The organism is Bifidobacterium porcinum, assembly GCF_055378475.1.
The window spans coordinates 57,672-115,342 of record NZ_AP029603.1 but is presented as its reverse complement, the minus strand read 5'-3'; the positions used below and the strand labels follow the sequence as shown (position 1 = coordinate 115,342).

The 57,671-nt window shown below is 59.4% G+C and carries 43 protein-coding genes, 2 tRNA genes and 3 pseudogenes (1 of these 48 only partly in view); 23 read left to right on the top strand and 25 right to left on the bottom strand.

Translation table 11 applies throughout. The features are described 5' to 3' along the window. Positions 1-745: 745 nt before the first annotated feature. From ACZ41G_RS00445 to ACZ41G_RS00425, 5 genes are all read right to left on the bottom strand, one after another. Complete coding sequence (locus ACZ41G_RS00445; protein ID WP_464146281.1) at positions 746-2,281, bottom strand: ClC family H(+)/Cl(-) exchange transporter; 1,536 nt, start codon at positions 2,279-2,281, stop codon at positions 746-748. 59 nt (positions 2,282-2,340) lie between these two features. Continuing rightward, positions 2,341-2,763, bottom strand: coding sequence for a fluoride efflux transporter FluC (locus ACZ41G_RS00440; RefSeq protein WP_464145327.1), 423 nt, complete (start codon positions 2,761-2,763; stop codon positions 2,341-2,343). Further along, positions 2,760-3,281 carry a fluoride efflux transporter FluC gene (locus ACZ41G_RS00435; RefSeq protein ID WP_464145325.1) on the bottom strand — a complete coding sequence of 174 codons (522 nt, stop codon included), beginning with the start codon at positions 3,279-3,281 and terminating at the stop codon, positions 2,760-2,762. Before ACZ41G_RS00435 ends, ACZ41G_RS00440 begins: the two co-directional genes overlap by 4 nt. Positions 3,282-3,464: 183 nt before the next feature. Further along, positions 3,465-4,766 (bottom strand): adenylosuccinate synthase, encoded by a 1,302-nt coding sequence (locus ACZ41G_RS00430; protein ID WP_464145323.1) that lies wholly within the window; start codon positions 4,764-4,766, stop codon positions 3,465-3,467. 465 nt (positions 4,767-5,231) lie between these two features. Further along, positions 5,232-6,476, bottom strand: coding sequence for a polysaccharide deacetylase family protein (locus tag ACZ41G_RS00425; RefSeq protein WP_412170878.1), 1,245 nt, complete (start codon positions 6,474-6,476; stop codon positions 5,232-5,234). A 129-nt stretch (positions 6,477-6,605) separates the two neighbouring features. On the opposite strand from ACZ41G_RS00425, the gene fbaA reads away from it, so the two are divergent. Together fbaA and ACZ41G_RS00415 are read left to right on the top strand one after the other, a co-directional pair. After that, positions 6,606-7,682: a class II fructose-bisphosphate aldolase gene (gene fbaA / locus ACZ41G_RS00420; protein ID WP_464145320.1), complete on the top strand. Its 1,077-nt coding sequence runs from the start codon at positions 6,606-6,608 to the stop codon at positions 7,680-7,682. Positions 7,683-8,182: 500 nt separating this feature from the next. Next, the gene (locus ACZ41G_RS00415; protein WP_464145318.1) at positions 8,183-8,956 is read left to right on the top strand and encodes an SDR family NAD(P)-dependent oxidoreductase; all 774 of its coding nucleotides are present in this window, start codon (positions 8,183-8,185) and stop codon (positions 8,954-8,956) included. A gap of 333 nt (positions 8,957-9,289) precedes the next feature. Here ACZ41G_RS00415 and ACZ41G_RS00410 read toward each other — a convergent pair. Further along, positions 9,290-9,360, bottom strand: a tRNA-Gly gene (locus tag ACZ41G_RS00410). 153 nt (positions 9,361-9,513) lie between these two features. Between ACZ41G_RS00410 and ACZ41G_RS00405 the strand changes: the two genes are divergently transcribed. Further along, positions 9,514-9,672 carry a hypothetical protein gene (locus tag ACZ41G_RS00405; protein ID WP_155809247.1) on the top strand — a complete coding sequence of 53 codons (159 nt, stop codon included), beginning with the start codon at positions 9,514-9,516 and terminating at the stop codon, positions 9,670-9,672. A gap of 147 nt (positions 9,673-9,819) precedes the next feature. On the opposite strand, the pseudogene ACZ41G_RS00400 reads toward ACZ41G_RS00405, so the two are convergent. Both ACZ41G_RS00400 and ACZ41G_RS00395 read right to left on the bottom strand, forming a co-directional pair. After that, positions 9,820-10,113 (bottom strand): annotated as a pseudogene (locus ACZ41G_RS00400) (ATP-binding protein); the annotation flags it as partial. 2 nt (positions 10,114-10,115) lie between these two features. After that, positions 10,116-10,386: pseudogene (locus ACZ41G_RS00395) on the bottom strand (transposase); the annotation flags it as partial. A gap of 229 nt (positions 10,387-10,615) precedes the next feature. Here ACZ41G_RS00395 and ACZ41G_RS00390 point away from each other — a divergent pair. Further along, positions 10,616-11,632 (top strand): LacI family DNA-binding transcriptional regulator, encoded by a 1,017-nt coding sequence (locus ACZ41G_RS00390; RefSeq protein ID WP_304326619.1) that lies wholly within the window; start codon positions 10,616-10,618, stop codon positions 11,630-11,632. Positions 11,633-11,854: 222 nt separating this feature from the next. Here ACZ41G_RS00390 and lacZ read toward each other — a convergent pair whose 3' ends face one another. Further along, on the bottom strand, positions 11,855-14,926 hold the full coding sequence (lacZ, locus tag ACZ41G_RS00385; protein WP_464145315.1) for a beta-galactosidase, LacZ type: 3,072 nt from the start codon (positions 14,924-14,926) through the stop codon (positions 11,855-11,857). Positions 14,927-15,238: 312 nt separating this feature from the next. Between lacZ and ACZ41G_RS00380 the strand changes: the two genes are divergently transcribed. Continuing rightward, a complete protein-coding gene (locus ACZ41G_RS00380; protein WP_412171284.1) occupies positions 15,239-16,759 on the top strand; it encodes a glycoside-pentoside-hexuronide (GPH):cation symporter in 1,521 nt (506 codons plus the stop codon). A 109-nt stretch (positions 16,760-16,868) separates the two neighbouring features. Here the strand turns inward: ACZ41G_RS00380 and ACZ41G_RS00375 are convergent, their stop codons facing one another. After that, positions 16,869-17,042, bottom strand: a complete 174-nt coding sequence (locus ACZ41G_RS00375) for a helix-turn-helix domain-containing protein (RefSeq protein WP_412171283.1) — start codon at positions 17,040-17,042, stop codon at positions 16,869-16,871. A gap of 111 nt (positions 17,043-17,153) precedes the next feature. Here ACZ41G_RS00375 and ACZ41G_RS00370 point away from each other — a divergent pair. Beyond that, positions 17,154-17,738, top strand: a pseudogene (locus ACZ41G_RS00370) (EamA family transporter); the annotation flags it as partial. Between the two features lie 51 nt (positions 17,739-17,789). Here ACZ41G_RS00370 and ACZ41G_RS00365 read toward each other — a convergent pair. The 6 genes from ACZ41G_RS00365 to ACZ41G_RS00340 all read right to left on the bottom strand — a co-directional run bounded on the left by ACZ41G_RS00365 (position 17,790) and on the right by ACZ41G_RS00340 (position 27,456). Then, positions 17,790-18,200, bottom strand: a complete 411-nt coding sequence (locus tag ACZ41G_RS00365; protein WP_441481720.1) for a peptide deformylase — start codon at positions 18,198-18,200, stop codon at positions 17,790-17,792. A gap of 111 nt (positions 18,201-18,311) precedes the next feature. Next, the gene (locus ACZ41G_RS00360; protein WP_464145313.1) at positions 18,312-19,157 is read right to left on the bottom strand and encodes a phosphatase PAP2 family protein; all 846 of its coding nucleotides are present in this window, start codon (positions 19,155-19,157) and stop codon (positions 18,312-18,314) included. 209 nt (positions 19,158-19,366) lie between these two features. Continuing rightward, positions 19,367-20,341: a zinc metalloprotease HtpX gene (gene htpX, locus ACZ41G_RS00355; protein ID WP_033507543.1), complete on the bottom strand. Its 975-nt coding sequence runs from the start codon at positions 20,339-20,341 to the stop codon at positions 19,367-19,369. A gap of 370 nt (positions 20,342-20,711) precedes the next feature. Beyond that, a complete protein-coding gene (locus ACZ41G_RS00350; protein WP_321046141.1) occupies positions 20,712-22,172 on the bottom strand; it encodes an FAD-dependent oxidoreductase in 1,461 nt (486 codons plus the stop codon). Positions 22,173-22,420: 248 nt separating this feature from the next. Continuing rightward, positions 22,421-24,766 carry an HAD-IC family P-type ATPase gene (locus ACZ41G_RS00345; protein ID WP_464145311.1) on the bottom strand — a complete coding sequence of 782 codons (2,346 nt, stop codon included), beginning with the start codon at positions 24,764-24,766 and terminating at the stop codon, positions 22,421-22,423. 764 nt (positions 24,767-25,530) lie between these two features. Continuing rightward, complete coding sequence (locus ACZ41G_RS00340) at positions 25,531-27,456, bottom strand: DHA2 family efflux MFS transporter permease subunit (RefSeq protein ID WP_464145309.1); 1,926 nt, start codon at positions 27,454-27,456, stop codon at positions 25,531-25,533. A 1,228-nt stretch (positions 27,457-28,684) separates the two neighbouring features. Here ACZ41G_RS00340 and pdxS point away from each other — a divergent pair. Together pdxS and pdxT are read left to right on the top strand one after the other, a co-directional pair. After that, the gene (gene pdxS, locus ACZ41G_RS00335) at positions 28,685-29,563 is read left to right on the top strand and encodes a pyridoxal 5'-phosphate synthase lyase subunit PdxS (RefSeq protein WP_015449602.1); all 879 of its coding nucleotides are present in this window, start codon (positions 28,685-28,687) and stop codon (positions 29,561-29,563) included. A 152-nt stretch (positions 29,564-29,715) separates the two neighbouring features. Next, entirely contained in the window at positions 29,716-30,327 is a 612-nt protein-coding gene (gene pdxT / locus ACZ41G_RS00330) for a pyridoxal 5'-phosphate synthase glutaminase subunit PdxT (protein WP_278767836.1), read from the top strand. Positions 30,328-30,558: 231 nt separating this feature from the next. Here pdxT and ACZ41G_RS00325 read toward each other — a convergent pair whose 3' ends face one another. Then, on the bottom strand, positions 30,559-32,115 hold the full coding sequence (locus tag ACZ41G_RS00325; RefSeq protein WP_464145307.1) for a glycosyltransferase: 1,557 nt from the start codon (positions 32,113-32,115) through the stop codon (positions 30,559-30,561). A 120-nt stretch (positions 32,116-32,235) separates the two neighbouring features. On the opposite strand from ACZ41G_RS00325, the gene ACZ41G_RS00320 reads away from it, so the two are divergent. The 9 genes from ACZ41G_RS00320 to ACZ41G_RS00280 all read left to right on the top strand — a co-directional run bounded on the left by ACZ41G_RS00320 (position 32,236) and on the right by ACZ41G_RS00280 (position 42,857). Further along, positions 32,236-33,489 carry a glycoside hydrolase family 5 protein gene (locus ACZ41G_RS00320; protein WP_052401115.1) on the top strand — a complete coding sequence of 418 codons (1,254 nt, stop codon included), beginning with the start codon at positions 32,236-32,238 and terminating at the stop codon, positions 33,487-33,489. A gap of 84 nt (positions 33,490-33,573) precedes the next feature. Then, complete coding sequence (locus tag ACZ41G_RS00315) at positions 33,574-35,175, top strand: aminotransferase-like domain-containing protein (protein ID WP_464145305.1); 1,602 nt, start codon at positions 33,574-33,576, stop codon at positions 35,173-35,175. 551 nt (positions 35,176-35,726) lie between these two features. Next, positions 35,727-37,343: an ABC transporter substrate-binding protein gene (locus tag ACZ41G_RS00310; RefSeq protein WP_464145303.1), complete on the top strand. Its 1,617-nt coding sequence runs from the start codon at positions 35,727-35,729 to the stop codon at positions 37,341-37,343. Between the two features lie 152 nt (positions 37,344-37,495). Next, positions 37,496-38,509, top strand: coding sequence for an ABC transporter permease (locus ACZ41G_RS00305; protein WP_015449596.1), 1,014 nt, complete (start codon positions 37,496-37,498; stop codon positions 38,507-38,509). Then, entirely contained in the window at positions 38,509-38,760 is a 252-nt protein-coding gene (locus ACZ41G_RS00300; RefSeq protein ID WP_464145302.1) for a hypothetical protein, read from the top strand. Before ACZ41G_RS00305 ends, ACZ41G_RS00300 begins: the two co-directional genes overlap by 1 nt. A 640-nt stretch (positions 38,761-39,400) precedes the next feature. After that, positions 39,401-41,320: a tetracycline resistance ribosomal protection protein Tet(W) gene (tet(W), locus tag ACZ41G_RS00295; protein WP_000691721.1), complete on the top strand. Its 1,920-nt coding sequence runs from the start codon at positions 39,401-39,403 to the stop codon at positions 41,318-41,320. 81 nt (positions 41,321-41,401) lie between these two features. After that, the gene (locus tag ACZ41G_RS00290; protein WP_015449594.1) at positions 41,402-41,665 is read left to right on the top strand and encodes a helix-turn-helix domain-containing protein; all 264 of its coding nucleotides are present in this window, start codon (positions 41,402-41,404) and stop codon (positions 41,663-41,665) included. Further along, positions 41,637-41,858 carry a DUF2721 domain-containing protein gene (locus ACZ41G_RS00285; RefSeq protein WP_231485552.1) on the top strand — a complete coding sequence of 74 codons (222 nt, stop codon included), beginning with the start codon at positions 41,637-41,639 and terminating at the stop codon, positions 41,856-41,858. The genes ACZ41G_RS00290 and ACZ41G_RS00285 overlap by 29 nt, the downstream gene beginning before the upstream one ends. Positions 41,859-42,089: 231 nt before the next feature. Then, positions 42,090-42,857, top strand: coding sequence for a class I SAM-dependent methyltransferase (locus tag ACZ41G_RS00280; protein WP_000456787.1), 768 nt, complete (start codon positions 42,090-42,092; stop codon positions 42,855-42,857). A gap of 41 nt (positions 42,858-42,898) precedes the next feature. On the opposite strand, the gene ACZ41G_RS00275 is transcribed toward ACZ41G_RS00280, so the two are convergent. After that, positions 42,899-43,360, bottom strand: a complete 462-nt coding sequence (locus tag ACZ41G_RS00275; protein WP_021659603.1) for a hypothetical protein — start codon at positions 43,358-43,360, stop codon at positions 42,899-42,901. Between the two features lie 82 nt (positions 43,361-43,442). On the opposite strand from ACZ41G_RS00275, the gene ACZ41G_RS00270 reads away from it, so the two are divergent. The 5 genes from ACZ41G_RS00270 to ACZ41G_RS00250 all read left to right on the top strand — a co-directional run bounded on the left by ACZ41G_RS00270 (position 43,443) and on the right by ACZ41G_RS00250 (position 47,710). Next, complete coding sequence (locus ACZ41G_RS00270) at positions 43,443-43,640, top strand: helix-turn-helix domain-containing protein (RefSeq protein ID WP_001909500.1); 198 nt, start codon at positions 43,443-43,445, stop codon at positions 43,638-43,640. Positions 43,641-43,771: 131 nt separating this feature from the next. Next, a complete protein-coding gene (locus tag ACZ41G_RS00265) occupies positions 43,772-43,963 on the top strand; it encodes a hypothetical protein (protein WP_000841357.1) in 192 nt (63 codons plus the stop codon). 176 nt (positions 43,964-44,139) lie between these two features. Further along, the gene (locus ACZ41G_RS00260) at positions 44,140-44,853 is read left to right on the top strand and encodes an ABC transporter permease (RefSeq protein ID WP_155809065.1); all 714 of its coding nucleotides are present in this window, start codon (positions 44,140-44,142) and stop codon (positions 44,851-44,853) included. Then, on the top strand, positions 44,850-46,595 hold the full coding sequence (locus ACZ41G_RS00255; protein ID WP_464145298.1) for an ABC transporter ATP-binding protein: 1,746 nt from the start codon (positions 44,850-44,852) through the stop codon (positions 46,593-46,595). The genes ACZ41G_RS00260 and ACZ41G_RS00255 overlap by 4 nt, the downstream gene beginning before the upstream one ends. Next, entirely contained in the window at positions 46,592-47,710 is a 1,119-nt protein-coding gene (locus ACZ41G_RS00250) for a peptidase C39 family protein (RefSeq protein WP_464145296.1), read from the top strand. The genes ACZ41G_RS00255 and ACZ41G_RS00250 overlap by 4 nt, the downstream gene beginning before the upstream one ends. A gap of 258 nt (positions 47,711-47,968) precedes the next feature. Here the strand turns inward: ACZ41G_RS00250 and ACZ41G_RS00245 are convergent, their stop codons facing one another. The 5 genes from ACZ41G_RS00245 to ACZ41G_RS00225 form a co-directional block, all read right to left on the bottom strand. Then, complete coding sequence (locus ACZ41G_RS00245; RefSeq protein WP_464145294.1) at positions 47,969-49,753, bottom strand: trypsin-like peptidase domain-containing protein; 1,785 nt, start codon at positions 49,751-49,753, stop codon at positions 47,969-47,971. A gap of 290 nt (positions 49,754-50,043) precedes the next feature. After that, a complete protein-coding gene (locus ACZ41G_RS00240) occupies positions 50,044-51,069 on the bottom strand; it encodes a threonine aldolase family protein (RefSeq protein WP_464145293.1) in 1,026 nt (341 codons plus the stop codon). Between the two features lie 583 nt (positions 51,070-51,652). Beyond that, a tRNA-Leu gene (locus ACZ41G_RS00235) sits at positions 51,653-51,735 on the bottom strand. Positions 51,736-52,057: 322 nt separating this feature from the next. Continuing rightward, on the bottom strand, positions 52,058-53,359 hold the full coding sequence (gene tgt, locus ACZ41G_RS00230; RefSeq protein WP_033507002.1) for a tRNA guanosine(34) transglycosylase Tgt: 1,302 nt from the start codon (positions 53,357-53,359) through the stop codon (positions 52,058-52,060). A 585-nt stretch (positions 53,360-53,944) separates the two neighbouring features. Further along, complete coding sequence (locus ACZ41G_RS00225) at positions 53,945-54,319, bottom strand: DUF3073 domain-containing protein (protein ID WP_464145291.1); 375 nt, start codon at positions 54,317-54,319, stop codon at positions 53,945-53,947. 136 nt (positions 54,320-54,455) lie between these two features. Between ACZ41G_RS00225 and trpS the strand changes: the two genes are divergently transcribed. Next, complete coding sequence (gene trpS, locus ACZ41G_RS00220) at positions 54,456-55,544, top strand: tryptophan--tRNA ligase (protein WP_044092729.1); 1,089 nt, start codon at positions 54,456-54,458, stop codon at positions 55,542-55,544. Between the two features lie 177 nt (positions 55,545-55,721). On the opposite strand, the gene ACZ41G_RS00215 is transcribed toward trpS, so the two are convergent. Both ACZ41G_RS00215 and ACZ41G_RS00210 read right to left on the bottom strand, forming a co-directional pair. Then, positions 55,722-56,144 (bottom strand): sterol carrier family protein, encoded by a 423-nt coding sequence (locus ACZ41G_RS00215; RefSeq protein ID WP_033506998.1) that lies wholly within the window; start codon positions 56,142-56,144, stop codon positions 55,722-55,724. Positions 56,145-56,665: 521 nt separating this feature from the next. Further along, positions 56,666-57,671 carry the 3' portion of a glycogen/starch/alpha-glucan phosphorylase gene (locus tag ACZ41G_RS00210; protein WP_464145288.1) on the bottom strand. The gene runs 1,460 nt beyond the window's last position, so 1,006 of the gene's 2,466 nt are visible here — the last part of the coding sequence; its start codon lies beyond the right edge, outside the window; it ends in the stop codon at positions 56,666-56,668.

Genomic DNA, 57,671 nt, shown 5'->3' with positions numbered 1-57,671 from the left:
AACCGGGCACCAGACCACCGAGCCCGCAACCGCCCGAACCCATGGACTGAATCGGAGAGCGGAAACCGAAAACCAATCCAGTCCGCGCCTGTGCCGGACCGCACCCGGCCACCAGCCACAGCATCACCACAAAACCGCAGAATCCCAACAATCCGCCATCACCACAGGAACCGGACACCAGACCACCAAGCACAGTACCACCCGAACCCATGGACCGAATCGGGAATCGCACGACGAAATCGGAACCAGTCCACACCGGCACCGACCATGACACACACTGCCGACCACAATCACACCACAAACCCGCGGAATACCAACAATCCGAGCGCACTACAATCATCAACCATCACCAAACCAACCACTCAGAACACCCGAATCACGGATCAAATCGGAGAACATAGGACAAAATCAGAACCAGTCCACACCCATGCCGGACCATGTCCGGCCGCCAACCACGGCATCATCGCAGAAGCGCGGAATCACAGGGATCTGATTACGCCATCCAATCGACCGCCGGCGTGCCAGACACCCAGAACACCCGAACCACGGACCAAACCGGAAAACGGAAACCGAAAACCGATCCAGTCCACACGCGCACCGACCATGACACACGCCCAGGCCACACCGCAAACCCGCAGAATCTCAACAATCAGCCGGCAGCACGAGCACCGAACAACGACGACTGACGACAGATGGCACTGTCCCGTCGGCACCAAACAGCCCACGCAGGCAACCGCGGCATCAATCAGCGCGGCGAGGCGGCGGATTCGGTCTCTTCCGCGTCACATAGCCGTCGCAGCGCTGCGCGGACGGTCTGTTCCTCCTGACCGCTGAACAGTACGATCAGGTAATCGCCACCCCGCAGCATGGTGTCGCCACGCGGAACGATTTCGTGTTCACCCCGCCGAAGTCCAATAATCAGGCATCCGGACGGCCATGCAACGTCGCGCACGCGATGCCCGTCGGCGGGCGCGCCCATTTCCAGCGGGAAGTCCATGATGCCGGAACCCAGATTGCCGGGCAGTTTCGCCGCCTGACCTTGCGCGCGCATGTAGCGTTCCAGCAGCACGCCGTAAATCGGTTTCGTACGCAGCAAGTCAGAGACGAGCAGCGCGATGAACGCGGCTGCGGCGACCGGCAGCATGTGGGTCAGGGTGCCGGACATTTCGACAGTCAGCAGGATCGAGGTGATCGGGGTTTTGACCGATGCCGCCAGCGTGCCGGTCATGACGCATACCGCGAATACGGGGATCGCCTGGGCGGAAAGCCCCCACAGGTCATGGCCGAGCGTGCCGAACGCGCCGCCCGCCAGCGCGCCGACCGCAAGAATCGGCATGAAAATGCCGCCGGGCACGCCGGAACCGAAACTCGTGCTGGTGAACAGGATTTTTACGACCAGTAGGATGCACAGCATAAGCAGGCCGGGATGTCCACGCTCGGCGGTTTGTACGAGATTCGAGCCGCCTCCGAGCACGTCAGGCAACCATAGTCCGACCGGCAGGGCGATCGCCATGGCTATCATCGGGCGAAGCCAGTCGGGCAGTTTGCCGTACAAGGTTTGCAATCCCAACAAGGAGCGGTTCATCAACGAACCGACCAGCCCGGCGATGATGCCGAGCGGAATCAACCACATGTAATCGCCGAGCGGCAACTGCCGAATATCCCCGAAATCAAGGACCGGGGTCAAGCCGAAACAGTATTTCGAAACAAAATCCGCGGTCAGGGAGGCGGCGGTCGCGCCCATGAGGATGGCCGGGGAGAAGCTGCGGTGGATGCCTTCCAGCGCGAACATCATGCCGGACAGCGGGGCGCTGAACGCCGCGGACAGGCCGGCGGCCGCACCCGCGGTCACCAGATAGTGCTCCTGCACGTCTTCGCGTTTTTCGCCGCGCATGCGGTGTGACAGGAATTGTGCGCCGGACGCGCCGATCTGGATGGAGGGGCCCTCACGCCCCAAAGACAGGCCGAACAGGGCGGCGAGCAGACCGCCGAGAAAACGCACTGGCAGAATCGTCTGCCATTTCATGGTCAGGCCGCTCAACACCACACCGTCGGTTTGTGGGATGCCGCTGCCGGATGCCATCGGCTCTTTGCGTACCATCCACGCGATGAGCAGGCTGATGAGGATTGCGGCAAGCGCCCAGGGGGCGATCAGCCAAGGTGTAATGCGGATTTGCCCGTACATCCAGCAGGCGAAACGGGTGCTCAGTTCGATGCCTTGACGGTAGATGACTACCAGCACGCCGGACAGCAGGCCGATGAGCACTCCGGCACCCGCCATGCGCCATTTGAGACGGGCGAAGGATGTGAGCAGACGGTCTGCGGTGGCGTGCACGTCGTTCACAGTGCTGCCGCCAGCCACCAGCCGAGCGCCACGCATAGCAGCGGAACGACGTATTCGAGGACGATGTTGGCTGCCGCGACGGCGTGCTTGCCGTTGCGCAGCAGGGTGATGCTTTCGTTGATGGCGGTTGAGAAGGTGGAGAATCCGCCGAGGAAGCCGGTGGCGAGGACGAGGCGCCACGGGCTGGCCGGGTCGCCATGGTAGACGAAGGCGGCCGCGACAATGCCGGCGAGCAGCGATGCCGCAATGTTGACGACGAGGGTGGATAGCGGGAAGGCGTGGACGGTTGCGGTGCGTTCGTCCGCGTTGTCGGGGATGCGGGACCACGGCTGTTTGACCGCGGTATCAAGCACGAACCGGGTGACGGCTCCGAGGCCGCCCATCAGGCACAGGAGTGCACCGATCAGGAATGATGTCATTGCCGGGCCTCCTGTTCTGCGGAATCACCGGAATCACCGGAATCACCGGAATCACCAGACCGGGCAGTTTGGCCGGCCGCCGCGGTACGTTCCGCGCGATGCCCGGTCGCAAGCCGATCAGCGCACCAGACGCCTGCGAACGCGACCAGCAGGCTGAATACCACACTGGCCAGCAGGTACAGCAATGCCTGCCACGCTTGCCCGCCGAGTATGCCGGTGAACCCTTCCAGCGCGAGTGTGGACATGGTTGACAATCCGCCGCACACACCCATGCCGGCGCCACGATTGACCAACTCGCGGTCGCGCGGGCGAATCCAATCGGCCTGTGCCAGATACGCGCTCAATCCTGCGTATACGAAGCATGCCAGCAGGTTCGCGGCGAGCGTGCCGAAGTGGAATCCTGCCTCCTGTTGGGGTATCGCCAACCCCAGCAGATAGCGCACGCAGGTGCCGATCGCACCGCCGACGAACACCACCAGATACAGTTGTGGGTCGGCAAGCGGGGAACGTTTTGCCATGACTGTTTTCTTCCTTCTTCTGGCGCTCTCTTGCAGCTTACGGTTGCGGCCTCCGGATGCTCTCCAGATGGTCAACGTGCCTCTTATGCCGGACCGGAGCCGCGACGCTTCTGCGCCCCGCCTCCGGTCCAGTCGGCATGCCGTGAAACGGAACTTGTCGAAGTCCGTCGAAACTCGTCGGAACTAGTCGATCAGCGAGCGCACCGAGATGATATGGTCGCGCTGCGGACCAGTGCCGATTGCGGAAATCCGGCATCCGGACAGGTCTTCGAGGCGCTTGACATAATCCTGGCAGGTCTTGGGCAGATCAGCGAAATCATGTACCTGCGAAATGTCCTCGTCCCAGCCGGGCATGGTCTCGTAAATCGGCTTCGCCGCGGTGAAGGCCGCCTGGTCGACAGGCATGTCGTCATACCGGGTGTGCGTGCCGTCCGGGTTTTCCACGTCGTAGGCAACGCAGATCGGGATTTCCTTGAGACCGGTGAGCACGTCAAGCTTGGTGAGCACGATATCGGTCAGGCCGTTGACGCGCACCGCGTACCGGTTGACCACCGCATCGAACCACCCGCAGCGACGCGGACGGCCGGTGGTGACACCATACTCGTGGCCCTGCTCGCGCAGCCAATCACCCTGCTCGTCGAACAGTTCCGTCGGGAACGGGCCTTCGCCCACGCGCGTGATATACGCCTTGGACACGCCGATAACGCGGTTGATCTTGGTCGGCCCGACACCCGTACCGGTGCAGGCGCCGCCGGCGGTCGGGTTCGAGGAGGTGACGAACGGGTAGGTGCCGTGGTCCACGTCCAGCATGGTGGCCTGGCCGCCTTCGAACAGGACGGTCTTGCCCGCGTCGAGCGCGTTGTTGAGCACGAGGGACGTGTTCGCCACGTACGGCTTGAGGCGTTCGCCGAGCTTGAGCAGCTCGTCGGTGGTGCGGTCCACGTCGATTGGACGGCGGTTGTACAGCTTGATGAGCATCTGGTTCTTCTGGTGCAGGCTCGCCTCGACCTTGTCGTGCAGGTGCTGTTCATTGAACAGGTCGTGCACGCGGATGCCGACGCGGTTGATCTTGTCGGCGTATGCCGGGCCAATGCCGCGACCGGTGGTGCCGATCTTGTGCTTGCCCAGGAAACGTTCGGTCACCTTGTCGATGGTGCGATGGTAGGGGGCGATCACGTGCGCGGACTCGCTGACCAGCAGGCGCGAACAGTCCACACCGCGGGCTTCGAGACCGTCGATCTCCTGGAACAGGACTTCAGGATCGACTACCACGCCGTTGCCGATGACGGGGGTCACGTTCGGGCTGATGATGCCGCTGGGCAGCAGGTGCAGCGCGTAGGATTCGTCGCCGACGACCACGGTATGGCCCGCGTTGTTGCCGCCGTTGAAGCGGGCGACATAGTCGACATGCGAGCCGATAAGATCGGTCGCCTTGCCTTTGCCTTCATCGCCCCACTGAGCGCCGATAAGAATGATTCCGGGCATGATGCACCTCCGCAAAACGCATGATTCCGCCGCCCACAGATTACCGTATCCCCTCTACCGGGTGACGCGGGGGCTGGGCGGAGCGGGATGCCGGCCGGCACGCATCCCCCACCTTCTGCCGACACTGAGAGTACCGTCACCGTCGGCAGAAGCGGAGCTATAACCCACAACCGACGCCCACATGGTCCTCAGCGTCGGCAGAGGGTTGGGATACACAGACTGGTTACGCTGGGAACCATCTCGACGCATCCGGAGTTTGTGCGGATGCTTTTCTATCAGGCCAATGAATCAATAGAACCGCCGCTCAATTGGTCACACAGTGTGTGACCAATTGGCGGGCGCCGTCACTCGCAACAAAATCCACAGACGCCTGCACGCCCCTCCTTTTACCTTCTACCGCCACTCAATTCGTCACGCACTGCGTGACCAATTCGGCGGGCAGCGTCCACGGGCACTCGCCGCAGCCTACTTCTTCGCGTCGCCGCCATCATCGGCCAGCGGGGCGGCGCTGATGCCGGCGAGTTTGAGCAGGCCGCTGATGGTCACGAATTCGTAGCCTTGCGCCTTCAAATCGTCAATGATGCCGGGCAGGGCCTGAATGTCCTGGTCGCGGTTGCCGCCGCCGTCGTGCATGAGCACCACAGCACCGTTGTACGCGTGGTTGAGCACCGCGTCATGAATCGCTTGAGCGCCGGGGCGACGCCAATCCTCCGTATCGATGCTCCACAGCACGTTGTAGTCGACCAGATCGTACACATCCTTCCACTGGTCCACCGTGAACGAGCCGTACGGCGAGCGCATCATGCGCGTGCTCACGCCGGATGCTTTCTTCATGTTGGCGAATCCGGCGGTGATTTCCGCCCGCAACGCGTCCCGCTTCATCTTCGGCATATACGGGTGCGTGTTGCTGTGGCTCGCGACCTCATGGCCTTCGGCGACCATCCGCTTCTCCAAAGCCGGGTACAGTACCGAATACTGGCCCACGTCGAAGAACGTCGCCTTCACGCCCTTTTGCTTGAGAATGTCGAGAATCGGGGCGGTGTACTGATCGCTCGGACCATCATCAAACGTCAACGCGATCACCTTATGGCCCTGCGGACGCGGCGATACGCCGACAATCTGGGCATCAACCGGTTGCGCAACGATCCGCTTCGTGATGCGTTTCTTGGAAATATCGCCGGCCCAAATCTCGCGCTTACCGTCTTTTCCGCGCGTTTTCACCATCTGGATGACGCTGCCCTTGATATTAACCGATACAGTATAGGGAATCGGCGCATAGTCGATCGCGTGTCCCTCGACCACATCTCCTCCCGACTTCACGGAAATATCAGCGTTGCCGGAAAACCGGGTATTGCCCCAATCCGCAGGGTCAATCACGCTGCCGTCAACCCTCAATTCCGCCGGATGTCCACCATACTTCTTGATGACGCTACCGTCCACCGCCAGCAGCCGACCGGGATGAGCGCCGAAATCGTCATGGTCTTTCAACAGTTGTTTCGCCGTGGTCCCCGCGGAAATCTCCACCTGCTGCCCATTGACGAATACGATGATATGACGCAATCTGGCCTCCCAAGCCCACGCGCCCGTACATACCGCAACCAGCACAATAACAATCAGCACGGCAATCAGCTTGCCGACCCACGAGTGACGCTTGCGTTCGCTCGCGCCGGTGGCACTGTCGCCGAACGAGAGTTCTTCTACTTCCTTCATGGCCCTTCCATTCTGACGATCCTGATACGGTATTGTCACACACACCCGCCCCTTTGTGTAGCACCTCATGCAAAAACAACACACCGGATTCGAAACGCGAATCCGGCACCCCTGAGCGATAATGGAATCATGACTATCGCAACCCCTGAACGGTATGCCGAGATGCTCGATGCGGCGCGTCGCGGCGGCTATGCTTACCCCGCTATCAACGTGACCAGCACGCAGACGTTGAACGCCGCGCTCCAAGGTCTGGCCGACGCCGAGTCTGACGGCATCATCCAAGTGTCCGTAGGCGGGTCCGCCTACTTCTCCGGGCAGCGGGTCAACGACCGGGTCACCGGGTCGCTCGCATTCGCCGCGTTCGCGCACGAGGTCGCCGCGAAATACCCGAACACGGTCGCCCTGCACACCGACCATTGCGCCAAACAGTATCTGGACGAGTGGGTGCGGCCGCTACTCGCCGTCGAAGCGAATCAGGTAGCGCACGGCAAAGATCCGTCATTCCAGTCGCATATGTGGGACGGCTCGACGGTCCCGCTCGCCGAAAACCTTGATATTGCCGAGGAACTGCTCGCCAAGTCGGTCGCCGCGCATACAGTGCTCGAAATCGAAATCGGCGCGGTCGGCGGCGAGGAAGACGGACAGCGTGCTGAAATCAACGAGAAGCTCTATTCGACGCCCGCAGACGGCGTGACCGTCGCGCAACGGCTCGGATTGGGCGAAAACGGGCGCTACATGGCCGCGTTCACTTTCGGCAACGTGCATGGCGCGTACAAGCCGGGCGTGGTCAAGCTGCGGCCGGAACTGCTGGGCGATATTCAGAACGAGGTCGCCGTAGCCGTGGCGGACGGGCGGATTGCCGGGCATGCCGCAGGGCGTGGATTCGCGGGAGAAGTGCCTGAAAACAAGCCGTTCCCGCTGGTGTTCCACGGCGGCTCCGGGTCCAGCGCCGAAGAAATCGCCGAAGCAGTGAGCCACGGCGTTGTCAAGATGAACATCGATACCGACACGCAGTACGCGTTCACGAGGGCGATTGCCGGACACATGTTCGCGCATTATGACGGCGTGCTCAAGATCGACGGCGAAGTAGGCGACAAGAAGTTCTACGATCCGCGCTCGTGGGGGCGTGAAGCCGAGGACTCGATGGCGCGGCGCGTGGTCGAAGCGTGCGAGCGACTCGGGTCGGCAGGACGGCGACTCAAGTAGGCGGTTGGGTTCCGGCTACGTGGCTTCCCGCGCCGGCGCATCCCGGCCCAGCGCGGTGTCCCGTCCCAGTCAAGATGCGTGTTGTTGCGGCTACGGGGCGTCCCGGTTACGTGGCGTCCCGTTCCGACTGCACGGCGTCCCGACGCGTCCCGGCTACGCGGTGTCCTATTAACCTTCTGCCGACGCTGAGATGTCTGTCAGTGTCGGCAGAAACAAAACCCGACCCGCCACCGACGCTCACCGCGCCACTTTGTGAGGATCGACTCACAAAACGGGTAGCACGAACACCGAAACCGGCAAATCCGAACGCTCCACACCCCACTTTGCGAGGATTCACTCACACAACGGCACCTCGGACACCAATATCAGTCATTTTCTGTCCGCCACACACCGTTGTGCGAGGATTCGCTCACAAACCAGGTCTCAGAGCGGCCACCATCAACCCACCACCGACACTCACACCCCACCCAGCGTCGGCAGAAACAGAACAAGGAGCTGCAATGAAAGCAATCGTCACCGGAGCGTCGAGCGGATTGGGCCGCGACATGGCGCTGTATCTCGCCGAACTCGGATACGACCTCGCGCTCATCGCCCGCAATCAGGCGCGTCTGGACAATGTAGCGCAAGAAGCGCAACGGATCGCAAGCGCGCACGGCAAAACCATCACGGTCGAAACCGTCGCGCTTGATCTGGCGCAGCGTAGCGCGTGCGAGCAACTGTTCGCGCGCTACCGTGACGAACGCATCGACCTGCTCGTCAATAACGCCGGATTCGGCCTGTTCGGCGACTTCACCGACACCCCGCTGGACCGCGAGCTCGAGATGATCAACCTCAACGTGGTCTCCTACCACGTGCTCACCAAACTATTCGTCCGCAAGTTCAGGCGTGACGGGCACTGCCGGCTGCTCAACGTATGCAGCGCCGCCGGATTCCTGGTCGGACCGCGTCTCGCCACCTACTACGCGACCAAGAATTACACGCTCAAACTCACGCTGGCCGTAGCGCAGGAGCTGCGGCGCGACCGCGTTCCCGTCACCGTGAGCGCGCTGTGCCCTGGACCGGTCGACACGCATTTCAACGCGACCGCGGGCGGGGAATTCCTCACGCCGGGCGCATCCAGCCGCGCGGTTGCGCGATACGCGATCGACAAGACGCTGGCCGGCAAGCTTATCATCGTGCCGACCTGGCAGGTGAAAGCCGGACTGTTCGCCGCGCGATTCCTGCCGTGGAGCGCACAACTGCGGCTCATGGACCGATACGATCGCGGGCGGTGAAGGCCGGGCGCGGCAAAGTCACAAGCGCACCATCGACGCTGCACGTGAGGATTCGCTCATACAGTGGCACCCAAAGAGCCCAAACCAGCCGACCTGTCCACTTCCACAGGTCACCGTGCAAGGAATCGCTCACACAACGGGTAGCGAACACCGGCATCGAGAGCAGCATGCCTCAGCGGATGAGTCGTGCCGCATTGCGCTCCTCCACCTGCTCGCCTTCTCGCCTTCTCGAACCGGTTACGTTTGTACCTCGCCCAGCGCAACCGGTTTGAGAAGGCGGGACTCGTCATGATACGAAAAATCGCGGCACCAAGCCGGTACCGCGATCGCGAGAGCGGATGACGGGAGTCGAACCCGCCTCTGAAGCTTGGGAAGCTTCCATTCTACCGATGAACTACATCCGCAGATGCACGGCAAAGCCGCACATACAAGTAAGCACTTTACCACAGCGAGCCGATTTGCGCATCCTGCCCGCGCGGGACCACTACCCGGGACGCTGACGCCGCTACCGAACTCCTAGGACTATCGTCGCAAGAGCACAATATCTGGAGGGACACATGGACAAAGGCTTGCTCATCGCGCAAATCGCACTCGGTATATTGCTGATCGTCTTCGGCGTCAGGGGTCACGACGTTCCGATTATCATCATCACGGCGGCCGGTATGATTCTTGACGTCATCGGCTGGTGGTGGCAGTCGCGCACGAAACGGCAGTAGCATGGTGCGGCTCGTCCGGCCGTTCGTCCGACTGGGTGTCTCCGCGTTCGCCTGGCTGTTCGCCTGATTATTTTGTATTTCGTCAAGTCGACGTTTCGTGTTTAGTCATGTATTTTTTTCGGGTTTAGGCAGTTGCATGCATTTTCCTTATTTTTTCGGTTGCGCGGAGGTGTTCCTGCCGAACATGAGGGCCTCACTGACGCGGCGGCTCTGGCCCGCGGACTCGAGGAGCCGCCCGTGGTGCACGATGCGGTCGCCGGTCGCGGCGGCGAGTTTGTCGTCCGCGAAGACCGTGCCCCATTTGCCGGACTCGATGTTCGTGGCGGAGATGATGTTCCGTCTTTCGTAGCTGCCCGCGATGATCTGGTAGAGCAGGCGCGCCCCGTCGATGTCGAAGGGTACGTAGCCGAACTCGTCCAGTATGATCAGGTCGGCACGACCGGCGCCTCCTCGACGCTCTGCTCACGACGCCTGTAGCGGTCGATCACCGCCGACTCGAACAGCGCGCCCTTGAGCTTCGGGACCTTCAGAGTCACGGTGCCGGCCTTCACGGTCAGGTCCCGCTCGTAATGGCCCGCCCGGTACGCCCTCCTCTCCCCGGTACGCTCGTACCTGGCCGCGCCGGTGATCTCGTCGGCCTGAAGCGTCCGGCATCGCGTTCAACAGCTCCTCGACCTTCCGGGACACCAATCGGTCCAGCTTCGTCTCGAGCATGTTCTCATCGACCTGTAGAATCTAATCCTGCATGGTTCCGTCGCCTCTTTCCATAGCGGTTTTTGTTTGGCGACTGAAATCGTACCCAGACGACGGGCCATGCTCTTCATTCAGGCTTCAACCAAAGTGCGCAACAAACCGGGCGTTATCATGAATTTCTAAAGAGAAACATGATAAACTTGTTACTAAATTTGTTTAGCTTTCGTCTGCCAAGAGGAGGTAGATTTTCATGGCTACAATCAGGGAGATTGCAGAAAGGGCTGGATTCTCCCCTGCAACCGTATCGAGGATACTCAATGACGATCCCTCGCTGTCGGTCAAGGAGGCTACCCGTCAAAAAGTCCTGAACGCCAGTCTTGAATTGGGATATGAGAATGTGCCGCGATACCAGCGTGTCACCATTCCTCAGGACATCGCCTTGTTGGACAATGCTGTTCCGGACAAGGGCTTGCAAGACATGTACTTCAACGAGCTCAAGGCATCCCTCTGCCAGCATGCGGAAGATGAGCGCATGCATGTAACTGAGTATCGTGATGTGAAGGATCTAATCAAGCATAAAGGCAAGTATGCCGGTTTTATTTCAATCGGTCCGGCACCGTTTGAGAAGGATGTGCTCCTACGATTGCATGAGGCTTTTCAGCATGGAGTATTCATCGATATTAATCCGGCACCGGACCTGTTTGATTCGGTGCAACCGGATTTGGAACAAACCGTTTTGGACGCGTTGGATACGTTGATCGCCTCCGGGAACCGACGCATAGCCTTCATCGGCGGAGTCGGGAACATTATGGGCGATCATGAGTATCCGGAAGATCCCCGTGCGTTCGCGTTCCGGAATTGGGCAGTGCGTCTCGGACTTGACATCAACGGTCTCGTCTTGGAAGAAGGACCGTTCACTATGGAGAACGGACGGGCTCTCGGTGAAAAACTCATACAAATGCACAGTAACGACCTTCCGGATGCCGTCATCATTGCCGCCGACACGATTGCAGTCGGCGTGCTTCAAGCGTTTGCGTCCGCTGGGATCCTAGTACCGAGAGATATGCGCATGGTCAGCATCAACAATCAAGAGATAGCGAAGTATACCTCGCCCGCGCTGTCATCGTACGACATCAACAAAGACGAATTGGCCAAGGCCGCGGTGTTTATGCTGTCGGAAGCGCTATCCACCGGACGATCCGTACACCAGCACATGAGGCTTTCCACAAAACTGGTGGTCAGGGACAGTTTCGTGCCATCCTTATGAAAACCATACGAAAGAGGCCTGATGCCCAACCCTCAGGGCTGGACATCAGGCCTCTTCTCCTGATATGAGCAGAGGATGCGGCATACGGGAAACATGAATTCATGCCGCATCCTCTGCGTTATAAAGCATCGTCACCGGTTAATCCAAGGTAAGGAACCTTGCAAGACGATGCCTTCCCTCCTCCGCTGGAAGGAGTAAGAGGAGGGACACGCTAGCCGATCGTCAGATCAGTTCGAGATTGACATCGAGGCTGATCGGCTGATCGGCGGGGATGTGATACTGGGAGTGGACCGGAGACATCCAGGAGTCGTCGCCGCCGACACCCATCTGCGCGGCGAGCACACGGAGGAACATGTGCTTCGGAGTCGGCAACTCGTCCTGGTGCTGGGCTTCTTCGATCATGAAGCTGGAATACGGCTGCAGGCTCACAGCGAACGGTGCGGCACCGTTCGCGCGGCTGACTCGCAGGCCGTGTCCATTTTCATCGGTGATCTCCGCCCAACGGACCTCTTCGTGGTTGCCCGTCTCCTGCGGCATGAGATACGGAGCATGATCCTTGAACGCGTCGGTGCTCCACACGCCCAGCTTGGCGTGCTTGCGATCCTGGTACGTTTCCTCGGGGCCAGCACCGAAGAACCTCAGGTTCGAATACTGGACCGGCAGAGTCCATTCGATGCCGAACGCGGGAATGGTGGGCAGTTCCCCGGACTCGCCGGGATATTCCACATGCAGGTTCAGACGGCCAGTGGTATCGGCGGTGTATCCGACGGTGACCTTGGTGCGTTGCGGCGTAGCAAGCTCATACGTGTATACGGCCTTGAGCGTGTCTTCGTTGACCTGTTCGATGACATTGTCCACGCAACGGGCGTAACGGCCGGCCGTCATCCACTGGGCTCGCTCGAATCCATGGCCGGCGCCACGGTCGTTGTCCGTCAGCGCGCGGAATGTGGTAATCGCCGGGCGACGAAGCACGAATTCGTGACCGTCGAACGTGTAGGAGACCAGGCCGCCCTGGGTGCGAGAAAGGAGAATCTCTCGTCCGGAACCCTGAACACCCGCGTTCCAACGGCCAACAGTGACGATGCCGTCCGCAGGCAGGGTCGTGTTTTCGGCTGCCTTCGTTCCATCCACAATAGTCTGGCCGAAGGTGAGTTCGTATCCGGCAGGAGCCCAATCGGTCGCCTCAGCGAGGCGCTGGGACACTTCAAGCACCAGTTCATCGGCATTGTCGCGATAGAGATCCACCGGCCATTCGACATCGAACGTGCATGTCGAATCGGCGGGCACGTCGAAGCGGCGTTCGGACTGCCATACCGGCTCTCCATCAGCGAGGATGCGCAGCACGAACTGGTATCCGCCGGTCGAGATGAACAGATTGTCGTTCTTGATGGACACCGAGTGATCGGTCACGTCGATATGGACGTTGGAGTACAGCTGCTTGACCTCCTGGGCCTTCGGCGTGGGAGTACGGTCGGCGAAGACCAGTCCGTTGCCGGAGAACTCGTAATCACTCGGACGATCGCCGAAGTCTCCGCCATAGCACAGACGGGTGGAGCCGTCCGGCTGGGTGGCATAGATTGCCTGATCAATGAAGTCCCAGATGAAGCCGCCCTGATAGTGCGGGTAGCGCTCCAGTGCCGTGTATTCGTCCAGATTGCCGACCGAGTTGCCCATTGCGTGCATGTACTCGCAGGAGATGTACGGCTTCTGCGGATCGTTCTTGAGATATTCCTCAATCACATCAGCGTGCATGTACATGGCGGTTTCGATGTCGGTCACGTCGTCGTAGTCGCGGTTCTTCGTCATGCCCTCGTAGTGCACGGGGCGGTTCGGATCGATGTCGTGCACGTGCTTGTACATGGCGCGGAACACATCGCCGGTGTAGGACTCGTTGCCGAGGGACCAGATGACCACGCTCGGGTGGTTGTAATCGCGGCGCATCATGCTGTTGACACGGTCGACGCAGGCACCTTCCCAACGTGCCTGGCTTCCCGGAACTGCGGTCTCGGCGGTGACCACGTCGCCGGGCAGGCACCAGCTGCCATGGGTTTCGAGATTGGTCTCATCAATCAGGTAGATGCCGTACTCATCGCACAGGTCGTACCAACGTTCCTGGTTCGGATAGTGCGAGGTGCGGATGGCGTTGATGTTGTGGCGCTTGCAGAAAATCACGTCATCGATCATGTCCTGCTCGGTGATGGAGCGGCCTCGCTTGGCGTCGAACTCGTGACGGTCCGCGCCTTTGAATACGACGCGCTTGCCGTTAAGGGTCATGATGCCGTTTTCGATGCGGAAGCGACGGAAGCCGACCTTCTGGACGACGGCTTCGACAATGTTGCCGGCCTGGTCGATGACGTTGACTTCAAGTTCGTACAGGGACGGGTTCTCGGCGCTCCACGGCTCGAGGCCCTGCAAGGAACCGCTTGCGAATGTGGTATTGGTGTCGGCGTTGGTCGATGTCTCCCATACCACGTTGCCTTCGGAATCCTTCAACGTGGCCGAGATGGTAGCGGCATCGGAAGCGTTGCGCACGGACAATGTGGCATCAAGAGAGGCGGTGCCGGACTCGGCGTCCCAGTCGGCTTCGAGCTGCATGTTCTCGACATGGACGTGGGGCTGCGCCGTCAGTTCGACGGAGCGGAACAGCCCGTGCAGACGCCAGAAGTCCTGGTCTTCAAGCCAGGATGCGCTGGAATACTCGTAGCAGGCGACCGCCACAACGTTCTCTCCGTCATGCAGCAGGTCGGTGATATCGAACTCGTTGGGAGTGAATCCGTCCTCGCCGTAACCTGCGAACAGGCCGTTGACCCATACGTAGATCGCGGTTGCCATTCCATGGAAGACGATGGAGACGCTTCCTCCGGACTCCTTGGTATCCGCAAGACGCTTGGACACAACGAACTTCCTGCGGTAGAGCGCCACGTGATTGTTTTCCGGAACATTCGGCTCCAGCGGGTTCTCGTGGCCGTCCCACGGATACTGGATATTCACGTACTTGTTCTTCAGCAGTCCTGCCATCTGCAGATGGCCCGGAACCTGAACGCGGGAGAAAGCGGAATCATCGAAGTTTTCGGCAGCAAACGGCTCTTCGTTGAAGTCGATGTCGGAAGCCTGTACAATCTCGACGCGCCATTCTCCGTCAAGGCTTTGCATGAGATCGGAGTACTCACCACTCTGCGGATCATGCGTGAAACACTTATGGTTGGAATGGGCCGGCGTGCGGTTGACCTCGAACACAGTCGCGTCGGTCAGCCACGTCTCGGATGCGTGCTCAACACGATTGCTGTTTGTCATGTTTCCTGCTTTCTTTCATTACTTCGTTGTGAATGATGTGGAAGCCAACCTTCCTTTACTAGTAATGATAAATGTTTTTTACTGAAGAAGCAAATCGTATTTACCGTCACAGTTTCCTCTGTTTTTCAAGCACTCCCAATAAATATGTTTGAGTCGGTGACGGATAGACTTTGCATTATGGGAACTATTGCAACACGCCGGTAAAAGCCTTGATTACTAATGTTTTTACTTCCGCCTACAAAATGGCGTATAGTTGCACTACAAGATCAATGGGTGATCTCAGCTCCAAACCATCTTAGAGGAGAAGAAAAAATGAGCAACGCAACAGCCGCGGACGGTGGAGTCCGCAAGGGCAAGCTCGGTCAGCGTATCGCCTACGCATGCGGTAACCTCGGCCAGGCCGCCTTCTACAACGCTATGAGCACGTACTTCGTTGTGTACGTGACCAGCTGCCTGTTCTCCGGCGTCGACAAGGCGTTGGCGGCTAAGCTTATCGGCGTCATCACCAGCCTCGTAGTGATCATCCGCATCGCGGAGATCTTCATCGACCCGTTGCTGGGCAACATCGTCGACAACACCACCACCAAGTGGGGCCGCTTCCGTCCCTGGCAGTTCATCGGCGGTGCCGTCTCGTCCGTGCTGCTTGCCATCGTCTTCAGTGGCATGTTCGGCCTGGTGAACGTGAACACCACGCTGTTCATCGTGCTGTTCGTCATCACCTTCGTCGTGCTCGATGTGTTTTACTCCCTGCGCGATATCTCCTACTGGGGCATGATCCCGGCGCTGTCCTCCGATTCGCACGAGCGTTCCACCTACACCTCCCTGGGATCCTTCACCGGTTCCATCGGCTACAACGGCATCACGGTCTTCGTCATCCCGATCGTCACCTACTTCAGCTACATGTTCACCGGCAAGCATGCCGAGAGCCAGAGTGGCTGGACTGCGTTCGGCATCATCGTCATGCTGTTTGGCATCCTGACCGCCTGGACCGTCGCGTTCGGCACCAAGGAAAGCGAAAGCGCTCTGCGCTCCAAGGCCCAGAAGAACGGCAACCCGCTCGAGGCGTTCAAGGCGCTGTTCCAGAACGACCAGCTGCTGTGGGTCGCGCTGTCCTACCTGCTGTACGCCATCGCCAACGTGGCCACCACCGGTGTGCTCCTCTTCCTGTTCAAGTTCGTGCTGGATAATCCAGCAGCTTACTCCGCGACCGGCGTCATCGCGCTGGTGGCCGGCCTCATCATGGCCCCGCTGTACCCGATCCTGAACAAGCGCATTCCGCGCCGCTACCTGTACATCGGCGGCATGATCTCCATGATCGTCGCTTACGTTCTGCTGGGTCTGTTCTCCACCAACATCGTCGTGGTGTTCATCGCGCTGGTGCTCTTCTACGTGCCGGGCACGCTCATCCAGATGACCGCGATCCTGTCCCTGACCGACTCCATCGAATACGGCCAGCTGAAGAACGGCAAGCGCAACGAGGCCGTCACCCTGTCTGTCCGCCCGATGCTCGACAAGATCGGCGGCGCCCTGTCGAACGGCATCACCGGCTTCATCGCCGTTGCGGCGGGCATGACCGGCACCGCCACCGCGGCCGATATGACCCCTGCGAACATCCACACCTTCGAGGTCTGCGCATTCTATACGCCGCTCGTCCTGATCGTGCTCAGCCTGCTGGTGTTCATGTTCAAGGTGAAGATCAACGAGAAGATGCACGCCGAAATCGTCGAGCAGCTTGAGGCCAAGCTCGCGGCCGGCGAGATCTCCGACGAGGAAGCCAAGACGGTCGAGACGGTTGAAGCCGTCAACGAGAAGGCCAAGACTCTGACCGAATAAATAACCAATCCTCGTCACTCCTTCCTTTCTCTCTGATGGAGGCCCCAATTTCGGTTGGGGCCTCCATTGGTATATGCGCTGTTTTATGACCGTTCAAAGTTTGATGCTCCTATACATTGTCAAGGGTTTCGGCGTGTTGGTTTGGTTGGTTCGGGGTGGTGATGGTTTGGATCCAGAGGGTGGCGCGACGTTCGAGTTCGGGCAGGTTGCGGGTGCCGCGTTCGATCTCGCTGATGCGGCTGGAGTGGACGCCGAGGGCGTCGCTGACCTGTTGTTGGGTGATGCCGTGTGTGACGCGCAGTTCACGGAGTCGTCGTCCGCGTTCGGCGGGCGGTTCGCCGATGGGCGTTGCTCCTGTGCGGATGGAGATGAGGGCCCGGTAGGCCTCGCGGGCATCGCCACGGTCGGCGTTGCGATGGCGGTGGGCGGCGACAGTCTGGACGTGCAGTCGGCCCTGCGCAATATCGCGTCGAATCCGCTGCCGTTCATTCTGGCGTTCGCCGGCGCTCTGATCTGGGCGGTGTACGCGGCGATCACGCCGAGCATGTCCGGCGGCTACGACGGCACGACGGTCTTTTTCTGCTGCGTGGCGGTCACCCAATGGATCATCCACTTCATGTCCGGCGACGGGATACCCGTGCAGGCTCCCGGGATTGGCGGCTATCTTGCGTTGATTGCGTGCGCCGTGTCGATTGCCAGCGGATACGCGTGCTGGGGGTACGGCATGCTGCACGGCAATATGGAAACGCTGGCAGTCGGATCCTATGCGACGCCGGTGTTTTCGACCGCATCCAGCACCCTGCTGTTGGGGGTCGCGCTTGGGCTGCCGTTCTGGATTGGCGTGGTGCTTGTGGTCACCGGCTCCCTGCTCAACGTGTGGTTCTCGCGGCGGATGCGGGCGGAACGGGTGCCGGGGGCGACGAACGCCGCTGACGCGATGGATTCGGCTGGCGCGGCGAGCACGGCTGACCGGCAGTGAGTGAGGATTTGCTCACGCAACGGCAACAACCGACAACAACCGCCACCGGGCTCACACCAGAATGCCGTCGAGGTGGTCGACCTCGTGCTGGATGATCTGTGCAACCCATCCGGCGTAGCTGGTCACATGCCTGTGGAAGGAGTCATCCTGCCAGGCGACGGTGATGTTCTCGTACCGCTTGACCCGCGTCACGCCTTCCAGCGACAGGCACCCCTCCTTCGTGAGGTACATGCCGGAGCGCTTGATAATCACAGGGTTGACCATAACGACGTCTTTTTCACCCATCGTAACGATGATGATGCGCGTCAAACTGCCGATCATGTTGCCGGCCATGCCGACGCAATCGTCATGATGCGCGGCGAGGGTGTCGCGCAGGTCCGTGATCACCGCCGTATCATCCGCCGTCGCGGGCGCTGATTTGCGGGCGAGGAACGTCCTGTCCTTCACGATGTCACGCTGCATGATATCTCCTGTCCAAAGCCTTGTGCCGATTGGCGTTTGCCATCATACCGGCAGCCGCCGATGCGATTCGCGTGCCGACACAATCAACCGCGCCCGACGCACTCGCACCACTCACCGCGCGGGATCGCACAACCGGTACACGCACCACACGAGAACGGGTGTCAGAACGAGCGATGTGCACACGTCGGTCGGGTAGTGCACGCCGTAAATCACGCGGGACAGCGCGACGACGAACGGCACGACGACCAGAATGACCGTCAGCACGGTCCGCAGAACACGCCAGACGAGCGGCGATCGCGGCGATTGTGACGATTGCACTGCCGTGCCAGCCAGTCCGCGGGAATCCTTGATTCGCGCGTCGATGACATGCAAGGCGAACAGCGCGAGCGACACGACCACCACCGAGCAGGCTGTGTGCCCGCTGGGGAAGCTCGGGTCGGGCATCAATGCGCCGCGGGCAGTGCTGGGCCGCGGCCTGTCAACAATCGTCTTGATAAGGCCGACGACCGCCATCGGCAACGCAGCCATAGCCAGCCCCCGCAACATCTGACCGGCGCTGCGCGTTACCGCCCAAATCACGCCAAGCAGCACGACAATCACCGGCACGGCCACCACCGCGGAGAAGCATACGGCGATGGTATGCGCTGCCGGCACGAACGCCGCCCAACGCGCGCCCGCGGCAAGAATCAGCCGCATTTCCGCGACATGGTCCGCCGTATTGGACCGCAATATCAGACCTTCGACGATGGCAAGCGCAACGACCGCAAGCGCGAGCGATACAATGCCGATTGACGTTCGGTGGCGCGAAATCGCATGCGTGGCGGACTGTACTGCGGTCTGCCCGGTCGCGACACCGATAGCGGCGTCATCAATTGCAACGTCATTGATCGCAACATCGCCGGGGAGTCCTTGGATGTCTTGGGATTCTTGAACTTCCTGTCGCCAAGTTTGTGCCACGGCCGAATCCTTTCATCCGCATTCGCTGTCATTGCGTGCGTCTGCCGGCCAAGATGGCGGCGGCACGAACACGAGCCATTTAGCATACCATCGAAGAAATCGCCGGAACGCGACAATCGACTCGCCGGCACCAAGCCGTCACAACCGCCCGATTCTCAGCGTCGGTACAAGCTTCTGCCGACGCCCGGCACCCACCTTACCGTCGATAGTCAGCGGCCGTACTGGGAGTAAGCGGGCTGGGCGGTCTGCTGGTAGGGCACCTGCGGGGTCTCGCCCGGCATGGTGACGGCGGCGCCGTGCATTTCGTGGGCCATCTGCATCAGCCGGTTGATGCGGTCGGCGGTCGGCGGATGGGTGGAGAAGAGCTTCTGGAAGCCTGCCTCGCTGAACGGGCTTTCGATCATCATGGCTGCGGTGCTTTGATTTCCAGCGGTCGCGGCCATCGGATGCTCCTTGACGCCATACGAAATCTTGTACAGCGCGGATGCGAGCGCCTCCGGGTCTCCGGTCAGCTTGCTGCCGTCCTCGTCGGCGTCATACTCACGCGTCCGAGAGATCGCAAGCTGAATCAGCGACGCCCCGATCGGCGCGAGAATCGCACTCAATATGACCCCCAGGAAGCCCAGCGGCCCGGAATCGCGGTCATCGTCATCGCCACCGCCGAAATACATAAGCGCATAGCCAAGATATGTGATGACCGTCGCCATGGCGGATGCAATGGCCGAGGTGAGAATGTCGTGGTTGTACACGTGCATAAGCTCGTGACCGAGCACACCGCGCAGTTCGCGCTCGTTGAGGATCTGCAGGATGCCTTGCGTGCAGCAGACGGCGGCGTGATGCTCGTTACGGCCGGTCGCGAAGGCGTTGGGGCTCATGGTCGGCGCGATGTAGATGCGCGGCATGGGCTTGCCGGCGCGGGCGGACAGTTCACGCACGATCCGGTACAGTTCAGGTGCTTCCTGCTCGGAGACATGACGCGCGCCCATCGATGCGATGGAGATGCGATCCGAAAACCAGTATGAGATGAATGTGCTGGCCACACCGATGACGAGATACACCCCCAGCGTGTCCTGACTCGCACCGGTCAGCCACCAAATCAGCATGATGATTGCCCACATCAGCCCAAACAGAAAGACTGTTTTCAAGCCGTTGCAGTGACCATGCACCTTCATGTTGCCGTTCATGGTGTTCACACTAAAAGCCGTCGCTGAGTTTTTTCTGAATACGCGCTTGATATACGGCGCGATGGCTGTTCCAGATACGCGACGGGGGTGCCGCAACGTGCAAAAAACGTTGCGACACCGCCGTTTCTTGGGGTTATGCCGATGGGGTTCTGCGGCGCTACGCCTTCAGCTCAGCGCGTCCCGGTTCCGATCAATCCGGGATACCAGCGCGTCAGCGTGCCAACGCGCAATGCCGACCCGCCAAACTCGCCAGCATGCCAGACTGAAGACCCACCAGCGTGTCAGCCCGCTGGATCAGTCCGCCAGCGCCAGACCGCCAACTCATCAGTCCGCCGCCCGCATCACTTCACACGCGTCCACTTCGTCCGCATCACTCGGCGTGAGCGAGCGTACGCATCTGCTCAGGCTCGATGACCTTCTTGTGTTCGCGGCCTTCCTTCGCGCCCTCGGAACGTTCGAACGCATCGATACGCTTCCAGCCGGCGAAATCAATCGGCTCGACACCGCGTTCGGCAAGCAGGCGGTCGATGGATTCGGGGTCGCGATCCGGGGCGATGCGGCCACCCTCGGCGGCCTTCGACAGGTCCTCAAGCATATTGGTGACGATCATCAGGGCGTCGGACTTCGTGGAGCCGATCAGGCCCACCGGACCGCGTTTCGCCCAGCCGGTCGCGTACAGGCGGTCTCGCACCTCGCCGCCTTCAGCCTCGGTGGTGATACGGCCGTCGCCGCCCGCGTTCGCCAGATGTGCGTGCCGCTCATCGTAGGCGATTCCGGGTGCCGTCGCAGGCTTGTATCCGATGGCATGGTAGACCGCCTGCACCGGGTAGTCGGTGAATTCGCCGGTGCGGTGCATCACGCCATCAGCTCCGGTTTCAGTACGTTCCACACGGATTGCCTTGACTTTGCCGTCCTCGCCGAGCACTTCGGTCGGAGCGGAATTGAAATGCACGTAGTATTTGCGGTCCGCGGGGTTGCCTTCGAAATCGACGTCGCCGTCATCTTCCATGTCTTCGGCCATTTCGCGAATCGCGTACAGCTCCTCGACCATCTGACGGGTCAGCTTGTTCTTGCCGGCTTCCTCGATGGTGTCGTCGTCAAGTTCGAAATCGTCCTCGTTGATAATCAGCTGGACTCCCGGCAGTTTCTCCATTTCACGAAGCTCCTGCACGGAGAACTTCGCCTGCGCGACGCCACGGCGGATGAACAGGTGCAGTTCGCGCGCCTTGTTGTTCTTGATGCCTTCGTACACGTTGTCGGGGATGTCGGTGCGGGCCTTGAGGTCGTCGGCGTTGCGCATGAGCTCGCGGGCGACGTCCATGGCCACGTTGCCGCCGCCGATTACGGCGACCTGCTGCGCGTCCAGCGGCCACGTGCGGGCGCCGGTGGGATAACCGTCATACCATTCGACGAATTTTGCGGCACCGTACACGCCATCCAGGTCTGCGCCAGGCAGATTCAGCGGCTTGTCCTTGACTGCGCCGGTTGCGAAAAGCACAGCGTCGTAGCGCTGCAGCAGATCGTCCAGCGTCACGTCCTTGCCGAACTCCACATCGCAATACAGGTGGATGTCAGGATTGTCAAGGGTTTTCTCGAGTGCATCCGCAATGAATTTGATGCTCGGATGGTCCGGGGCCACACCGTAGCGCACCAGGCCGAAAGGCACCGGAAGCTTCTCAAACAGGTCGATGCGGGCGTCCGTGCCCACACCGAGCTTCTCGCCTTCCTTGCGCAGCTGGCGCAGGAAGATATCCGACGAATAGACGCCTGCCGGGCCGGCGCCGATCACTGCAATCCGCAGTCCATTCTTGTCATCATGTTGGTCAACCATGCGTTCCAGCCTAACGCAACCTCGGTAATTGCGGAAGATGTACGAGCGCCGTGCAACCGGCCGATTACACCACGGACCGATAGCGAGCGCCCGAGCAGGATTCCGTCACAAAACTGCCCGCCGTGCGATCAATCAATCACACGACGGGCAGATACCAAGCAGAGAAAGAAGGAACCAGGGTCGCACCCCGCCGCCATGCGACTAGCGAGTCACACAGCAGACAAATACCAACCCCGAAGCCCGACCCCCTACTCGCGATCGAGCAGCGCGGTCAGCGCCCACAGGATCGACACCACGTCAATCAACTCCTGCAAGAATGCGCCGACCACCGCGGGAATCAGATTGAACGCAGCGCACACCATGCCTACAATCGCCAGCGACAAGCCGGCAATTACCGCCTGCAGCATGACACGCTTGGTCCGCCGTGCAATCGCGATCGCCTTCGGCACGCATGCGATGTCGTCGTTCATGATGACCACTTGCGCGGATTCGGAAGCCGCGGTCGTCGTGCCATCGGTCATCGCCATGCCGATATCGGCAGCCGCGAGAACCGGAGCGTCGTTCACGCCGTCGCCAACCATCATCGACACCGGACGCGTGGTCGACTCGCCGACCAGCTTCTGGATGATGCGATCCCACCACGGCTGTGGAGCAACCTTGTCCTGAGCGGCGGAACGGACGGTATTCACCTTGTCTTCCGGCAGCAGCTCGGAATGGACGTCGCTGATACCGACCTCGTCGGCGATGATACGGGCGCTAGGCTCTTTGTCGCCGGTCACCATCGTCAGATGTTTGACCCCCAAATCGCGCAGACGCTGCAATGATTCCTTCGCATTCGGCCGCGGAATATCCTTCATCACGATACGAGCCGCAAGCTTGCCGTTCACCGCCACATACGTGGCCATCTCATCAGGGGCGAGACCGCCGTACCGGCTGTCCGGGAAGAAATCAAGCGGTGTAGCCGACTGAGGTTGCAAGCCGGCGTCCACCTGACCTTGCGTGACATATGCGAAACGTCCAACGCTGACGTCCAGCCCATTGACGGTGCCGGTAATCCCCTTGCCGGCATCCTCGTGGATGTTCTTGACGACCGGGTAATCACCGCGGCGATGCCCCGGATCGGTCGCGGGTTGCGCACAGTTGCGGTTGCCCTTGTCGAAGCGGTCATGCAAACGGTCGATTGCCGCCGCCCCCGCCTTCACAATACCTTTTGCGAGGATGTGCACGGAGTAGGTTTCCACGACCCCGGCGAGCATGAGAATATGATCCTTGTCGAGGCGGGCGTGGGCGGAGCCTGCTCCCGTCCCAGCGGCATCGGCTCCCGAGCCTCCAGCGACCACGGCAGCAGCGGTATTCGCGGCAGCGACAGCGGCGTCTCCCGCCGGTCTGCCCACCATGGCGGCCGTTCCGGCTTCGGTGACGCGCATCGGGATCCCGGCGCCGGCATCCGGCAGCAAATCAACGCGCACGACCTGCGGCTGCTTGACTGTCAGCGTGCCAGTCTTGTCAAAGAAGATATGTGAAACGCGGCCAAGATTCTCCAAAATATCCTGGGCTTTAATCAAAATCCCAGCCTTCGCCAAGCGACCAGTGCCTGCCATATACGCAACCGGGGCGGCGATGAGCAGCGGGCACGGCGTAGCAAGCACAAGCACCTGCGCGAACCGCGTCGGCACGCCGGACACACCCCACGCCACGCATGCGATGATCAGTGAAATCACTGTGAACGGCACAGCAAGGATATCTGCGGTTTTCACGACGGTCGCACGCGAATTCTGCGCTGACGCAACAAGTTCTAGAATGCGCTGGTACTGGGAGTCGTGCGACAACTGGGTGGCGCGCATGGTGAACGCGGTCGAACCGTTGACCGCCCCCGACATGACGCGGGCGCCGGCGAATACCTCACGCGGCACCGGCTCACCGTTGATATTGCTCAAATCGAGGGTTGCCTGGCCGCTCATCAGCACGCCGTCAACAGGGACGGTCTCGCCGGGAAGCACGGTCAGCACGTCATCCAGTTTGACTTCCTCGACGGGAATCGTGCGGAAGTGCACATTGCTGTCATCGGTCGCCGGAGCCGTTGAAGTAGGGGAGTCATCGGCGCGGTCGGCACTTGTCGCGTCTGCGGTCTTATGGAAGCCGTTCTCGCTATGCTGCGCCCTGCCTGCCGCCGAACCAACACCCGGCAGCGCGGCGACATGCGCGGTCTGCGGGGCAGCCTTGATCAGCGCGGTCAGGTTGCTTTCCGCCTTGGACTGCGCGTATTCCTCAATCGCCTCGCCGCTCCAAACCATAAGTACGACAGTCCACGCCGCCCAGTACTCGCCCACGGCGACCGTGGACAGAATCGCGATCACCGCGAGAATATCGACACCGACGTGGCCGTGGCGCAAATCATCCACCATGCCGATAATCGTGTCTACGACGGTATACGCGACCAACGCGATGATGATGTACTGGCCCAGTGACGGGTCAAGGGAACCGAGGGAATGGCCCCACGGCCGGAAACCCCACAGCAACGCAATCGGCAGCGCACTGATGATGGTGATTGGAAGAAGCGGTACTCGCTTGCAAAGATCGATGATGCGTCTCATCGTTTCTCCTTACGCTCGTATACGGGGCCGGATGCAAGGTGCTTGCACCCGGTTCTGCAATCACGCCTTGTTAACCCACCGACTGCGTTGTTGGTGCCGGGACTTGAATCCCGGGACAAGCGCCTCCGATACACGGCGTAAAGATGACATATTCAGTTATGAAATTCAATTATCGCAACGCGCATGTGCGCGACTTCTGCCATGGTATCAGTTTGCGGACGCCACGCGAGTCAGGCGCATATGGCGTGTCGCACCGGACGGCGGCTGCGGATTGTTCGTCGGGAATCCCGTTGGGAATCGCCTGTCGCAAATCGTCTGCGGCAAGCGCAATGTCACAGGCAATCCGTCATGAGCCGCAGCCACGTTCCGCTTCGCTGCGACAGGATGCCGGTCACAGGCGATGACTCTCAGTCAATTCACAGAGAAACACGGGCGTGTTCAATGACTTGCCCGGTAGTATGCAAACTATCAGCGGACATCCGCTGACCGGGCGCAAACCCGATAACTCAATCCCTTCTCTTCTTCTCTCTGACCCGGCGGTTTCTCTTCTCCCCGCCGGGTTTCTCTTTTCTTTTTTGCGCAGGCGGCCCCACAGTGCGGCACACCACAATCCACCGTGGAAGCCCCGCCGCCGAACCGGTTACAGCGAGAGGTAATCAACGCAACCCGTTCAGGGAAGCACACCAACCAAGCGGCTCAGTAACACCAAGCCTGCTCCGCATAACCGGTTCGGGGAAAAGGATCGCAATCAGCGTCAGTGCCCGTCACTCATCCGCAGGCGCAACCGTAGTGACCATGTACCGCATCAAATCGGAACGGCTGATCACACCGACCACCTGCTTGCCATCCTCACCACCGGTAACCGGGAGCTTCTTGATGCGATTGCCGGCAAGCATTTCGCACACGCGACGGATCGTGGCATGTTCATTCACCGTGACCACACGATGCGTGCAAATCTCCATCACATTGGTCTGGCGCAAACCAGCCACGCGCTGCGCAAACTTGTCACCCTGCACCCACAGCGCATAGACATACGCCATCGACGCCTTGTCATTCGTATCGCCGATCAGCGTGCGCATAATATCGCCATCCGTCACGAATCCGACAGCATGATGATGCTCATCGAGCACCGGAATGCCCGTCGTGCCGTTTCGCACAATCACCACAAGCGCATCGTAAGCGCTGTCGGCGGCGGTGACAGCGTACACATCACGCTTCATCGCATCAGCAAGCGACGGCTCACCGGCATGTTCCAAATCCTGTTCGCGCGCTTCGGAAACCTCAACGCCGGCAGCCGCGGCCGCCTTCGCCTTAGCCTCAACCCGAGCAAGCGCAAGCGCAGCAATAAAGCCCAGCACATCCACCACGAACGCGACACGGCACGCGATATCGAAGCCCGCAGCCGTACCGACCGCAACAGACTCGCCAAACGCCTCATGAGCGGCGGACACCGCAGACAGAATCCCAACAAACACGGATGAACCCACACAACCAGCAATCTGGAAAGTCGTGGACACAATCGTCACGCCATGCGGATACATCCGGCGGTCAAGGCTGGACAGCGCATACGACTGCGCAGGCCCCATCACGCAAGCGCAACCGGCAATCGCAGGCGCGTAAAGCAGCACAATCCGCACGCTGGTCGTCGAACCGCCAGTAAACGACAACGCCAGCACGAAGCACGCAATCACCGCCATACCGACACTCACCAGCCAGCCCACGCCGAAACGGTCAAACACCTTGCCCGCCACCGGCGACAGCACACACGACACAAGGCACGCCGGCAGCAGTGTGAGCGCCGCCTGCAACGGAGTGAAACCAAGCGCACTCTCCATGAACAGCGGCAGCAGAATATTCATCGAAAAGACCGTCATCAGCGCGGCGATCACCAGCAGCACACCCAGCACAAACGCGCGGTTGCCAAACGGCTCCAGATTCAGGAACGGCTCAGGAATACAACGCTGGCGCAACACGAATACGACAAGCGCCACCACGCCGATAACCAGCGCGACAACAGCGGCGACCAGCTGACCGGAGAACACCGTAGACACGCCGTACAGCAGGCCGATCAAACCGATGGCGGCAAGCACCACCGACAACGCATCCATATGCGGGTGCGTCAGCTGCACGATATCACCGACCCACAGGACCGAACACACCAAGCAGATCGCGGACAAGGCGGCGAGCGCGAAAAACAGCGTATGCCACGTGCCATGCGCCAGCAGCGCGCCTGCCACAATCGGGCCGAACGCCGGGCCAAGTGTGGTCATCGCACCGATGATACCCATGTAAACGCCAATCTTGTTCTTCGGCGCGACAGCGAGCGTCAGATTCATACCGACCGGCACGATCATACCGGTGCCAAGCGCCTGCACGACGCGCGCCACAACCAGAATCGCGAAATTCGGTGCGACTCCGCCGATAATGCTGCCGGCGACCAGCAGAACCAGGGATAGCGCCATCAAACGCGACGTGCGGACTTTCTTGTACAGGAATCCCGCAACCGGGACCATCACAGCGGCGGCGAGCATGTATGCCGTCGTCACCCATTGCACAACGCCGGCGTTCACCGACATGTCCCGCATGATGGGATTCAATGCCACGTTGAGGAATGTTTCGTTGAATGTGGCAAGGAATGTGGCGAATCCAGCCACGAAAAGAACACGGCCAGGTCTGATGGTCGAAGTCACGTGTTGTCCTTTCTTCTCTTTCAGCTCTTGACGCTGCTCGTTGTCTGCTGCGTTTTGCTTCTTTGTTGTTTCTTGTTCATCGTTTCGGCACGATCGCCGGGTTTGCGCGCATGAACGCCGCGTTTGCCGCGCGAGGTTGTTGCCGAAACGGGCGTGAATTCAGACAGCGAAGCCCGGACCGGGAAATCCCGAATCCGTTGATTTTCCTCGACATGCCTGATGAACGAGATGCATAAGTTGCATCAATGAAAGGCGAAATCTACAAAAATAGCCGCAGTGTCTCGTGACACGCATCGTTTTAACGTAATGGAAAATCTGAAACTTCGTAAGTGAGTGGGCGTGTCGCGGTGCGGGGTGGGACGAGGGTGGGACGCAAACGCAGAGCGAGCGTATGAGTGCGGGACACCATCTCGGAACCAACCCCAACCACCCACTTTGTGAGCCAATCCTCACACAACGCGTCATCCGCACCTGCCAGCCTGCTGATTCCGGGCATCCGACCCTCACTGTGTGAGCCAATCCTCACAAAACCAGCACCAAGACAGACAACACAGTGGATTCCGACCTCCCGACCACCCATTGTGTGAGCAAATCCTCACAAACCGGGTACACGAGCCGGTAAAACAGCAGATTCCTGCTTCCCAACCACCCGATTTGTGAACCAATCCTCACAAACCCAGCACCAGGACGGCCAACACAGTGGATTCCGACCTCCCAAACCACCCGATTTGTGAGCCAATCCTCACACAACGCGGGACAGACCTGGCTCCTCGCATCGTGCCTATCCGAATACACGCAACCGCGCCCTGATCAACGCCTGCCACAACCAGCACGTCGCCGACCGCCCCCGACTAACCTCACCCCCGCTACCAGCCACCAGCCACAGGTCATCACTGCTCCGGCACACATCCACCCGTCATCCGCCGCACGCATCCGCTCGTCACCCACCACACCCGTCATCCGCCGCGCACGCCACACCCCATCCACCACACACCACACCCACACCCACCGACGGCCCCTCGCCGCACACCCAACCAATCCAACCGCAGATTGGCTGGGTCACAAAATCGCGTATTGGATCGATTTCGTAATGGATTTCAAACAATCAGCCCGCCATAATGATGCGTAATCACTCATGACGGGCGAGAAAAACGCGGAAAATCGCAGATTCGCAACGCGAGCGCGCACGCGGCAAACATCCCGCCCGCCCGAACCGGAAAGGATTGACATGGCCGAAGAAAACCGCGCGGAACTCAACAGGAACCTCGCCCAGATGCTCAAAGGCGGCGTCATCATGGACGTCACCACCCCGGAACAGGCGAAAATCGCCCAGGATGCCGGCGCATGCGCGGTCATGGCACTCGAGCGCATTCCCGCGGACATCCGTGCGGCGGGCGGTGTGAGTCGTATGAGCGACCCGGCCATGATCAAGGGCATCCAGGAAGCCGTCACCATCCCGGTCATGGCGAAAGTGCGCATCGGGCATATCGCCGAGGCGCGCATTTTGCAGGCCATCGATATCGACTACATCGACGAGTCCGAGGTGCTCTCCCCCGCCGATGACGTGTACCACATCGACAAAACCCAGTTCAAAGTGCCGTTCGTGTGCGGCGCGAAGAACCTGGGCGAGGCGCTGCGCCGCATCGCCGAAGGTGCCGCGATGATCCGCACCAAGGGCGAGCCCGGCACCGGCGATGTCATCCAAGCCGTGCGCCACATGCGTACGATGAACCGTCAAATCCACGAGCTGCAGGCACTGCGCGACGACGAAATCTTCGAAGCCGCCAAGAAGCTGGAAGTTCCCTACGACCTGGCCAAGTACGTGCATGACAACGGCCGTCTGCCCGTCGTGAACTTCGCCGCCGGCGGCGTGGCGACCCCGGCAGACGCGGCCCTCATGATGGAGTTGGGCGCTGAAGGCGTGTTCGTCGGCTCCGGCATCTTCAAGTCCGGCGATCCGGCCAAGCGCGCCGCCGCCATTGTGCAGGCGACCGCCAACTGGCAGGACGCGGACCTGCTCGCCCGCCTGAGCGAAAACCTGGGCGAGGCCATGGTCGGCATCAACGAGGACGAAATCAAGACCATCATGGCTGCTCGCGGAGAGTGATCCGGGCGTAGTACGGGCCGGCGCCGACGCGCTTCGCCGGTGTCGGCCCGCAGCCGGGTGAGACACGGGCTGGCGCGACAACGGCGCGACAACGGCGCGACAAGATACGCGCTCAGAGATGCCGAAGAGAGCATGAAAGAGAGGAGGACCCTATGGTTGTAGCGGTCCAGTACATCGAAAAGGAGCAGGGCGGCGACCAGACGCACGACGTCACCGGTATCCTCGCCGTCCAGGGGGCGTTCGCCGAACATGCGGCAACCCTTGACAAACTGGGCGCATCCTGGCGTCTACTCAGGGCGGCCGAGGATTTCGACGACTCCATCAGCCGCGTGATCCTGCCCGGCGGGGAAAGCACCACGCAAGGCAAGTTGTTGCATTCGACCGGATTGTTCGACCCGATCAAACGGCATATCGACGCAGGCAAGCCGGTGCTTGGAACATGCGCGGGCATGATTCTGCTCGCCAGCAAGCTCGACAACGACGACAATGTCTACTTCGGAGAGCTTGACGCGGTTGTGCATCGCAACGCGTACGGGCGGCAGCTGGGCAGCTTCCAGACTGTCGGCTCGTTCGGGGACATCCACGACCTGCCGCTCGTGTTCATCCGCGGTCCGTATGTCGCGCATGTTGGCCCGAAAGCCACTGTCGAGACGGAAGTGGACGGGCATGTGGTCGGTCTGCGGCAAGGCAACATTCTCGCCACCGCGTTCCACCCGGAACTCACCGACGACACGCGTGTGCACGAGTTGTTCCTGTCGCTATAGGGCTGCGGGGCGCTGGGGCATATAGGAGTCAGGCTGCCGCTTCTTCCGCGCCTTCCGTCTGCTTATGTATGCGATGACATACGCAACCGGACGGAAGGCATGGGAGAACAGCGGAATCTCCCGGTATCTGTCGGCTTGCGTATGTCCAGACATACGCAACATTGCGTCGACAGAATCACGGATTAATGAGCGCATCATCCTGTGCAGCATCACACACAAACCGCCACGCTGTCACTCCGCGGCCCCACCATCGGATGCGCCATCGGATGCGCGATCGCGGCCAGCGACCACGGCACCGGCTGCACCAGTTGTGCCAAGGGCGGCAGCCGCGTCAAGCGCCGCATCTACATCATCGTTCCCGACATCAGCCGCCCGTCGCGCGGTATCCACCGCCTCCCGGGTTTCGGCCTCGCCACGCGCTGCAGCGTCTCGGATTTCCGCAATCAGCGTCTCGCCGGCCTGCAGCCCGCCCATGGCAAGCCGTTCGAAGTCCGCGGCCGCCTGGTCAATCATCCTCTCGACAGGCTCGGCTTTCGCTGTCAGTTCGAGCTTCGCGCCTTTGCGCGTGAGACTGGAGTCCACGTATCCCTTCAGCGCCAAGGTCTCGGCAAGACGTGTCACCGACACGCGCCCGGCGTCGAGATAATCCTGCAAGGCCTTGAAATCAGCGGTATCACCGCCATAATGCAGGAACACGATGACCCGCACTTCGCCAAGATCCATACCGAACTGCGTAGCGATACGTTCCAAATATCGGTCCAGTATCCGAGATGCCAGATGTGCCGCGATGAAAGGATTGTCACGCATGCCATCGGGCACAATCAAGGGAAGCCGCTCCTCGCCAAGCCGCTTGGTGCTGGGCAGAGCGGGATTCGCCGAACCGTCCGACGCCCACGCGATCAGATACCGGTAGATGCTGGCCCGCTTGCGCGCGAACGTGTCCTCGTCGTACACCTGACGGAAGAACTCGGTGTAATAGTCGAACACATAGCGCTTGATCCGCACGGTTTCCGAGAGCTTCATCGCATGGTTGACGAGCGACCCCTCGGTTTTCACGTAGTAGTACATCGGCACGTGAACCGGGTACACGCTCGCCGCATACACCATGTAGTCGAGGTTGAAAATGAAATCCTCGCACCAGCTGACACTCGTGTCCATACTCACCTGATGGCCACGGATGATGTCACGCCGGTACAGTTTGTTCCACAACACCCCGAAGTAGAAATCCGCGGGATCCTTGAGCAGTTCGTCCGCATACTCCTCGCGCGAAATCACGCGGTCGATGCCCGTCAGTCCGCCCTTGCGGGACGTGCCCTCGCCGACCACACGGTAGAAATCGGCGATGACCATGTCGGCCCCGCTGTGTTCCGCGGCGCGCACCAGCAGTTTGGTGGCGTCTTCGGTGATCCAGTCGTCGGCGTCAAGGAACTGGATGTAGGTGCCGCGGGCGAGCGCCATGCCCTGGTTGCGTGTGTCGGACACGCCGCTGTTGGGCTTGTGGATGACACGGACGCGCGGATCTTTGGCGGCGTATTCGTCGAGGATCGCGGGCGAATCATCATGACTGCCGTCGTCAAGCGCAATGAGCTCGAAATCGCGGTATTCCTGCCCAAGGATGCTGTCGATGCAGCGTCGCAGCGCGCCGGCGGCATTGTAGACCGGCACGATGATGCTGACGGTTGGAGCGGTTGGGGCGATAGTTCCGGTTGAGGCTGATATCCGGCTGTCGCTGCCGGTCTGCGGTTCGGTATTCGATTCGATGCGTTGTTCTGTCTGCTGTTCCGCCATCTTGCCCATCCTTGGCCGATTCGCCGGTTGTTGAGTTTCGTCAATCGCTGATATCGCCTATTATCGCGCGTTTTCGCGACGACTTGTGTATTACAGTGAGGAAAAAGACAGGAGCCTGCGATGAAGCGATTATCTCTGCAACGGTTACCTCTGCCTTGGCGCACCGCTACTGCGGACACAGGTGCCGAGCCTGGCGGCCTTGCCCCGATTCGCGGCGTGAATCTCGGCAACTGGCTGGTCCTGGAAAAGTGGATGGAGCCGGCATTGTTCGAAGGCTATCCGGCAGAAGACGAAGACACGCTCGCGACGGTCGCCCCGAAAGACCAACTCGCACAACGCATCCGGCACCATCGAGACACGTACATCACCGAACGGGATTTCCGCGAAATCGCCGCCTGCGGCATGAACCTGGTGCGTCTACCGGTGCCGTACACCGTGTTCGAATCTGAGCCGCCGCTGGGCGGCGCGTGGCGCTACGTGGACAAGGCGATGGCGTGGGCGCGTACGTATCATCTGCGCGTGCTGCTCGACCTGCATACCGCGCCGGGCGGGCAGAACGGCTTCGACAGTTCCGGGCTGATTGGCGCAGTCACCTGGCATAAGAAACCGCAGAACGTGGAAAAAGCCATCACCGTGTTGGAAGGGCTCGCCCACCGCTACGGGCATGATCCCGCCCTATTCGGCATCGAAGTCATCAACGAGCCGGTCAGCTGGCCGGTGTTCTTCTCCAACCGCAAGAAACTGGTGGCGCGCAATCCGAAAGACAAACGGTACTCCAGCTACGTACCGATGAGTTTCCTGCGGCAGTATTACCGCGCGACCTACAAACGATTGCGGCGCTACCTGCCGGACGATAAGGCGATCGTGTTCCACGACGGGTTCCGGTTCGGTCTGTGGCGAGATTTCTTCAAACGTAACCAGATGACGAACGTGTATGTGGACGCGCACGTGTACTTGTCGGCGGCAGAGCGGATCGCCCGGGTGCACAGTCCGTGGGCGTACCGGCTGTTCCTGCACTGGCAGCGGCGGCGAATCCGCAGCATGCAGCGCGTGGTGCCGGTGCTGGTCGGCGAATGGTGCGTGGAGAACGAGTGGGCGAAAAACCTTGACCCCGGCGAAATGGACCTTGACCAGTTCGATGACGCGCAACGCCGCCGGTTCGCGCATGTCACGCGCATGCAGCTCGACTGTTTCGGGCAGGCCGCGGGGTGGATGTACTGGTCGTGGAAACTGGAGCCGTCGCCGCACACCGCGCCTGACGCACTGTGGAAGGAATGCTGGGATTTCCGGCGATGCCTGATGCACGGGTGGCTGCCGTCCCTCCACCGTCCGCCTGCCGTTCACGCGGCACCGCGCACCGCCAGTCCCAGCTAAAATGTCGCGCAAGACATCACGCCGGAAACTGAAAGCCAACAACCAACAGCCAGAACCCGACAACCGGAAGGAGGGTCGCCGCCGATGCCAATCACACTGAACCGCCACAGCAGCGTCCCACTGTACCGGCAGTTGGTCAACACCCTGCGTGAGGACATCGTCTCCGGCGCGCTCGCCGCGAACTACAAGCTTCCACCCGAACGCGAGCTCGCTGAACGGCTCGGCGTCAACCGCGCGACCGTCCTGCAAGCCTACCAACAACTGAAATCAGAAGGCCTGATCGCCTCGCACGTGGGGCGCGGCACTTTCGTGTGCGCGAGCGATGACCGGCAAGGTGGCGCGCCGCCGTGGCAGATTCTGTTCAGCGATTATTCGAACCGCTTCACCTATCATGACATCGCCGCCGCCGACCAGGCACAGCAAGCGCCCGACGCCGTCGATTTCGCGACCGGCTCGCAGAATCCGGCGGATATCCCCGATAATCTGCTACGCAGCGTCAGCATTCGCGCGTTCGAATCGACGGATTTCCACAGCACGCAGGAATCCCCCATCGAAGGGTTCCCCCAGCTGCGCGAACTGCTCGCCGACCACATGACGCAACGCGGCGTGCGTTGCGACGCCGACAACGTGATGGTGCTGTCCGGCGCCGAGCAGGGGCTGGATTTGTGTGTGCGCGCATTCGTGAACCCCGGCGACTGCGTACTGGTCGAACAATCCACGTTTTTCCCCGCGTTGCAAGCTTTTCGATCCGCGGACGCGCGGGTGATCGGCGTGCCGATCGACGAACACGGCATGCGCACCGACCTGCTCGACGGGTATTGCAAACGATTCCATCCGAAACTGATCTTCACCATTCCGACCTTCCAGAACCCGAGCGGCGCGACCATGCCGTTGCGTCGACGGCGCGAAATCGTCGAAACCGCGATGCGCTACCAATGCCTGGTCATCGAGGATGACCCGTATGGCGAACTGTGCTACAGCGGGCGCACCGACGGGGCAATGGATGCGGGAGGCCACGGCGGAATCGGCGGGATCGGCAATGCCGGCATCGCAAGCATCCCCGGCAACGCAAGTGGCGCAGGCAACGCAAGTGGCGCGCCCTCCCAGCGTCCCCGCGAGCTGACACCGCTCAAAGGCATGGAAAACGCGGGATACGTGATTTACCTGTCAACGTTTTCAAAGACAGTGACGCCGGGGCTGCGAACCGGCTGGCTGGTGGCTGACAGCCATGTCATCGCGCGGATTGCAGCACTGCGGCGGATGATCGACCAGCACACGAGCTCGTCATCGCAGCTGATTTGCATGGAGCTGCTCAGCAGTGGGCGTATCGGGCGGCATATCGGGCGGTTGTGCGAAATCTACGGGCATCGGCGCGACCTGATGCTCGATGCCTTGCGCCGGTACGCGCCGGACGGGATGCGCTGGAACACGCCGCTGGGCGGTTACTACCTGTGGGCACGGCTGCCGGATGGCTTACGGGCCGCACGGTTGCTGGATGACGCGCGGCACGCGGGAGTGACGTTCATGCCCGGCGATATGTTTGCGGTTGATGAGGATGACAGCAGTCATATCCGGTTGAATTTCGTTCGACCTGATTCTCGGCAGATTATGCCGGGGATTCGGCTGCTGTGCGACACAATCACCGAGGCGGAGCAGAGTGCTGATAGGCGCGGCGGCGAGCGCTAGACATCACATATCCGGACAGGTACGCATGCCAAGACATACGCAACCGGCAAGATAGACAGCCGACACTAGGACCACCGGAGGCATCCGGGAAGTTACGTATGCCCGCACATACGCACGATGACAGGCCCGCCGTCCGGGCTGAGGTATCTCCCGGCATCGGTCACCTCGCGTATGTCCACGCACACTCACCACGACAAACCCACCGCCCGAACCGAGATATCAGCCGATATCCGTCGACTTACGTATGCCGGAACACACACGACCCGCGCAACACTCCGGAGTTCCCCACGACACACCCCGCCTTCCGCCGCCGACAGAAGCCCCCGCACCGGCGTGTCGTCTGGTATGCTAAATCGACCGTCCCCAGCGATACGAATTACTTATAGCGAGCGCGAGACCGCTGCCATACCGCCGCACATCGCGCGTGCCGGTAATTTCCCCGTGATGCGGGACAGGAATACTTTGGTAAACACAACGACATCCTGCATGCAGAACAGCGAGAACAACGCTTCGCTCAAACAGGCACAAGACACGGGAGAACAGATACGATTATGGGTCACACACACCGCTCCGGCCGCATCAATCGGTCGACATTCGCAATATTCATCGCGGCCATCGCCGCCCTCACCCTCACGCTCGCCGGTTGCGGCTCCAACACGGCCAAATCGTCGGGCGACCCCAACACGCTGACGGTCGCCATCTCATCGGCGGTCAGCACCCTGAGCGTCAATCAGGAAGCCGGCAGCGCGAACTACCAGCTGGCGGCCCTCTATCAGGAGGGTCTTACCGGCGTCGATGGCACAGGCAAGGTCATCCCGGCGCTCGCCACGTCCTGGAAGTCCAGCGACAACAAGTCGTGGGTGTTCACGTTGCGCAAGAACGTGAAGTTGCACGACGGCAGCACGCTGACCGCCGACGACATCGTGTACGCGATCAACGTGGCCCGCGATTCGAAGAAATCACCGGGCCTGTCGGTGTATTGGCCTGATTATGTGCAGTCCGCCGAGAAGACCGGCGACAACCAGATTACCATCACCCTGTCCAGCCCGCACAGCGATTTCCCGATCCAGGTATCCAATGTGGCCGGCCTGTTCGTCACGTCGAAGAAGTTCTTTGATTCGGCGGGCTCGAATTACGGCTCATCCAAGAAGCTCATCGTCGGCACCGGCCCGTACAAAGTCACCGAATTCGACCCGTCCAGCCATGTGACGCTCACGAAGTTCAAGGATTATTGGGGCAAGAACAATGGTCCGCAGACGGTCCGCATCGATTTCGTGACCGAGGATTCAACCCGTCAGCTGGCGTTCACCAGCGGCAAGGTTGACGTGTCGTTCAACGTGCCGGTGACGAGTGTCGCCCAATGGAAGACGAACGGCGGCTCGACCACCGCGTATTCCGACCGCTCCTACTACGGTCTGACTTTCGACCCGAATGTCGCTCCGTTCAACGACATCCACGTGCGTAAGGCCGTCTCGTACGCGGTGGACAAGAAATCCATTGTTTCCGGCATTCTCAAGGGCTACGGCGAGGTCGCCACGGGCATCGATTCCCCGGAGCAGCTCGCCGGCTGGACCGACAACGATGCGAGCAAGGCGTCCAAGCAGACAGCCAAGCTTCCCGCCATCAGCTACGACCTGAAGAAAGCAAAGTCCGAACTCAAGCAGTCTTCCAAGCCGAACGGCTTCACCGCGACACTCACCTACCCGACCGGCTACGCGCAGGTTGGCAAGGCGTCGCTCGCCATCGCGCAGAATCTCAAGAGTCTCGGCATTACGCTCAACGTGAAGGAAATCCCGCTTGAGCAATGGCTGAGCGAAATCGGCAACGGCAAGCAGGGCGTCGGCTGGATGATTTACAACCCGACCACCCCGCAGCCGAACGAAATCACGTCCTGGCTGCTCGCGGCGGGCGGTTCCGGCACGAACCCGGCAAACTGGAACAACGCCGAAGTCGCAGCGGAAACCGAGAAAGTCGGCACGCTGGATCAGGAGTCCGACAAGCTGGCGCTCGTGCTCAAGAGCACCACCACCGCACTGGACGAGGACATCTACTCGCCGATTTACTGGGGCAAGTCGGTGGTCGCCACGGCAAAGGGCGTGAAGCTCGCGAAAATCGGCACGTATTGGCTCGGTACGAATTGGGCAGCGGATTTCAGCAAGAACGCGTAGCCTGATACTGGCATCCGCATCCGCAGGCCCCTGCGATCGAGCAGTCCGGCGATTGACGGCTTGTCGCCCGTGGCGGATTCCGTCGCGGGCGACAAGCCGTTCGCATCGCACCGGCACACCGGCGCTTCGGCGGGCCCAGCCCAGATGCGTATATGACGAAAGGCGGATTTGTGAAAGTCGCGAAGTTCATAGGCAGACGCCTCGCCAATCTGGTGATTCTGCTATTCGTGCTGTCGCTGGTCACGTTCGGTCTGCTGTACCTGACGAACAGCGACCCGGCACGCACATTGGCCGGCGCGAAAAAAGTCAGCGCTGCACAGCTTGCGGCGATCCGCCACCAGTATCACCTTGACGAACCGTTATGGAAGCAGTACATGATCTGGCTCAGCAACGCGGTTCACGGGGATTTCGGCACGTCAATCCGCACGCAACTGCCAGTGTCTCAGATGATCGGGCAGCGCGCATGGGTCACGTTGACGTTGGCCTTGCTGGCTCTCGCGATTGCGCTACTCATCGGCTTGCCGCTTGGTGTGGTCGCCGCAAAACGACATGGCACATGGCGTGACGGGCTGATCACCGCGCTGGCCGTCGTCGGGCTGAGCGCACCGAGTTTCGCGGTCGGTCTGCTGTTACTGTACGTGTTCGCGGTCAAGCTGGGCTGGTTCCCCGTGTACGGGCTGGGCGACGGGAGTTTCGCCGACGCCTTGCCGCATCTGCTGTTGCCGGCGATTACGCTTGCGGTCGGCTTATTCGCCGCGGTAATCAAGGTGTCGCGCGCTTCGCTGCTCGAACAAGTGGAGTCAGATTACACGTTGTTCGCCCAGTCGCGCGGCGTTCCCCGCGGCACAATTACCCGCTGGCAGTTGCGCAATGCGGCGTTGCCGATTATGACGTCGTCGGGTTTGCTGATCGCCTCGCTGATTTCCGGCACGGTGATCGTGGAAACGACCTTCTCGATTGGCGGGTTGGGCACATTGCTGCAGGAATCGGTGACGTTCAAGGATATTCCGGTCGTGCAGGCGGTGACGCTGCTGCTGGCGACCGTCATCTGTGTGACGACGGCAATCATCGACGCGTTGTATGCGCTGGTTGATCCACGGTTGCGTCCGAATGGCGGACACCGTAATTCCGCAGACACGCCGACGAACAAGGAAGGTGAGGCGTGATGTCCGATACGACACAAACTTCGGCACCGGGTCAAACCCCGCAGGACCCGCAGATGTCAGTGCCTCAACCGGCATCCCAGCCCGCAACACTGCAACCCGCCACAGCACCACGGCACCCGCGACTGCTACCGCTGCCCGCCCGCATCCGCCGCGCGATGAGCGGCTCGTGGGCCATGCTGATCGCCACACTGATTCTTCTGGCCACCGCTGTTATCGGCTTGATTCCATCGTTCAATGCTCATGTACGGTAAGGAAGCAAGCAACCGAAAACAAGAGATAGACCGCCAGCACTACACTATTCCGAACCAAAGACCAAAAGATAAGCATTGTGGGAAAATCTAAACTTTTGGATTTTCCTACAATGCCAACTACGGCGGAATCCCTCCCACTCCTTATATCTTTCTGTATACATTGAATTTGTATTTAGTAAAATGCAGACAACACCACGGATCGGCTTTTGGTTGGACAATTCCAACCAAACACCACAGCAGACAGCAGAAAACATTCTGAACGCTAGGAAGCCGGTATGATTGTTACATATAAGGGGAAGAAAAATTTCTTTTAGGTACTTGCTTTCCTAAAACTGATGTGATACAATGATTTAATCCAGAAAAGGAGTAAAAAATATGCGGCAAGGTATGCTTAAATAAAACTATAATCAAATAGTGGGAACAAAGGATTATGATAGCTCCTTTTGTAGGGGCTTAGTTTTTTGTACCCAATTTAAGAATACTTTTGCCTTATCAATTTTGACATATCCCCAAAAACAGCAATCACAAACAGGTGTATGCTGTATATGTGTATGTCCGCAACTTATAATCCCCAGTGGTAAAAGTATTTTACTGCTGGGGATTTTTATGCCCTTTGGGGCTGTAAAGGGAGGACAATCACATGAAAATAATCAATATTGGAATTCTTGCCCATGTAGACGCTGGAAAGACGACCTTGACGGAGAGCCTGCTATATGCCAGCGGAGCCATTTCAGAACCGGGGAGCGTCGAAAAAGGGACAACGAGGACGGACACCATGTTTTTGGAGCGGCAGCGTGGGATTACCATTCAAGCGGCAGTCACTTCCTTCCAGTGGCACAGATGTAAAGTTAACATTGTGGATACGCCCGGCCACATGGATTTTTTGGCGGAGGTGTACCGCTCTTTGGCTGTTTTAGATGGGGCCATCTTGGTGATCTCCGCTAAAGATGGCGTGCAGGCCCAGACCCGTATTCTGTTCCATGCCCTGCGGAAAATGAACATTCCCACCGTTATCTTTATCAACAAGATCGACCAGGCTGGCGTTGATTTGCAGAGCGTGGTTCAGTCTGTTCGGGATAAGCTCTCCGCCGATATTATCATCAAGCAGACGGTGTCGCTGTCCCCGGAAATAGTCCTGGAGGAAAATACCGACATAGAAGCATGGGATGCGGTCATCGAAAATAACGATAAATTATTGGAAAAGTATATCGCAGGAGAACCAATCAGCCGGGAAAAACTTGTGCGGGAGGAACAGCGGCGGGTTCAAGACGCCTCCCTGTTCCCGGTCTATTATGGCAGCGCCAAAAAGGGCCTTGGCATTCAACCGTTGATGGATGCGGTGACAGGGCTGTTCCAACCGATTGGGGAACAGGGGAGCGCCGCCCTATGCGGCAGCGTTTTCAAGGTGGAGTATACAGATTGCGGCCAGCGGCGTGTCTATCTACGGCTATACAGCGGAACGCTGCGCCTGCGGGATACGGTGGCCCTGGCCGGGAGAGAAAAGCTGAAAATCACAGAGATGCGTATTCCATCCAAAGGGGAAATTGTTCGGACAGACACCGCTTATCCGGGTGAAATTGTTATCCTTCCCAGCGACAGCGTGAGGTTAAACGATGTATTAGGGGACCCAACCCGGCTCCCTCGTAAAAGGTGGCGTGAGGACCCCCTCCCCATGCTGCGGACGTCGATTGCGCCGAAAACGGCAGCGCAAAGAGAACGGCTGCTGGACGCTCTTACGCAACTTGCGGATACTGACCCGCTTTTGCGCTGCGAGGTGGATTCCATCACCCATGAGATCATTCTTTCTTTTTTGGGCCGGGTGCAGTTGGAGGTTGTTTCCGCTTTGCTGTCGGAAAAATACAAGCTTGAAACAGTGGTAAAGGAACCCACCGTCATTTATATGGAGCGGCCGCTCAAAGCAGCCAGCCACACCATCCATATCGAGGTGCCGCCCAACCCGTTTTGGGCATCCATCGGACTGTCTGTTACACCACTCCCGCTTGGCTCCGGTGTACAATACGAGAGCCGGGTTTCGCTGGGATACTTGAACCAGAGTTTTCAAAACGCTGTCAGGGATGGTATCCGTTACGGGCTGGAGCAGGGCTTGTTCGGCTGGAACGTAACGGACTGTAAGATTTGCTTTGAATACGGGCTTTATTACAGTCCGGTCAGCACGCCGGCGGACTTCCGCTCATTGGCCCCGATTGTATTGGAACAGGCATTGAAGGAATCAGGGACGCAACTGCTGGAACCTTATCTCTCCTTCACCCTCTATGCGCCCCGGGAATATCTTTCCAGGGCTTATCATGATGCACCGAAATACTGTGCCACCATCGAAACGGTCCAGGTAAAAAAGGATGAAGTTGTCTTTACTGGCGAGATTCCCGCCCGCTGTATACAGGCATACCGTACTGATCTGGCCTTTTACACCAACGGGCAGAGCGTATGCCTTACAGAACTGAAAGGGTATCAGGCCGCTGTCGGCAAGCCAGTCATCCAGCCCCGCCGTCCAAACAGCCGCCTGGACAAGGTGCGCTATATGTTTCAGAAGATAATGTAACGTCTTGCGCAATGCAAGCGTTCATTGCTGGCTATTGCGAAATATCATTGATAAAATCAGTATCAGAGAGGAGAAACTATTTTGAACCAGGAACAGACGAATATTACAACAGGAAAGCAAATACGTCATCTGCGAACACAATTGGGAATGACACAGGAAGAACTAGCCGGGGAATTGAATGTTACCCGGCAGGCACTATCGAATTGGGAGAGAGATGTTAATGAACCCGATTTAAATATGTTGAAAAAAATTTGCTTTCTTTTTGGAGTCAACATGGACGATTTTGCGAAGGAGGTAATAACAAAGATGGAAACATATGAAAAAAAAGGAGAAACGACAATTTAATAAGTACGATATGGCAATTGGACTTTTTTATGGTGTTGGTATATTTCTTGGCATTGGTATTTTCTTTGTTGGCGGTTTTATGACAATGTCAGGTGCAGGGTGGGGAGCATCACTATTTGGCGGTGGCTGTTTTTCTCTTGTATTTGGCTTGATATGCCATGCAGTTATTACATTGAGAAGAAATGACAAATGATGACATATCCTGCTTTCTATACTTTTCGGTAATACCGAGTAAAAAAAGCCGCTGCTTTTGGCTTTCCAATAGCGGCGGCTTAATGCAAGCGGCGGCAAAGGGAAATATCCTTTGAATACCTTACAGAAGAAAAGTTTTGCAGCATTACAAAAATAAAAGCCTATACCATTTTGGAAAGAAAAGATACATAATAGTCAAGACGACAACAATCAGAAGTTATGGAGGGTAACAATGGAATATAGTAAGGAAGATTTAATGGAAGCAAAAAAGCAAATTTTGGGAGTGGGAGAGAACATGGGAACAGAGGAAAGTAAAAAAATCTGGGAGGAGAACGCACAATTTTGGGATAATGCAATGGGTGACGAATCTAATGAATTTCACAGAGAGGTAGTGCGCCCCAAAGTAACGGAACTTCTATCTCCTAATCCTGCGGATTACATTTTGGATATTGCGTGTGGCAATGGAAATTATTCTTCGTATCTTGCACAAAGAGGTGCTTCGGTTGTCGCTTTTGATTACAGCAAAAAAATGATAGAATTGGCTAAAAGACGGCAATCACAATATGCAAAACAAATTGAATTTTGTGTGGCGGATGCGACCGATAGAAAAAGTATATTAGAATTAAAAAGAAATCGAGCCTTTACGAAAGCAGTTTCTAATATGGCAATTATGGATATTACGGACATTGAACCACTTCTTATGGCTGTTTATGAACTGTTGCAGGAAAGCGGAATTTTTGTCTTTGCAACGCAACACCCTTGTTTTGTCACGTTGACTGAAAAATATATGACACCGCACAGTTACTATGATATAGCGATTGAAGGGCAACCGAAAGAGCAGATTTATTATCATCGTTCCATACAAGATATTTTTAACCTTTGTTTTAGAGCTGGATTTGTCATTGATGGATTTTATGAAGAATGTTTCAAAACCAACAAAGAAATTCCTATGGTAATGATAGTAAGGCTTAAGAAGGTAAAACGTGATAGCTTAAAATAAATTCAAGTTTGTCGGGTAAATAGCAAACCCAGCCGAGCCAGTCAACGATAAAATGAACGCCGCTTCGCGCCGTCGTTGACAGCCCCGCCCGTCTTTGCTGGTAGGCAATCAAGGGGCGACAGCAAGGAGTACTGCCGCCCCGCACTATTATTCAGAGAGGGGGAATTTCCATGACCGAAGATGAAGCCTACAAGGTGCATATCCAGTACACATTCAATGCCTTTTGCAAGGTAGTCATTCGTCACGCAGCCATAGATAAAATCTTGAAGCTGCGCCGGAGGTGGGAACGGGAAGTTTCCCTTGATTATCTGATGAGTGAAAAGTTTGTCCAGCTTGCCGAGCCGGAGTAGCTTGAAGAATATCTTTTTACCGCCTGCGGCCAGACCGCCGTTCTGTATCATGCGGAGCTTGCCGCCGCCCTTGCCCTTTTGCCGGAGCAGACGCAGGAAGAAATTTTTCGTTACTATTTCCTGCGCCAGCCGCAGCGAGTGATCGGCGTACATATTGGCCGGACACGCAGCACAGCGGGGCGGCATATCCGGCTTGCCTTGCAGCGGTTAAGGCGGCTCATGGAGGGAAATGACTATGAGTAAACTTCTCCCCTATGAAACAATCGTCAAAGCCCATGAGGGCGACCCGGACGCAATCGACACCATTCTTTCCCACTATGCCGGATATATCCGCTACTGTTCCAAAGTACACGGGAAAGTCAACGCCGAAGTTGAGGAACATATAAAGCAACAGCTCATTGCCGCCCTGTTCAAATTTCGCTTTGACCGATAAACAAAGAACAAACACTGGCTGTCATTAGCGGTTTCACTCCAGCCAGTTTACAATTCATCTATTCCTAAAGGAAGCAGGTCATAGTATAATAGAACCAACGACAAATATACTTTTAGGGGAGATATAGCAATATGAAAAGTAATAAATACTTAACTATTGGCTTATTAACAGGATTTATTGTCGGTGGTTGCATAGGTGTGTTGGCATGGGCGTTTTTGCAAAATCTTTTTGCTATTTCTATTTGTGCAGGTATCGGAATGTTGATTGGAATTGTTATAGGTACATTGATTGATTATGAAAAAAATAATCATCAAGAGAAATAGAAAAAATGCACAATGCCTTAAAGGGAAAACAGGAATTTATTGTGCTATCCATCATCGGGCCAACCTGACCTGAACTTTCAAAACTGAATATCCACCGCCCTAAGTGCCGGATAGGAACGGCAAAATTTTTTACACTTCTATTACTTCTTTATCGCACATTAGCAAATTCGCAGGCGTTGAAGCAGGATATCGTGCTTGGCGCCGTTCCTGCCGGCACGGATGGCCACATATGGGGTACTGACGCGCTGGGCCGTGACGTATTCATGCTGACCATCGCCGGCGCCCGCACAGCCATCGCCGGCCCGGTAGCGATTGCGGTCGGCGCGATGGCGATCGGCCTCGTATTCGGTCTGCTTGCCGCATATACGGGCGGCTGGGTGGATTGGCTGATCTCCCGCGTAGTGGAACTCATGCTTTCCCTACCGACGCTGTTGCTCGCCATTGTGCTCGCCGGTCTGATTGGCGGCGGCTACTGGGTGAACGTACTCGTGTTCATGCTGCTGTACGCACCCTACGAAATCCGCCTGGTGCGGTCCGCCGCACTCTCGCACCTGCACGACCCGTTCCTCGATGCCGCGCGACTGTTGGAACTCAGCCCGGCGCATATCCTCGCACGCCACGTATTCCCGGTGATCCGGCCGGTGGTCGGGGCAGCCATGTTCCTCGACATGAGCAATGCGCTGGTATCGTTGTCGTCGCTGTCGTTCCTCGGCCTCGGCATCTCCCCACAGGCCGCCGATTGGGGCCGGCAGCTTTCGGATGCGCGCGACCAGCTGTTCAACAACCCGATGACCGCGATCGCGCCGGGCATCGCAATCATCGTGGTCTCGGTAGCAATGAACATCGTGGGTGACTGGATCACCGCTCGTGCGGATAGAGGTGAACGATGAGCATCATGAACAACAGCCTGCAATCGACCTCGAAGCAAGGCCAGAATCCGCAGAACCCCGCCATTACGCTTCGTGGTCTTAAGGTGCGCATCGGCGACACTGAACTGTTGCACGGCGTCGATCTGGATATTCCGCGCGGCGACACCACAGCAATCGTCGGCGAATCCGGCTCGGGCAAATCGTTGACCGCGAAAGCCCTCGCCGGCCTGCTGCCGCGATATGCGACTGTACAGGGTTTATACAGCCTACTTGATGACACCGTAGATTTGGCCGGCGGCGAGCGCTCATGGCGTGCGTTGCGCGGCGGCGCAATCGTGTGGCTTCCACAGGACCCGTTCTCCTCGCTTGACCCGCTGCATACGTGCGGAACCCAGATTGCCGCCGGTATGCGCAGCGGCTCCCGTGCCGAGCGTCGCAATCGCGCGCGTCGGCTGCTGACGGATGTAGGGCTTGACGCTGGTATCGCCGACCGCTACCCGCATGAGCTGTCAGGCGGTATGCGCCAGCGTGTGGCTATCGCTGCCGCACTCGCGCCGAAACCGCAAGTCCTGATCGCCGACGAGCCGACCACCGCGTTGGACGCGCAGATGCAAAGCGGCGTCTTGGATTTGCTGGGCCGTTTGCGCGATGAACGCCAGCTGACGCTTGTGCTAATCACGCATGATTTGGCGCTTGCCGCACAGCGCGCCGACCATCTGGTGGTGTTCCGCGACGGCAGGGTGGTCGAAACGGGGAGTCGCGATGATATCATCCGGCACCCGCGAACCGCGTATACGCGCGAACTGCTTGCCGCCCACACCGGCATCGGCGAAACAGCACGTCCAGCCATCGGCAAGACCGTGGTCCGGGCCGAACATCTGGTGAAGCGTTTCGCCGGCGCTCCCCGACCTGCGGTCGACGACGTTTCATTCGAGGTGCATGCCGGCGAAATCCTCGGTCTGGTGGGCGCCTCCGGTTCCGGCAAGTCCACGGTCGCGCGCTGCCTGGTCCATCTGGAACGCCCGGATTCCGGCGATGTGCGGTATGCGGACGGCAAGGGCGGTACGACCGGCTGGTCGATGCATGTGGCGCAACTCGTATTCCAGAACCCGTATCAGTCGTTGAATCCGACGATGACGGTCCGGCAGACGCTTGCCGAGGCGCTGCGCGCGTCCGGGGAGACAACCGATGACACGCATATCCGCCGGCTATTGGATGTTGTCGGGCTGGAAACCGAGTATCTGGACCGCAAACCGGGCACCTTGTCCGGCGGGCAATGCCAACGTGTGGCCATCGCGCGCGCCCTTGCGCCGCAGCCGAAACTGCTGGTGGCCGATGAAGCGGTGACCGCGCTGGACGCGAATGTGCAACGGCATGTGCTCGAAACCCTGCTTTCGCTGCGGGAACACACAGATCTGGCGATTCTGTTCATTTCGCACGACCTTGACACCGTTCGTCGTATCGCTGACCGGATCGCGGTCATGGTCGACGGCCGGATCATCGAAGAGGGCGACACCGCCGAAGTCATGGATCATCCGAAACACGAATACACACGCGAGCTCATCGCCTCAGTGCCGCGGGCGCTGCCCCTCGACACGGCAGATACAGCTGATACTGCTGATATAACCCGCGAAGGTAGCACCGTGAACGCCGACGCCACCAACGCTGCAGCCGTCACCGACACCACAGCCACTGCCGGCACTGCGACCGTCGCCAATGCCAACCGCACCGCCAACTCCGCCGCAGCAAAGGAATCCCGATGACCACCGGACCAGACCCACATCAGCAGGCCACAAGCGACCGTTCAACTACGTCCGGCGACGCAAGTGTACGGTACCGCGCGATTGCCGTTCCGCAATCGGTAAGCGGCCGGACGCAAGATATTCCCCGCGAAACCGAACACATGGCCACAATCTGCGCTGCCAGTCCCAAGGCGTGTGACGATATCCGCTCAATCTATCTCAAACTGCCGGAAACCACGCGCGCCGCACTGGTCCAGGCGCAGGGCGCACTGGAGCGCACGGTGTACACGGCGAACGACGGCCACGACACCGCATTCCTACTGGGATTTCACCGCCCTCACACCGCCCAAGAGAAGCTGTGTGCGTTCAGCGGTTGCGAACGCCTGCGGAATGGGCTTGTCGAATATGCGGCACTGCACGCGATTCATGATTCGCACACGATCACAGTCAAAACAGAGCCGGGAGTCTATGCCGAACAGGCAATGATGACATACGACGGGCAATCCTGGCGTGTGCTGGGCGAGCATGACCACTACCGCCAGACCACGGAATTCACCTGCGGTCCGGTTTCGCTGCTCAACGCGATGCACCGGCTGCATCCGCAGATGACGACGAACCGGGTGGACGAGCTGCATATCTGGCGCGAGGCGACAATCGCCGTGGCATGCGAACCATATGGCCTGGCGTTGAGTGCGGCGAAACGCGGCGAGAATCCACGCATCGTCGTTTCCAGAACCGGGCCGGTGCTCAATCCGGCGCATGGCGCGATGGGTATGATCGATGCCGCGATGTCACGCGACGTGCAGGAGCATTTTGCTGCTGAGGCGCGGAAAATCGGCATTCCCATCGATATCGCGTCGTTCACCGCAGCGAATGTCGCGCGGCGGTTGGATGGCGGGCATGTGGCACTGGTACTGATTGACGAGCATGTCATGCACGGGGTAACCTGCCCGCATTGGGTGACTGTGACCGGCGAACTGGCCGACGGCACGCTGCTGGTTGACGACCCGTGGATTGACGAGCCCTACGGCGAAACGCTGGTGGACGCCTACCAGCTGCCAATCCGACAGGCTGATTTCGATCTGATGATCCACTACGACGAGCCGGCGAGCGCCCAAGCAATGGTCATTCTGTAGTCCCCCTCCCAGCCCCCCTCACAAACCAGTTACGCTCACACGCCTCCCAGCGTAACCAGTTTGGGTAACTACTAACCCGGTTACGGCGGGAGTACGAGCGCGCGCACCAGCACAACCCACAAACACACGCGCAAACGAAAGACCCGGCAGGACTCGTAAGTCCGTACCGGGTCTTCGTTATCCGGGGCGCCTAGTCAGCGGGGTTTCCGCAAACCGTGGGTTTCCCCGCAGTCAGCAGCTTTCCGCAGACCGTGGGATTTACCACAGGCCGAACGGATCGAACACGCCGCCGCCGTCATCGTTGGAACCGTTGCCGCTTCCATTGCTGCCGCTGCCGTCGCCGTTCCCGCTGTTGCCGCTATTGCCGCTATTGCCGTTGCTGCTGCCAGAACCGTTCGAGCTATTGGAGCTCGTGGCGGTTTCTGCCTGGTCGAGGGTCACGTCCACATCCATCGTCTTGCCGTCGCGCACGATGGTGAGTGTCACTTTCTCGTTCAACGTCGCAGCCCGCACGTAGCCGAGCAACGAGTAGCTGTTGGTCACTGCATTGCCGTTGAAGGCGACGATGGTGTCACCAGACTTCAAGCCGGCCTTGTCCGCCGCGCTGCCGGAGGTGACTGCGGAGTTGGTTCCGGAGGAGGTGATCTCGGCGCCGCCGCGGGTTACGCCGTCGGCTTCCACGGTCGCGCTCTTGACGGTCACGCCGAGTACAACGTGCGTCGCCTTGCCATCCTTGATGATTTCGTCGGAGATGGTCTTAACCACGTTGGACGGGATGGCGAAGCCGATGCCGATCGAACCGCTGGAATCGGAGCTCGAGGAGCTGGAGGACGCCGTGGCGATCGAGGAGTTGATGCCGATGACCTCACCGGCCGCGTTGAAGGTCGGGCCGCCGGAGTTGCCGGGGTTGATGGCCGCGTCGATCTGCACCGCGTTGGTGACGACCTCGTTGTTGTTGTCGTCGGTCACGGACACCGGGCGGTTGATGGCGGACACGATACCGGTGGTGGCGGTGTTCTCATAGCCAAGCGGGTTGCCAATCGCCATGATGGACTCGCCGACGGCCAGCTTGTCGGAATCGGCGAACGTCACCGCGGTCAGGTCGCTCGGCGGGTTGTCGAGCTTGATGACCGCCAGATCAGTGGTGCTGTCGGTGCCGACAACCTTCGCGGAGTAGATGTCCCCGTTGGCGAGGGTCACCTGGATGTCGGAAGCGCCGGAAATCACGTGGTTGTTGGTGACGATATAGCCCTTGGTATCCACAATCGCACCGGAGCCCTTGGCGACACCGCCGCTGATGGTCGACTGGATGGATACCACGGATGCCGAGACTTTCTTCTCGACCGTGGTCCAGTCAGTGCTCGTGGTCTTGCTGTTGGTGCTGCCGGAACCGGACGTGTTCGAGGACACGCCGCTGAGCGAGCTGGCGGTCGGGACGGTGACCCAGCCGTTGGTGATGGCCGCATAGCCGATGCCGAGGCACAGGACCGCCGCGACCAGTGCCGCGACGACGGCGACGACCACGTTGTTCGCGGTCTTGTGCGCTGCCGGGCGTCCGTTCAGGCCCACCGGAGGCATGGCACCCGGATCCTGCGGACGATTCGGATCTTGCGGGCCTTGTGGCGGGAACGCCGGGGCCTGCGGACCGTTGGCCTGCGGCGCGTTCGACGCTTCGCCGTTCACAGGCGAGCCGACGGGCTGCTGGGCGTTCGCATTGTTGACGTTGTTCGCATTGTCACCGTAATACCCTCCGTAGTAGGCGCCGTACGGATTCTGCTGGTGTTGCGGCGGAATCTGCTGGGTCTCCGGCGTCTGCTGGGCGGGCTGCGTTGGGACCGGGCCGTATGCTCCGTATTCCGGCGCCGGGGTGTACGCTGTCGGTTGCTCATCGCTATGTTGCGCGGTATCCGCCGCGTTCTGGCCCGCGTTCCAGCCCGTTCCGTTGTCTGTCGTATGGTCGGTCGGGGGCAGCGGCGCGGTCCGCTGGACGTCGTCCTGCGGCTGGTCGGCCTGGTTTTCCCAACCATTATTGGTATCAGCCATAATCACTCCTTGCCTGACTCACGGCCGGCCCCATATGGCATGTCCGGCCTTGTTCACTAGTTATGAGTAAAGCTGCAGCTTCTCCACGTTTCCTGAATGTTCTTTGGAAATGGATTCAAAATCGTCTCCGGATATCCAAAAAACGCGAAAAATCAAGGATATCGGCTGATTCATCGCGGCCTTATCCACCATACGAATCAGCTGAGAGCGATGGCTGCACGTACACGTCACGCCGACAGCACACGTCACACCACCCCGCATCAACCCGCGACGCACAGCAGAACACCGTGTCACAGCAAGTCAATCAACCGGCCCACCGATTCGGCGGTCGTCGCCCAACTGGTGCAGATTCGCATCACCGTATGATTGTCGTCATACCGCTCCATGAAGCCGAGGCGAACCTCACGTTCCAGCCGGTCGATGGTCGCATGGTCAAGAACCACGAAAATCTGGTTGGTCGTGTTCTCGTACACCATCCGGTAGCCCTTGGCGCGCAAGGCTTCGCGGATGCGGTCGGCCATCCCGTCCGCGTTGCGGGCGATCCGCGTGTACAGCCCGTCGGTGAACAGCGTGTCGAATTGCAGGCCCATAAGCCAGCCTTTCGCCATCAATGCGCCATGCTGCTTGATTTGCGCGGTGATGTGCTTGGGCATGTTGCCTTTGGTGAACACCACGGCCTCACCGAACAGCGCGCCCACCTTCGTGCCACCGATATAGAACACGTCGGCGATCCGGGCGATATCAGGCAGTGTCACGTCAGTGCCGGACGCAACCAGCCCATAGCCGAGGCGGGCGCCGTCAATGAACAGCGGCATGTGATACTCATGGCAGACGCCCGCGATGGCTTCGAGCTGCGCCTTCGTGTACAACGTGCCGTATTCGGTGGGGTGCGAGATGTACACCATGCCGGGGAAGACCATATGCTCATGGTTGCCGTCGGCGTAGAAGGTCTCGCAATACTCGCGTAGCTCGCCGGCGTCGATCAGCCCGTCGTGTTGCGGGAGGGTGAGCACCTTGTGCCCGGTCGCCTCGATCGCGCCCGCCTCATGCACGTTCACATGGCCGGACTCCGCGGCGACCACGCCCTCATACGGCTGCAGCATCGTGTCAATGACCAGCTGATTGGTCTGCGTGCCACCGGAGATGAAGCGGACCTGCGCCTGCGGACAAGCGCACGCCTGGCGGATCTTCTCCTGGGCGGCCTCGCAGTAGTGATCGGTGCCGTAGCCCGGCAGCTGCTCCATATTCGTCTCGGCGAGACGTTTCAGGATCGCGGGATGAGCGCCTTCACTGTAATCGTTCTGGAACACGAGCATGGGACACGCCTCGAATCGTAGGTAGGACAACGGCTGAATAACAGTGACATCGTATCATTGGTGCCCTGCGCACGGCGAGCGCACGGCACGACGAATCTGTCTTGTGCAAGCCGAATGAATCCGCGAGATATCGACACCGGCGACACGGGAGATTACGACGCAATAGCCCATATCCACGCAATCTCCTACCGCCGACGCGGGAGATTACGCGCACATCGGCCGCTCGCATGCAAAGTCCCATGTTTTCATGGGAGTTTATCGCCGATGTACAGATTCGGCGTTGTTCTCCCGGTCCCGCGCCCCGAGGCGATTTTCAAGAATCGCGGATTTCCAACGTTTCCGTTGGGAGTTCTGTTGCGAGAATCCCGAATTCCGACAAACTCCCACACCGCACACGGGAGAACTGACCCGAATCACGGAAATCTGTCATTTCTTCCACACCGACCATGAGTCGTCAGCCTGGCCAGCCTCTCTGCCTCCGCCGACACCGAGACACTCCTTGGCATTAGTAGACGGTCGAAAATTCACACGGGCAACAGCCGAAAAACAAAAAAAACCGGAGCCGAAGCTCCGGTTTTGTTCGTGCGAGCGGAGGGAGTTGAACCCTCACGAGCATTCGCTCACTGCCACCTGAAGACAGCGCGTCTACCATTCCGCCACGCTCGCAGACAAATAGACAAGATACCATGATTGACCATCTGTTGCAAGCTAGCATCATCGGCGTGTCGCGAGCATAGATGCCAGCCGACTACTGTCAACACGCAGAAGGGCGCCGCGAAGCAACCATAATGAGGCGCCCCCAAAAAGCACCCGCCGGCCGGCGTTGCTCCTGTTGTCATACGCAGCATCACCAATCAGCATCAACGCCAACGCCGTCTCCAGCGTCACCAACGCAAATATCAGCAGGCTGCCGGCTTGAGGCGTCATCAGGTCACCACGCGGCCCACTCAATCGCCCGCGCGGCTAGCTCGCCCGCGCACCCAGATGCTCACCCGCGCGACCCGTTCGCATAGAATCGCGCCAGCGTCTCGTCGCGGAACTCGTCGAAATACCCACCGTCAATCGACGCGCGAATATCGTCAAGCAGCTTCACGAAGAAATGCTCGTTGTGAATCGTCGCCAGTGTGAAGCCGTTGAACTCCCTCGCGCGCAGTAGATGGTCGACATACGCCCGCGAATAATGCGTGCACGTGTAGCAGTCGCAGCCCTGTTCGAGCGGTTCGAAATCGAACTTGTTGGCGGCGCGCTTGATGTTGTATCGTCCATCGCGTGTGAAAATGGCGCCGTTTCGCCCGCAACGCGCGGGGGCCACGCAGTCGAAGGTGTCGCCGCCGTTTTCCACGCATGCGAAGATGTCGTCCACCGCCGCGATACCGAGCACATGGCGCGGCCGGCTCTCCGGCATTGCGTCGCAGATCCACGCGCACGTGTCGCCGATAATCCGCTTCTCGATCGCGCCTCCGATACCGACACCGTCGAAGTCCAGCGAGGCGATTTCCTCGGCCGCATGCCGCCGCAAATCCTCGTAATTCGCGCCTTGGACCACGCCATACAGCGCCTGGTACGGCTTGCCGAGCCGCTCCCGGGTGAGCCTCTCATGCTCGGCGACGCAGCGTTTCGCCCACCGGAACGTGCGTTCCACCGAGCGTTCCTGATATCCGCGCGTGTTCATGAGCGTGGTCAGTTCGTCGAACGCGAACATGATGTCAGCACCGATCTTGTGCTGAATCCCCATGCTGATTTCCGCGCTGAACCGGTGTTTCGCGCCGTTGAGCGGGGATTTGAACGTCACGCCGTCCTCGTCCACGAAAGCGAGGCGCTGCTTGCCTTCGGCAATCACGTCGTCCGACTTCATGCCGGTCACGTCCATGGCGAGCGTCTTCTTGAAGCCCGCGCCCAGCGACAGCACCTGGAATCCGCCGGAATCCGTGAAGGTCGGGCCGTCCCAGTTCATGAACTTCGCCAGCCCGCCGGCTGCATCAAGCACATCCTCACCCGGGCGCTCGAACAGGTGGAACGCGTTCGACAGCAGGCATTGCGCACCAAGCTGCTTCATGGATTCCGGCAGAACGGCTTTCATCGCCCCCTGCGTGGCGACTGGCACGAACGCGGGCGTACGAATGTCGCCGTGCGGGGTGTGGATGATACCGGTGCGCCCGTACCGCGCGCCGCCACGCCCTTTGCCGTTCGCGGCATCCGGCAGGCGGGTGATGGTTTCAAACCAGAACGCGCTACGGTCGCCGGGTTTGCCGGGCTCGGCGCCACGGGGGTGTTCAAGCAGACTAGTCATAGCCGCTACTTTAGGCGGAACCTAGGGAAAAGGCAGTTCGCGGCAGAGTTCGCGCGCTGTCCGTTCGCGCGCATATGCCCCGATAACGCCCTGATGATGCCCGGCGTCCCGTCGCATGACTGCGCAGAACTTTACGCTCATAAGGGTCGTCAGCGAGTAACTTCCCGGATTTCACGGGAATTTATGCGAGATTCCATGATTCGCGGATAAACTCCCACGCAAAACCCGGGAGTTTGGCGCGATTCCTCGACACGGACGATAACCTCCCAATCAAAACGTTGGAATTCCGCGATTCAGAAAAATCGGCCCCGGAGCCTTCAGCGGGAGTTTATTCACGAAACGCCGTATCCGCGATGATCTCCCACGCAAATCCGGGAGTTCATCCGCTGGCGGGCGGTTCCGGCACAAAGTCCCGCCCACAACACAATTGACCGCGCCCGGCATATCAACCGGACGCGGTCAGATCGCGTAGTGCTGAGCTGGTGTATCGCCGCCAGCCTTCTGGCTCGGCTCACAACACCGGCACAATCGCAAGCAACCGCCAGAACCACCAGCGGCCGCTGCCAGCTGCCGATGCGGTTACAGCTACTTCGCCGACTCGTCGCTCGGATGCGGCTTCGGCTTCATAACACTCGGCAGCGGCATGTGAATCGGCTTATGCGGCTTGACCGGCGTATGCTGTGCCGGTGGCTCGTCGCTCGCGGCCTTCGCCGCCGCTTCCGCCGCCCACTTGGCGTATTCGTCTAGATCGTCATCAACTGGTGATGACTCGCTCTTTGTGCCCTCGCCCGACTCATGCGCATACTGCTCTTCGACGTCGGCGAACGGATCGAACGAACCGGTACCCGGCTCCTGGGAATTGAGCTCCTTGGCGAGCTCATCGTAGTCGGTATCGGTAGTCAGGTACTTGAGCTTACGGGCTATTTTCTGCTGTTTTGCCTTCTGACGTCCGCGGCCCATCTGACCCCCTGCAATACTTATAGTTGTTGAATCATCATATAAGAGAGTACCACTTATTATGCACGTGGTGGTTGTCTGCTGAGACTTTTACGATAAAAGCAAGTTTTACTTGGGCTTTCAAGGCAAAGGAATGGTCATGGCAGATGAGCAAGTGACTGCTGTAGGCAACGAGATGAGCGCGAGTTTCCTCGCCGCGAAGAAGCGTTCGGACGAGACGCAGGCTGCGCTCAAAGAGAATCCGGGCAAGTTCACCATGCTGACCGGCGACCGGCCGACCGGACGACTGCACCTTGGCCATTACTTCGGCTCGATTCGCGAGCGTGTCGCCATGCAGAACATGGGCGTGAACACGAATATCATCATCGCTGATTATCAGGTGATCACCGACCGCGACACCACCGAGCACATCCAAGACAACGTGCTCAACCTGGTGCTTGACTATGTGGCCGCCGGCATCGACCCGAACAAGACCATGATTTACACGCACTCCGCGGTTCCGGCAGAGAACCAGCTCATGCTGCCGTTCCTGTCGCTGGTCACCGAGGCGGAGTTGCACCGCAACCCGACTGTGAAGTCCGAAATGGAGGCTTCCGGCCACGCGCTGACCGGCCTGCTACTCACCTACCCGGTACATCAGGCGTGCGACATCCTGTTCTGCAAGGCCAACGTGGTGCCGATCGGCAAGGATAATCTGCCGCATGTGGAGATCACGCGCACCATCGCCCGCCGGTTCAACGAGCGGTATGCGAAGAAGCACCCGGTGTTCCCCGAGCCGAGCGCGATTCTGTCCGAAGCCCCGGAAATCCCAGGTCTTGACGGCCGCAAGATGAGCAAGTCCTACGGCAATTCGATTATGCTGGGCGCCACCGCCGAAGAGACCGCGAAGCTCATCAAGAAGAGCCGCACCGATTCCGAACGCAAGGTGACGTATGACCCGGTGAACCGCCCGGAGGTGTCCGCGCTGCTGACCACCGCCGGCCTGGTGACCGGCCGCGACCCGAAGGATATCGCCGAGGAGATCGGCGACGCCGGCGCCGGCGCCCTGAAGGCGTATGTCACCAAGTCGGTCAACGAGTTCCTAGCCCCGCATCGCGAGCGTCGCGCTGAACTTGCCAAGGACATGGATTCGATCCGCGACATTCTGCATGACGGCAACAAGCGCGCCAACGAAATTGCCGAACAGACCCTGGACGAGGTCCGCGAGGCCATGGGTATGAAGTACTGACCCGGGGTCAGGTAGCTCTCGCTGCCCCCCACAAACTGGCTACGCTAAGAAGGCCCTTAGCATAGCCAGTTTGTGTATGGTGAGCAGAGGAAGGTCTTGGCGTGAGCGTATTGCGAACCGATCGCGAGTATCACACAATAGCACCGTACTTCGCGCGCAATTCTCACGCACGCACGCTCAGACGAGCGGTAGTAGGCCGCTCAGATCGTCACGTTCGCCGACTGCGCTGATGCGGCCGGCCTGCTTCTCCTCGGCCCACGTAGTAATGCCGCATGCCAGACGCAGCCACACGTCCGGCTTGAGTTCAATCACATCAGGCGGCGTGAGATTATGCGGGTCAGACGCCGGTCCGTCCAGGATCTTGATGGCGCCCCACGGTGCCACGCGCACTTCGACGCCCTCCCCCGGCGCCTTGCGCTCCAACAGATACAGTGAGTACCGCACGGCCCACGCCCACACCGGACGTGGCAGATTGTTCGGGGACACGGTCAGACGCCCCGCCTCACTGTCATCCTGCGCGGCGAGCTCCCGCGCCTTGTCACGCCACTGTTGCAGCCCGTCGCGGCCCTTATCAATATCCTGTTCCCTGATTACCGGCATACCCCCCATTGTGCCACGGCAGGCCCGCAACATGGCGTGATGCATGGCGTATGGGCGGTTCGAATGTGCTGCACCGCGTATGTTCGGGCATACGTCGCGCTACGGATGGGAAGCGTCCCACACCACCCGGGAACCACCATGCCGGTTTGTGTATGTCCAGACATACGTCATGCGACGGATGGAAGGCATTCCGCTCTACCTAGGGCCACAATGTCGGCATTACGTATGCCCCAACATGCGTAGACCGCAGAACACGGTACTGCACGGCCGCATTCCGGTGAGATCAGGCCGACTGCGTATGCCCCGGCATACAGGACGGCGCGGAAACCGGAACAGCAATCCAGACTCCCCCACGCCCCGCCACCGGACACGCATGCTCACCAAAACGCAAGAGGCGGAAGCCTGCACCACACATCACACATGCAGTGCAAAGCTTCCGCCTCTTTGGTCGACCGGTGTAGACCGGCGCTAACTGGCCTACCGGTTCAGGCGTTCACGCCCATACCGGCCGGCATTGGCGCTTACTTGAGGGCGCCGGTATGCCAGATACGCTCGAGGTAGTCCTCGATGGAGCGATCGGAGCTGAAGTAGCCGGAGTTGGCCACGTTGAGCACAGCCATACGAGCCCACTTCATCGGGTCGCGGTAGGTCTCCTCGATCTCGGCCTGGATGTCCATGTACGCGCGGAAGTCCGCGAGCGTCATGAAGTAATCCTTGTTCAGCCAGTCGTTGACGAGGTCCTTATAGGTGTCCTTGTCGCCGTCGGAGAAGGTGCCGTCCGCGACCATGTCGATGGCCTGCTTGAGCTGCGGATCCTTCTCGTAGTACTCGCGGGACAGGCCCTTGGTGTCGTAGCCCTTGGCGTACAGGGCGGAGACTTCCGGCTCGGTCATGCCGAAGAGGAAGAAGTTCTCAGCGCCGACGCGCTCACGGATCTCGACGTTCGCACCGTCGAGCGTGCCGACGGTCAGGGCGCCGTTGAGGGCGAACTTCATGTTGCCGGTGCCGGAAGCTTCCTTGCCGGCCTGCGAGATCTGCTCGTCGAGGTCGGTGGCCGGGATGAGGTTCTGGGCCAGCTCGATGTTGTAGTTCCACGGGAAGTAGACGTGCAGCTTGCCCTTGGTGGCCGAGTCGTTGTTGATGACGCGGGCCACATTGTTGATCAGCTGGATGGTCTGCTTGGCCAGGTAGTAACCCGGGGCAGCCTTCGCACCGAAGAACACGGTGCGCGGAACCAGGGTATCCGGATCGACCTTGCCGGACTTGATGTCGGCGTAGGTGGCGATGACCGCGAGGATCTTCAGGGCCTGGCGCTTGTACTCGTGCAGACGCTTGATCATCGTGTTGAACATGGTGTTCGGGTCGATGTCGAAGCCGTACTTGCGCTTGGCGAACGCAGCGAAGTCGTTCTTGTTGGCCTGCTTGACGGCGGCGAACTTCTTGACGAACTCCGGATCGTCAGCCAGCGGGATGAGGCCCTTGAGCTGCTCGAGGTCGGACAGCCACGCATCGGTGCCCAGGCCCTCG

What these genes read in the sequence shown, in the direction of transcription:
- ACZ41G_RS00445 (WP_464146281.1), bottom strand. Translation starts at nt 2,281, where the DNA reads ATGGCGGGTGCCGGAGTGCTCATCGGCCTGCTGTCCGGCGTGCTGGTA.
- ACZ41G_RS00440 (WP_464145327.1), bottom strand. Translation starts at nt 2,763, where the DNA reads ATGACATCATTCCTGATCGGTGCACTCCTGTGCCTGATGGGCGGCCTC.
- ACZ41G_RS00435 (WP_464145325.1), bottom strand. Translation starts at nt 3,281, where the DNA reads ATGGCAAAACGTTCCCCGCTTGCCGACCCACAACTGTATCTGGTGGTG.
- ACZ41G_RS00430 (WP_464145323.1), bottom strand. Translation starts at nt 4,766, where the DNA reads ATGCCCGGAATCATTCTTATCGGCGCTCAGTGGGGCGATGAAGGCAAA.
- ACZ41G_RS00425 (WP_412170878.1), bottom strand. Translation starts at nt 6,476, where the DNA reads ATGAAGGAAGTAGAAGAACTCTCGTTCGGCGACAGTGCCACCGGCGCG.
- fbaA (WP_464145320.1), top strand. Translation starts at nt 6,606, where the DNA reads ATGACTATCGCAACCCCTGAACGGTATGCCGAGATGCTCGATGCGGCG.
- ACZ41G_RS00415 (WP_464145318.1), top strand. Translation starts at nt 8,183, where the DNA reads ATGAAAGCAATCGTCACCGGAGCGTCGAGCGGATTGGGCCGCGACATG.
- ACZ41G_RS00405 (WP_155809247.1), top strand. Translation starts at nt 9,514, where the DNA reads ATGGACAAAGGCTTGCTCATCGCGCAAATCGCACTCGGTATATTGCTG.
- ACZ41G_RS00390 (WP_304326619.1), top strand. Translation starts at nt 10,616, where the DNA reads ATGGCTACAATCAGGGAGATTGCAGAAAGGGCTGGATTCTCCCCTGCA.
- lacZ (WP_464145315.1), bottom strand. Translation starts at nt 14,926, where the DNA reads ATGACAAACAGCAATCGTGTTGAGCACGCATCCGAGACGTGGCTGACC.
- ACZ41G_RS00380 (WP_412171284.1), top strand. Translation starts at nt 15,239, where the DNA reads ATGAGCAACGCAACAGCCGCGGACGGTGGAGTCCGCAAGGGCAAGCTC.
- ACZ41G_RS00365 (WP_441481720.1), bottom strand. Translation starts at nt 18,200, where the DNA reads ATGCAGCGTGACATCGTGAAGGACAGGACGTTCCTCGCCCGCAAATCA.
- htpX (WP_033507543.1), bottom strand. Translation starts at nt 20,341, where the DNA reads ATGAACGGCAACATGAAGGTGCATGGTCACTGCAACGGCTTGAAAACA.
- ACZ41G_RS00350 (WP_321046141.1), bottom strand. Translation starts at nt 22,172, where the DNA reads ATGGTTGACCAACATGATGACAAGAATGGACTGCGGATTGCAGTGATC.
- ACZ41G_RS00345 (WP_464145311.1), bottom strand. Translation starts at nt 24,766, where the DNA reads ATGAGACGCATCATCGATCTTTGCAAGCGAGTACCGCTTCTTCCAATC.
- pdxS (WP_015449602.1), top strand. Translation starts at nt 28,685, where the DNA reads ATGGCCGAAGAAAACCGCGCGGAACTCAACAGGAACCTCGCCCAGATG.
- pdxT (WP_278767836.1), top strand. Translation starts at nt 29,716, where the DNA reads ATGGTTGTAGCGGTCCAGTACATCGAAAAGGAGCAGGGCGGCGACCAG.
- ACZ41G_RS00325 (WP_464145307.1), bottom strand. Translation starts at nt 32,115, where the DNA reads ATGGCGGAACAGCAGACAGAACAACGCATCGAATCGAATACCGAACCG.
- ACZ41G_RS00320 (WP_052401115.1), top strand. Translation starts at nt 32,236, where the DNA reads ATGAAGCGATTATCTCTGCAACGGTTACCTCTGCCTTGGCGCACCGCT.
- ACZ41G_RS00315 (WP_464145305.1), top strand. Translation starts at nt 33,574, where the DNA reads ATGCCAATCACACTGAACCGCCACAGCAGCGTCCCACTGTACCGGCAG.
- ACZ41G_RS00310 (WP_464145303.1), top strand. Translation starts at nt 35,727, where the DNA reads ATGGGTCACACACACCGCTCCGGCCGCATCAATCGGTCGACATTCGCA.
- ACZ41G_RS00305 (WP_015449596.1), top strand. Translation starts at nt 37,496, where the DNA reads ATGACGAAAGGCGGATTTGTGAAAGTCGCGAAGTTCATAGGCAGACGC.
- ACZ41G_RS00300 (WP_464145302.1), top strand. Translation starts at nt 38,509, where the DNA reads ATGTCCGATACGACACAAACTTCGGCACCGGGTCAAACCCCGCAGGAC.
- ACZ41G_RS00285 (WP_231485552.1), top strand. Translation starts at nt 41,637, where the DNA reads ATGAAAAAAAAGGAGAAACGACAATTTAATAAGTACGATATGGCAATT.
- ACZ41G_RS00280 (WP_000456787.1), top strand. Translation starts at nt 42,090, where the DNA reads ATGGAATATAGTAAGGAAGATTTAATGGAAGCAAAAAAGCAAATTTTG.
- ACZ41G_RS00275 (WP_021659603.1), bottom strand. Translation starts at nt 43,360, where the DNA reads ATGTACGCCGATCACTCGCTGCGGCTGGCGCAGGAAATAGTAACGAAA.
- ACZ41G_RS00270 (WP_001909500.1), top strand. Translation starts at nt 43,443, where the DNA reads ATGAGTAAACTTCTCCCCTATGAAACAATCGTCAAAGCCCATGAGGGC.
- ACZ41G_RS00265 (WP_000841357.1), top strand. Translation starts at nt 43,772, where the DNA reads ATGAAAAGTAATAAATACTTAACTATTGGCTTATTAACAGGATTTATT.
- ACZ41G_RS00255 (WP_464145298.1), top strand. Translation starts at nt 44,850, where the DNA reads ATGAGCATCATGAACAACAGCCTGCAATCGACCTCGAAGCAAGGCCAG.
- ACZ41G_RS00250 (WP_464145296.1), top strand. Translation starts at nt 46,592, where the DNA reads ATGACCACCGGACCAGACCCACATCAGCAGGCCACAAGCGACCGTTCA.
- ACZ41G_RS00245 (WP_464145294.1), bottom strand. Translation starts at nt 49,753, where the DNA reads ATGGCTGATACCAATAATGGTTGGGAAAACCAGGCCGACCAGCCGCAG.
- ACZ41G_RS00240 (WP_464145293.1), bottom strand. Translation starts at nt 51,069, where the DNA reads ATGCTCGTGTTCCAGAACGATTACAGTGAAGGCGCTCATCCCGCGATC.
- tgt (WP_033507002.1), bottom strand. Translation starts at nt 53,359, where the DNA reads ATGACTAGTCTGCTTGAACACCCCCGTGGCGCCGAGCCCGGCAAACCC.
- ACZ41G_RS00225 (WP_464145291.1), bottom strand. Translation starts at nt 54,319, where the DNA reads ATGGGCCGCGGACGTCAGAAGGCAAAACAGCAGAAAATAGCCCGTAAG.
- trpS (WP_044092729.1), top strand. Translation starts at nt 54,456, where the DNA reads ATGGCAGATGAGCAAGTGACTGCTGTAGGCAACGAGATGAGCGCGAGT.
- ACZ41G_RS00215 (WP_033506998.1), bottom strand. Translation starts at nt 56,144, where the DNA reads ATGCCGGTAATCAGGGAACAGGATATTGATAAGGGCCGCGACGGGCTG.